Here is a 56,883-nt window from a genome sequence, read left to right on the forward strand (position 1 = left end):
CCCGGAGACACACAGCAGCTCCAGGGCATTGTCCCGTTGGGCGAAGACCAGCGCCTGATGGAATGGCAGCAGCGGATAAAGATCGTTGGCCATGCTGAAGGCCAGGGCGTTCAGGGTGTCGGCGGCGATGGCCTTGTCACGCAAGGCATCGAGCTCCAGCAGCAGGTGCGGGTGTGGCAGGGGTTCATTCATGGTCATGGCTGGGCCGTTTCTTGCGAGAACCGCGCCGTGCCGCTCATGCCGGCCATCAAGTCAGGAAACTTCTCGTCGAGCCGGGCTTCCAGTTCGACGGTCTGCGCCACCGCGTCGACCCGCGAGTTGATCACCGTGACATGGGCCGCATAGGTTTTTCCCGTCTCATAAATGCTCACCTGCAACGGCATGCCCTTCTTGAGGGTCTTGAGCAGGTTCGACGGCACGTTCAGGCGCACCTTCAACGCCCCGTCGCTGACCAGATCGAACAGCGGCGTCCCGGCGCTGACAGTCTGGTACGGCTTGACGTAGACCTTGGCCACGGTCCCGGAAAACGGCGCCAGCACCTGGCAGTAACCGCTCTGGGCCACGCCCATGGCGCGGGCGCCTTCGGCTTTTTGCACTTCGGTGTTGGCCATCGACACTTCGATATCACCCACGGCATTGAGCTGGCGCAGCTGCTTTTTCGCGTCGAGGTTTTGCTTGGCCATCGCCAGTTCGGCCACTGCGACCTTGCTGCGGGCTTCGGCTTCGTTGCAGTTGAACCGCGCCAACAGTTCGGACTTGGCCACGTGTTCACCGAAGGTGGCCTTGAGCTCCCCGAGCGTGCCGTTCATCTGGCTGGAAAGGGTGGTCTCCAGTTCGGCGGCGAGCAGCACGCGGATCGTCGAAGCGCTGTCCGTCGCCGGGTCCTGGGCCTGCGCGCCGAAGGTGGCGGCAGTCAGCATGAGCAACAGCCATCGCGAATCACGGGCGGGTCTGAACATTCGGCATTCCTTGCTGGGTGACGAGCAGGCGTTGCTGCTCCTGTTTGTTCAGGGTGTTCTGGATTTCCCGGGCCAGGGTCTTGATGTCGTGTTTGTCGATTTCGTTGGGTAGCACATCCAGCCCCACCGAGTTGTACAGCCGGCCCCAGGCCGCCTGGGCGCTGGAGAATGCCGCCTCGCGCTGGTAACGCGAGAGCAGGTAGCGACCTTCGGCGCGGATCACTTCCAGTTCGGAGCCGAGGGCGCCGGTCTTGGCCGCCTGGGCGTAATCGAGCAGGCTGCGATCGACCCGCAGGCTTTCTTCGGTGAACTCCACCTCTTGGCGAGCGAGTTGGTAACGCAAGGTGCCGACCCGTACCTGGGTCAGGATCGCCATCGACAGCGCCACGCGCCGGGTGTCATCGGTTTCGTTCTGGGATTTTTCCGCGGCGTTGAGCGACGGCAGTTGCAACAGGCGCAGCAGGTTCATCGAGACTTGCAGGCCGGTGGCGTTCCAGTCGTTGTTGTAGAGGAACTTGTTGGAGTCGTAGCGATAGCCATAGTCAAAGCTCACGTTCGGCCACAACTGCGCCTTGGCGATGTCCAGGTCCTTCTGGTTCACGCGTTTGCGGTACCACTCTTCCATGATCTCCGGGCGGTTTTCCATGGACAGTTGTTCAAGCTGCGCGATGTTCTGGTGCAGTTCCGGCAACGGCGGCTCGGCGGTGTCGGCGAGGACCATTTTCGCGCCCGGTGGCAACGACATCAGTGCCGCCAGTTCTGCCTGGGCGAACTCCAGGTCCTGGCGACGCACCGTCAGCAGGTAGATGGAGTCGAGCAGGGCGCGTTGGTAGGCGAGGATTTCCTGGCGCGGCAGCAGGCCCCGGGTTTCCGCGTCGCGGGCCGAGGTCAGGGCGGTCTGGGTGCGGGCCAGCAGTTTGTCGACTTCCGGCATCAGGCGCTGGGCACCGAGGGCTCGCCAATACGCGTTGCGCACGTCCTGCAGGACGTTCTGCGCGACTTTGCGCCGGCGTTCCTCGGCCATCAGGATCTGATCGGACTTCTGCTGGGTGCGGTAATAGGCCACGCCGAAATCCAGCAGGCTCCAGCTCAGGCCCAGACCGTAGAGTTCGCGATAGCGTTCTTCCGAGGTCGATGCGCGCAAGCTGACTTGCCGGTCTTCAATGCCGATGGAGGTGCCGCCGGAGTCGTTGTTGCGTCCGGCGTACCCGGCCGACGCCACCAGGCGCGGCAGCATCTCGTGGCTCGACACGTCGCGCAGGTCCGAGGCCAGGGCGCTTTCCATGAGCTTGAGGCGATAGTCCAGGTTGTACTTGAGCGCCCGCGCCGCCGCCTCGTAAAAGGTGATGGGCGCGGTGACGGCTTCCTGGCCGGAGTACATGCGTGACTGATCGGCGAGGATGCGTTGACGGTTTTCCTCCTCGGTGGAGGGCTTGGGGTCCAGCGAAGAGCAGGCGCTGAGCAACAGCGTCGAGACGAGGGCAGTACTCATCAGCCTGGATGCGGTTTTTGGCATATTCAATCCTTTGTGTTCACCGTTACTTTTCAATTTGTCGGGTTTCGCGGTTCTCGATTGACCGGGTACAGACGGTTCGCAGCACTTCGCAACTGGGCACTGAAGCCCCTGGCCTGGCGCGGCTCGGCCGGTTTTTCGGCCTGGGCCGGGCCCTGGGTCATGTGGGCGCTGTCGATGGTAAACAGCGACGGATCGCTCAACAGGCCATCGGCGCTCAGGCTGGTGCGGCCCTGGCGCCCGAGGATCCACGCCAGGTCCAGATCGCTCTCCAGGCGACTTTCGCGCACGGCCTGTGCCACGAATTGCCCCGGCACCAGGCCCAGCCCGGCGCCCGTCGATTCATTGGTGAACTCGCCGACGCTGGCAATGCGCAAGTTCGAGCCACCCGCGTTCCAGGTCGAGACTTCCAGCAACCGCGCTTCTCGCTCCACCACCGGGGTGATGAAGATCGCCGGGGTCGGATCCGGCAGGCGCAAGCTGCCATTGCGGTCGTTGCGATTGTTCGGGTCGTTGTCGAAGAAGTCGTCCTGCGGCGCCGGGATGAACGGCGTGGCGATGTCCAGGTTGATCAGCAGTTCGGCCTGGTCGCTGGCGCCATTGATGTCGTTGATGGTGTAGGTGAACACGTCCTGCAGCACCTGGCCCAGCCCGGCGGCGGCCAGCACCGCAGGGTTGGTCTGGTCGATGGTGTAGGTGTAGCTGCCGTCGGCATTCAGGATCAAGGTGCCGTAGAGGCCGAGGATCGGCTGGCCTATCACCCCGGCCGTGCCGGTGCCGGTTTCGCTGCCGGTGCGCACGGCGACCACTTGCAGGCCGTCGTTGGCATCCACGTCACTGTCATTGGGCAGCACGTTGCCGGTGGCCTGTGGTGCGGGGGTCTGGTCACTGGCGACGGCGCTGTCGTTCTGCGCCACCGGTGCGTCGTTGGCGCCCTGGATGACAATGGTCAGGCGCGCATCCGAGGTCGCACCAAAGGTGTCGGTCATGCGATAGGTGAAGGTCTCGCTCAGGGTGTTGGCTGCGGTGCGCAGGGCCTGCACCTGCGCATTGCTGTTGTCGATCACGTAGGTGTAGGTGCCGTCGGCATTCAGGATCAACTGGCCATAAAGCCCCACCAGCACTTGGCCGGCGCCGCTGCTCTGGCCGTTCTGGGCGCTGACGCTCAACACCTGTTTGGTTTCGCCATTGGCCACGCTGTCGACGTCGCTGTCGTTGTCCAGCACGTTGCCGGTGGCATTGGTGCCCGGCGTGCCGTTATTGACGCCGCCGGCTTCGAGGGCCGTGTTGCCATCGTCCTGGGCGATGGGTGTGTCGTTGCGACCATCGATGGTGATTTGCAGTTCGGCGCTCGCAGAGGCGCCGAAGGCATCGGTCTCTGTGTAGGTGAACACATCGATCAGGGTTTGGCCGCTGATACGCAGGGCCTGCACCGCCGGCAGGCTGTTGTCCAAGGTGTAGCGCCAGGTGCCATCGGGCAGCAGGACCAGATCGCCATATTGCCCACGCAAGGCAGTGCCGATCACACCCGTGGTGCCGGTCCCGGTCAGTGTGCCGGTGCGCACTGCCGAAATGGTCAGGGCATCGTTTTCAAGGTCGGTGTCGTTGCCGATCACATTGCCGCCGGGATCCACGCCGGGCTGGGCGTTGTTCAGGCCGCCGGCTTCCACGGCGGTGCCGCTGTCGGTATTGGCGTGCGGCGCGTCATTGCGCCCGCGGATGATGATGTGAATCTCCGCCAGGTCGCTTTGCCCACCCAGGTCGGTGACCTGATAAGTGAAGTGTTCATCGAGGAACTGCAGCGGCCCCAGCGCCTGAATGGTCGGGTTGCTGGAATCGATGATGTAGGTGTAGTTGCCGTCGGCACCGATGATCAATTGCCCGAACTGGCCGTTGATCAGCGTGCCGTTGGTGTTGTTGGTGCCCGGGTTGACCGCGTCCAGCGTACCGCCGGCGGCCTCGGTGCCGAAGCGAATGCCGCTGACGTGCAGCACATCGCCCTAGTCGACATCGGTGTCATTGGGCAGCACGTTGCGGGTCGGGTTGACGCTGTTGCCCGCGCCGTTGTCGGCCACGGCCACCGCGACATCGTTGGTGGCAACCGGCGCATCCCAGGCGCCATCGACGCGGATGGTCAGTTGCGCAATGTCGGTGGCGCCCGCGGTGTCGCGCATGCGGTAGGTGAAGGTTTCCACCAGCGAATCACCGACCTTGAGCGCCTGGACTGCCGCCAGATTGTTGTTGACCACGTAGCTGTAAGTGCCGTTGGCATTGATGGTCAGGGTGCCGTACAGACCGTTGAGGGTCTGGCTGGTAGTAACGCCGGTGAAGGTGCCGCCGGCGGCTTCGGTGCCGGTGCGAATGTCGGTGACGGTCTTGGTGTCGTTGGCATCGACGTCGGTGTCGTTGGTCAGCACATTGCCGCTGGGGTTGATCCCCGGTATGGCGTTGGCGGTGCCGCCGGCCTCGACGGCCACGGTGCTGTCGTTGACCGCCAGCGGGTTGTCGTTGGTGCCGCGAATGGTGATGGTCAGGGTCGCGGTGCTGGTGGCGCCGGCCAGGTCGCGGATCTGGTAGGTGAAGGTTTCTGTCAGTACATCGCCATTGGTGCGCAAGGCCTGGACTTGCGGGTTGCTGTTATCGAGCACGTAGCTGTAGGTGCCATCGGCACCGAGGGTCAGGGTGCCAAAGGCGCCCGCCAGACCGGAACCGATCACGCCGACGGAAGCGCCCTGACGCACGCCGATCACGCTCAGGACTTCGCCGTTGCCATCGACATCGCTGTCGTTGACCAAGACGTTGCCGCTGGGGTTGATGCCCGGCGTGGCGTTGTTCAGGCCACCGGCTTCGATGGCGGTGTTGACGTCGTTCTGCGCCACCGGGGTGTCGTTGGCGCCCTGGATGGTGATGGTCAGAGTCGCGGTATCCTGCGCGCCGCTGGCGTCGATCACGTTGTAGTTGAAGCTGTCGGCGAGGGTGTTGCCGGCGCGCAAGGCCTGGACCGCCGCCATGCTGTTGTCCAGGCGGTAGCTGTAGCTGCCGTCGGCGTTGAGGGTCAGCCAGCCGTAGGTGCCGCGCAGTTCGCTGCCGAGGGTTCCGGCGGTGCCCGCCGAGCCCTCGACACCGGTGCGTACCGAAGCCACGGCGCGGGTTTCGCCGTAGTTGTGGGCGGGCAGGTCGGCGGGAATTTCGCCGCCGTCGACGTCGGTGTCATTGGTGAGAACATTGCCGGTGGGGTCCACGCCCGGCTGGTTGTTGTTCAACCCACCAGCCTCGATGGCAGTGGCCGCGTCATCGCTGGCCACCGGGTTGTCGTTCTGGCCGCGTATCAACACGATGATTTCGGCGGTATCGATTTCCGGGGTCGGGCTGACGCCATCGCTGATGGTGTAGGTGAAGCGTTCGAGCAGCAGGTCGCTGCCGCGGCGCAGTGCCTGTACATCGGGGTTGTTGTTATCGACGGCGTAGCTGTAGGTGCCGTCGGGATTGATGGTCAGGGTGCCGTACAAACCGACCACCACCGTACCGCCCGCCACCACAGGCACCGGGGTGCCCCCGGCGCTTTCCGCGCCGGCGCGGATCAAGGTGACAGTCAACGGGTCGCCGTCCGGATCGAACGCCGAGGCGGTCACGTCGCCCACCGGATCGACCCCCGGCGTGCCGTTGTTCACGCCGCCACGTTCGGTGGCGACGGCGATGACGTTCTGTGCCACGGGCGGATCGTTGACGCCGTGCACGGTGATCACCAGTTGCGCTGTGTCGGTCAGCCCTTTGGTATCGACCACGCGATAGGTGAAGAACTCGGTCAGCGTCTGCCCGGCTTGCAGGCCCTGGACCGTGGCGTTGGTGCTGTCGACATCGTAGAAGAACGAGCCGTCGGCGCCGATGCGCAAGGTGCCGTACAGCCCGACCACCACCGTGCCGTTGGCCTGGGTGCTGCCGGCGGTGACACCGGCCAACACGTCATTGACCGGGTCAAAGGTGGCCTCGCTCTTGTTGATCACGCCATTGACTTGCAACTGCTCACTGGGCTGGTCAGCCGCGTCGACGTCCGTATCGATACCGTTGTCGACGGTACCCGGACGGCTCGGGAACAGGATGACGTTGCCGGTCGGGTTGCTTTCGGTGGCGTTGCCATTGGTGGAGGCCGCCTGGGCGTCGGCGGCATCGTTGCTGGCCACCGGATTGTCGTTGGCGCCCTGGATGACGATGCGCAATTGCGCGACATCATTGAGGCCGCCGGCATCGGTGACCCGGTAGCTGAAGAACTCGATCAACTGGTCGCCGGCACTCAGGCGCTGCACCGTGACGTTGTTGTTATCGATCACATAGCGATAACTGCCATCGGGATTGATGGTCAGCGTCCCGTACAGTCCGGCGACGGCAGTCGGGCCCGTGACCGGCGTGATCGGGCCGGAGCCCGCTTCCGGGACCGGGCGAACGGCGGTGACGATTTTGGTTTCGCCGTTGGCCACGCTGTCCACGTCGGTGTCGTTGGTCAGCACGTTGCCCACGGCATCGCTGCCCGGCGTGCCATTGAGCACGCCGCCGGCCTCGATGGCGGTGCCGTTATCGTCGACACCGACCGGCGTGTCGTTGGCGCCCTGGATGGTCACGGTCAGCCGGGCGATGTCGGTGGCGCCGGCCAGGTCGGCCAGCACGTAGTCGAATTGATCGGTCAGGGTCTGGCCCGACAGGCGTAGCGCCTGGACCAGCGGATTGTTGTTGTCGACGATGTACTGATAGGCGCCGTTGGTGCCCACCAGCAAGCGACCGTACTGGCCGGTGATCACCGTCACGGCCTGCACCGGCGTTTGCGCACCGCCGTTATTCACCGAGGCCACGGAGAACACATGCAGCTTGTCGGCGTTGGTGGCAATGTCGACGTCTATGTCGTTGGTCAGCAGTTGGCCAGTAGGGTCGACGCCGACCACGTTGTTGTTGGTACCGCCGGCTTCCACGGCGGTGGCGACGTCATCGACGCCGATCGGTGGGTCGTTGACCGGGGCGAGGATGATTTGCAGGGTGTCGGTGTCGGTCAGCGCATCGGCGAGGGTGCCCGGTGTGCCGTCGCCATTGGCATCACCGAAATTGCCCAGGTCATTGCTGACCACGGTCAGGGTGTCGGTGCCGTTGAAATCCTGGTTACCCAGATAGCGCAGGCTGGCCAGCACGGTATTGACGTCGGCCAGGGTGCCGTTGAGGGTGACGCTGGCGGTATTGGCGCCGGTGACGGTTACCCCCGGCAGGGTCGTACCCAGGGACAAGGTGCCGTGCAGCACGCTCAAGGTCACGCTGATGTTGCGATCAGCGACATTCGGATCACGATCGACGTCGACGTCCGCAACGCTGATGCCACCGATGTTCAGCGGCACGTCTTCCAGGCCTTGCTGGGTGCCGGGCAGGGTGTTGACCGGCGCGTCGTTCTGCTCGACGTAACCGGCGTTCGCCGCTTGGGTATCGGCATCGCCCAGGCTGATGGTGATCTGCCCGAGGGTGCCTCCGTCGCTGTCGATGCGCACGCGCAAATCGCCCACCGGTTGCGGAAAACTGACCAGCCCCGGTGGTGCATCGATGCGGAATACGCCCAGTGGCAGCACGCCGAAATGGTACTGGCCGTTGGCGTCGGTCACGGTACTGAACACCAGGTTGTCGGCGGTGGTGTTGAGCAGTCCGTCGGCGCCGGCCCAGGTCAGGGTGACGGTTTGCCCGGCCAGGCCAGGGCCATCGGGAACGCTGCTGGCGGTGGCCGACGCGGTGTCGTTCCACAAGGTGCCGGTGATCACACCGAGCCCGGCGTTGTCGCGCAGGATGTACTGGTTGGGGCCGACCGTGCTGCCGGTGCGTTCGCCATCGATGGCGCCGTCGGTGCCGACACTGTTGCCGCCCCAGCTGGTGAAGTCTTCCGGCAGGCTGCTCCAGGTCAGGGTGGCGTTGCTGCTGGCGACGACGGTGGAGTTGGGCAGGGTGACCTGATAGCGCACCTGGACCTGAGCGCCGACGTCCAGTTGGTCGAAATTGACACTCACGCCACCGGTGGTGCTGAAGGTGACTCCGGCGGGCAGGTTGCCCGGCCCGAAGGTGGTGCCGTTGATGGTGACGCTGACCAGGGAGTAATTGCTGCCGCCGGCAAAGCTGTCGACGACCTGGGCGTCGAACGCCGGCAGGCCGCCGTTTTGGGTGAAACTCAGTTGCACCGTGGCCGTGCCCGTGGTGCCGGTCGGATTCGGGTCGAAGGCCACCACTTGCTTGTCCAGGCCATTGAAGCTTGGCTCGACGATTCGCTCCACAAGGGTGTTGCTGGAAGCGCGTCCCGCGCCGTTGACGATCTCCAGGGCACTGGCGCCCAGTTGGGCACCGGCGACGTTGCTCGCCTGGTTGGTGACCCGCACGTTGAATTCCAGCACTACGCCTTCGAGATCGTCATCGGTGCCATTGCCGTTGACCACGTTACCGAGGTTGAAGGTGACGGTCTGGCTGCCGTCGGCGTTGGTGACGACGGTCAGGCGACTGGGGTCGAACACGCCGTTGGGGCCAAGGCCGAGCAGGTCCGGGGTGATCGGCAGGGCTTGGGGACTGTTCTCGTTGCCGATGATATTCAGCGTGCCGCCAACGATCAGGTTGGCATCGCTGACCAGCCCGCCATCGGAAATGAATCCGATGCGCAGGGCATTGACCAGGGCGTCCGGGGAGATGAATTGCAGGCCGTTGGCCAGGGTGATCTGGATCTGATAGTTGGGGTTGTTGCCTTCCGGCACCAGCACCACCACGCGATAGCGGATCACTTCGCCGATGGTCACCGCTTCCACGGGCGCCGTGGTGGGCGCCGGCGCCGCCGTATCAGGCAAACCGCCGACCCGGGAGATCTGGATCGCCTGGGCCACCGGAACCACCAGCACTGAACTGTTGCGATAGTCGTTGAGCGTGCCGCCATTGAGCGGCCCGTCGACGCCGGTACGTTCGCCAGCCTGGGTGCCGTCGAGGCTGGTCCATTGCACCGTCGCAACGTTAGCGAAATTGGACTGCGCCGCCGCCGTGGCATTCACCACGCCCGACAGGCTCAAGACGATGCTGCCGCCCTTGGCGATGTCGATGTTGGCGCCGTTGACGGTGCGCAACTGGCCGTTGACGATTTCGAAATCGACCCCGCCGTTGTTGGTCGCGCCACCCTGATACAGCTTGCCCGTGAGGATGATGTTGTCCAGCTGGGTGGGCAGGTTGTCGAGGAAACTGATGTCGAAGGCGTTGAAGTCGCTGCCGCCCGTGCCGTTGCTCAGGGTGATGGTGAAGGTCACCGTGTCGCCCTGGTCGTAGCCACCCAGGCCCGACGTCGAGGTGAGCACCTGGGTGACGGTCAGGGTCGGTTCACGCACGGTCACGGTGGGTTGGCCGCCGGTGAGGGCGACGTTGCGGTCCACCGCCACGTTGCCGTTGGGCGTATCGCTGTCCGGATCGCTGAAGATCAGTTGCGCGTTGTTTTGCAGCGCCTTGTTGGCCTGGTTGGCGATCACGTTATTGGCTACCAGTTGCAGGCGAATCACGAAACTGTTGTTGCCGGTCTGGTTGTCGGCGGTGGCGCCGGACACGCTGAAGGTCCAGCGCGCATCGACGCCGTCGCCGCCCAGGGCACCGCCCTGGCCGGCAAAACCGCTGACCACGACGCTGCCGACAAAGTCGGCGCCCAGTGCGCCACTGCCGAGCCGGGTGGTGATGATCTGATAGCCCAGGCCACCGTTGAAGGTGGTGTCCAGGCGCATGCCCGGCGGGATCAGGTCGTCGATGCGCAGGGTTTGCGTGCTGCCTTCGGGCAGGGTGACGACGATGTCGTAGCGCATGCTTTCGCCGATCACCAGGTCGCTGCCGGTGGTGTGGGTCGCGCTGGAGTCGCCGTTGTCCAGGGTGCCGTCGGCGAACACCTTGGTGATCACTGGCGCCGCCACTTGCTGGCTGGCCAGGTCGGTCAGGTCGGTGGGGGTGAAGTCGCTGCCGCCGTTGACGCTGGCGTAGTTGGTCAGGGTCGCGGTGCTTTGCAGGCTGCGGCTGGCTTCGATGGTGGAGCTGACCACCACGTCGTAGCTGATGACCACCAGGTTGGCGCCGCTGGTGTCGGCGGCGGTGCCGCTGCGACCGGCGAGCAGGGTGGCCTGGCCACCGGCATCGAGGAAGGTGATCTGGTTGCCGGTGACGCTGTAGTCGACGCCCAGCACCAGCGCCGTGCCGTCGCCGCGATAAATCTGCAGGTTGGCGGCGGCCAGGCTGCCGCCGACGAAACTCAAGCCGGTGGGCAGGGTGATGCTGGTGTTGACGTCGAACGCGCCGCCGCCACCGGTGTTTTCGATGGCCGTGACCATGCGCAGGGTGTCGCCGCCATCGATGCCGATGATGTTGCCATCCACTGCGGCCAGGTCGGTCACGCTGCCATTGAAGGGCACGCCGGTGCTACCCGGCGGGTTCCAGCTGCCGGTGGTGTTGCTGACCGTACCGTTGCTGCCCGAAACCACTCCGTGCTTGATCGCCAGCACCGGCTCGGCGATCGAGACGATGGCCACCACGTCCGAGGAAATCAGGGTGCGGTCGGTGAGGGTGGTTTGCTGGCTCGATTGCGCCAGCACATCCAGCGAGCGCTGGTCGGCGAACGGCTGGTCGCCGACGCGCACGGTGAAGCGCACGACGATGCGGCTGCCGGTGGTATCAGCGGTCACGAAGCTGCCGAAATCGAAGATCACCGAGTTGCCGGCAGCGCTGGTCACGGTCAGCACGCCACCGGCATTGGTGTTGCCGGGGCCAATCTGCCACTGGCCGGGATCGCTGCCAGTTGCCCAGGTCACGCCCGTCACGTCGAACAACGGCAGCGGCAGATAGGCGGTGAGCTTGAACTGCTCGTAGTCGCCGGTGACCAGGTCGTAAGTGAGTTCGAAGGTGACTTCATCACCGGGGCGCAACTCACCGCTGGCCGGTGGTGTGCCGTCGTTGACCTCGACGATCTTGATGTCGACGGTGTTGGTCGGGATCACGCTGGTAGTGGTCGAACCGTCGGTTTCGCTTTGTCCGGTCAGGTTGAAAATGTCTTGCAGCAGCGTGCCATCGACCACGGCGCTGTTGCCCAGTTCGTCGCCTTCGTTGATCTCGCTGTGGGGGGCGCCCGCTGGCGGCTTGTAGGTCTGGCCGACGATGGCTGAGTAGCTCAACACCGCCAGCACCGCGCCTTGCAATTGGTCGTCGAATGCCAGGTCGCCGTTGAGCCAGCCACGAATATTAAAGAAGGCGTTGCGCAGCGATTGCGCGATGTCGAAGGCCATCGAAGTGGTGCCATCGGCATTGACGACGGTGGTGGTCACCAGGGTGATGGTCTGTGCCACACCATTAATGGTGACGGTCAGCGTCGGTGTGCCGGTGAGGGTTTGGCCGTCGCTGAGCTGGTCGCGAATGATCAACTGGCCTTCATTGAAGAAGTCCTTGCCGAAGGCGAAATAGTCGGAAATCGCCAGGTTCAGGGTGTATTGCAGCGTATCCCCGGGGGTGATGCCGGTCTGGCCGATGTCGGTCTGCAGGGTCACCTGTTTGAGCAGGGTGATGGACTTGGCGACGAAGTCGGTGGGCTGGCCGGTGCCGCTGAAGTCGATGGTGGTGTTGGGCGCCACCACGTCGCGCGGGTCCAGGGGTGTCCATTGGCCGCTGGCCGTCGGCGCGCCGAGGGTGATGGTGACGGCATCGCCGGTGACCGGATTGATGATGGCCTGGCCATTGGCGTCGACTTCCGGCACGTAGAACGCCACCTGGGTGTTGGTGGCGGCGGTCAGGGTGTCGTATTCGACGGTAAATGAACTGATGAACACGGTGTCGGAGGCAATCAGCGCGGCGATGGCCGTCGGGTCGGTGACCACGGTGCCGTCGTGCAGGGTGATCGAGGTCAGGCGCCCGCCGGCACCGGGCGTAATGGCCGTGACCTGGATGTTGTCCGGCAGTGGTTGAGTGACGATCACATGGTTCAGCGTCTGGCCCGGTGCAGGGGTTACGGTCACCGTCAGGGTGCGGCCGTAGTTCGGCCCGGTGGCGGTTTCGCCTTCAGGGGTGGTGAGGGTCTCGTCGAAGGTGATGACCGTCGGGTGTACCACGAATGCCGAGGTGCCGGCCTGGATCAGGGCCGGGTCGTCGAACGGGTTGTCCAGGGCATCGTTACCGAACTGGAAACCGCCGCTGGCACGAATCGTCAGGTCCGGGCTGCCATTGGAGAAATTGGTGTCGGCCAGATTGCTCAGGCTGGCGGTGACTTGCACCGAGATCACCGGCTGGTCGGTGGAGACACTGGCGAATGGCAACTCGATGACCACCAGTTGATCGCCCGGCTGCATGCCGAACGCGGCGGCGTTGATGGTCAGGAAGTTGCCGGTGGCGTCCTTGGCAATGGGGTGCGTGGCATTGCCCGCCGCGTCGAAAACCACCACATGGGTGACCAGGTTTTGCCCCAGATAACTGGCGGAAATGAAACTCACGCCATCGTCGCCGTCCTTGCCGCTGGTGGGCATGAACAGCGTGAGAAAGGGTGCATAGCCTTCCTGGCCGGAGGTATTGGTGAAGTTGACGGTGAAATTGAAGCGGTCGCCCAGCAGCACGTCGCTGCCGGTGGCAGGCAAGGTCACGGTAGGGGCGGCGTCGGCCAGCAGGCCCTGGAAATTGGCCATCGCGGTGCTGCTCAGGGCGATGACCTTGTCGATATCACCGACCCGGGTTTCAAGCGTCCAGTCACCGCCCGCCTTGCTGTTGCCGGTGTCGTTGTTCGAGGCGGCGACGTCGGCGCCGGTCCAGCGCGCGATTTCCGTGACCAGGGTTTTACCGGCGGCGCCCGCCCCGATGTCGCAGCCGTAAAGCTGGATGTCGGCGCCCTGGGTCAGGTTGTTGCGCCATTGTTCGAGGGTCTTGCCAAGCTGGTCGACGTTGTCGGCGGTGATGGTGCGGTTGCCCAGGGTGAATTGTCCGGACGCGCCGTGGGACAGCACCTGGATCGAGTCGACCTTGCCCAGTTGCGCCAGGGCCGCGGAAATCGCCGCCAGGCCGTCTTCGCCGACGTTGAGCACAATTGCCGTGACGTTCCCCGGAAGTTGCGCCATCAGTTGCTCACGGTTTTCGATGCGACTGTCGATCACCAGCAGGCTGCGCGCGGCCGAGGGGGCCTGTTCGGTGGCGGATCGGCCTTCGGTCGGAGTGGCGGGTGTGGCAGCCGGGGTCCGTGGCCGGGTGGGCGGCCTCGGCGGGGTCACTGTGATGCTGGTCGGCAGCCGCCGAAGCGGCGGCGCCGTCGAACAGAATCCGTGGCTCCAACGCCAGCGCCTGGCGTTGTGGCCGCAAGTGGAGACCTGAATTAAGACGTGGCGTTACTGGCATAGTGGAAGTCCCCTCAACCTGCCTGCTCGTTGAAACAATCCCTTGTACAAAAAGCCCACTATTGGACACGTTTAGCGTAGATCGAACTTTAGACTTATCCAGACACAAAGCCGCTGTTTAAACGGGTTTTAGACCTTCGGCGCGCAAGCCACTGGCCATCACTGAGCAGGTTTGGTCGCTCCCAAAGCGTTTTTTTCTTCTACAAGCTTGTAGGCAACGTAGTACTTGTAGATGTTGCCGACGTAATCCACGGTCTCCCGCCCGACCACTTGTGCGGCCGCTTGCTCAACATTACCAAACCAGACATTTTTGTCCAGATTGGACTTTTCTGCCAAAGCGCGAAATTTGCGCAGGTTGCCGGGGCCGGCGTTATAGGCGGCGAAGGTCATCAGGGTTTTGTTCATTTCGTTCAATTGCGGGTCGTTCAGATACTTGTCTGCGAGCAGGCGCATGTACTTGCTGCCGGCCTCGATGTTTTTGTCGGCACTCTTGTCGATGCCGGTGATGGCCACCGTTGGATCCTTGGCGGTGGTTGGCAGCAATTGCATGACGCCCACCGCACCTCGCGGGCTGCGGGCCTTTTGATCCAGTTGCGACTCCTGGAACCCCTGGGCCATGAGCATCAGGTGATCGAAGCCGTAGGTGCTGGCGTGGCGGTTGAAGATCTCCACCATTTCCTTGAATTTCTTCATTTCCTCTTCGGACGTGGCGTTCAGCACCCGCTTGCTGCTGTTGGTGACGTATTTTGTTCGCAGACTGTTACCGAACGTGGTGCCGACCTTGTGGGTTTTGACGAAGGCCGACAGCTGGCTTTTGAACTGCGGGCTGTCCTTGCGAATCGCCCAGGCGAACTCCGAGTTGTCGTGCACGGCAATCTTTTCGTGAATCTGCATATCGGTGTACAGCGGCGCCCAGATCTTCGCGATGTAGCGATCCACTACCGTGGCCTTGAGCAACCCGGCATTGACCATTTGCAGCAGGTCTTCGGATTCCAGGTTTTCGTCGGCGGCCTTGAGGTCGATGGGCGCCAGGCCCTTTTCCTTGAACGAGGCATTCAACGCCTTGAGATGTTCGTAGTAACTGCTGGAGGCCCGCACGGTGATTTCCAGGCCCGCCAGGTCCTCCAGTTTTTCCACCGCTTTGCTGCCAGGGGCAGTCACCAGGATTTCCGGGATGTTCACCGCGAACGGGTCGGCGAAATCCACCTCCTTGAGGCGTGCCTCGGTCACGGTCAGCCCGCCGGCGGCGATGTCGCCGACGCCCTTGATCAGTTGCGGCATCAACTGGTCACGCGGGGTGGGGATGAACATGACCCGCCATTGCATGGATTTTTTCCCGTAGGGCTGGGTCTTGTTCAGCCAGGCTTCCAGGCCCTTGCCCAACTCGTAGCTCAGCCCTCGCTGGCGACCGCGATCGAGCTCGAAAAAAGTCTTGCTGTAGGGCACCAGCACCCGGACCAGGCGGCGCTCGCGCATGCCTTCGAAGTCCCCGACCCAGTCCGGCAGAACGGGCAGCACCATTTTTTGCACTTCGGCTTCTTCGGCCGGCGTCAGTTCGACGGCAGGCAGGTCGGGTTGGGTCTGCGCCAGTGCCGTGTTCAGGCAGCACAGGGTCAGCAGCAGGGTCAATGCGCGAAAACGGCTCCACGGGATGTTCATGTTCACTCACCAGGCAGGGCAGGGAGATCGGGAGGACGGGGCACATTGCAGTATGGCCAATGGCTGGCCATTCGCAGGGTCGAAAGGTGTTGAAGGGGAAAATTTTGCCGAGGCCGCCTTGATGTACCCAAATCCCTGTGGGAGCGAGCCTGCTCGCGATAGCGGTTTATCAATCAACATTCATGTCGACTGACCCACCGCTATCGCGAGCAGGCTCGCTCCCACAATTGGAATGTTGTCAGGCGCAGGCTGCGCTTTTGATCAGCCGAAGACCGGCCGGAAGAAGCTGCGTTCATAGCTGAGAATGCAGCGGGTTTCTTGTGCGTACTTGAACGCCGCGATGCACTCCGGATCGTTCATCGACTGTTGCCGGTAAGTCTCGTAATCCGCCAGGCTTGGAAAGGTGAACATCGCCAGGGCGATGTTGTTGGCGCCCTCGGACGGCAGGAAGTAGCCGTGATGCTGGCCGCCGAATTTTTCCACCAGGGGAATCCACAGTTTGCCGTAATGCTCGAACTCGTCGAGCTTGTAGGGATCGAGCACATATTTGAGGTAGCAAGTGACCATCTGTTTCTCTCCGACAGGGTTAAGGGGTGGTTGATTCGTCCGGCAAGTCACACTGCACGCGAGCGCTGACCAAGGGTGCATCTTCACCACTGGCATCGCGCTTGAGCCATTCGGCCGGTGGGCAGCCCACCACGTTGAGGAAGGTCCGGGAGAACGACGCCTGCGAGCTGTAGCCCACCGACGCCGCGATCACCTTGATCTGCACCCCTTCACGCAACAGGTCCTGGGCCAGTTTCATGCGCCAGGCGGTGACGTAGCCCATGGGTGAAATCTCCATGATCCGGGTGAAGCACGCCGAGAACTTCGAACGGGACATGTTCGCCAGTTGAGCCAGTTTCTCCACGGTCCAGAGCGCTTCCGGCTCCTGGTGAATCCGGCTGAACATCGTCGCCAGGCGCCCGTCTTGCAGGGCATAAAGCAGGCCGCTGGCGATCTTGCCTTCCATCACCGAGCGCCGCACCAGCCGGACGAAGAGGTATTCGAGCAGCAGGTTCAGCGCCTTGATCCGGCCGGGGGCCTGGTCCTGGAATTCGTCGATCAGGGTGCCGATCAAGGGGGCGAGGTTTTCCAGGGCGTGGATGGGAAACACCAGGGTTTCCTTGAGCCCCAGGGGGAAGGGTTGCAGCGAGTTGCGACCGAACCGGAACGAAGCGCAGATCAGTTCGGCCCCGCCGGCGGAGCTGGAGCGCAGCTGGTAGCGGCAACTGCTGGGACAGAACAGCACGCTGGGCTCGGTGATCGAAATCTTCGGCAGGCCCGGCTGCACCATGTCGATACCGCCGCGACTGATCACATGGATAAACGCCATGCCCGGCGGCTTGTCGAGCACCAGCGTGCCGTCCATGGGGCCGGCGAAGAACAGCCGGCCCTGCAGGTGCGTGCGTTCGAAGAATTCGGAAAGGATATCCATGTTGGAGACGCCCGGGTAAAGACTCTGTACGTCCTGGCAAAAGCGCAGCAGGGCACGGCCGTAGGATGCAGTTCTCGCCGATGGTAACCAACGCCCCTTGCGGGTGCCATGGCAGAGCGATTTTCTTTCCCTGCACCGGAGTCCACTGCAATGAGCAACGATTCGAATCGCACCGCCCCCCAGTACGCCGATCCGGCCGAGCCCGCGCTGCCGGACCCGGGCATGAAGCTCGACCTGTCCCGTGCCGCGCTGGTGGTCATTGACCCGCAGATCGACTTCCTCAGCCCCGAAGGCGTGAGCTGGAGCGTGTTCGGCAAGAGCATTGTCGAGCACGATGTGGTCAACCACCTGGGCCAATTGTTTGCCGCGGCCAAAGGAGCCGGCATCACCGTCGCCGTTTCACCGCACTACTACTATCCGTGCGATCACGAATGGCATTTCGGCGGGCCGCTGGAGAAGGTCATGCACAGCATCTGCATGTTCGATCGCAAGGGCCCGCTGACCCTCGATGGCTTCGAAAACTCCGGCGCCGACTTCATGCCCGAGTTCAAGCCGTACATCCTCGACGGCAAGACCATCATCGCCTCGCCGCACAAGGTCTATGGCCCGGAAACCAATGACCTGGCCCTGCAACTGCGCAAGAAAGGCGTGTCGCAGATCATCCTGGCGGGCATGGCGGCGAACCTGTGTGTCGAATCGCACTTGCGTGAGTTGCTGGAGCAGGGCTTCGAAGTGGCCGTGGTCCGTGATGCTACCGCCGGCCCGACCACCCCGGAAGGCGATGGCTACCTGGCGGCGCTGATCAACTACCGCTACATCGCCAATGCCCTGTGGACCACGGCGCAGACCCTGGACTATCTCAAGGCCTGACCCACCGCCTGGCGGCGCACCGTTGCACAGGGCATCGCCAGGCGTATTTCGAGGTTCGCAACATGACCAGATTTCCTACACGCTACCGCGCGCATGTCACGGGTGTAATCCAGTCGGCCATCACCTGCGCCATAGCCGCGGTGATCGCCAGTCCGTCCGGCCTGTCACCCAATGCATTGCTGGTGTATTGGTTCAAGGCCTGGTTGCTGGCCTGGGCCACCCTCATTCCCTTCGTGTTGCTGGCAACGCCGCTGATCAAGCGCCTGGCCGCCTTGCTGGTGGAGGATGATCCTGGCGCGGTTGCGACTCGCGATCAGTGCGGGCGAACTCAATAAAGGCCTTGAGCGTCGCCGGCACATGGCGACGACTCGGGTAATACAGGTGCAGTCCGGGGTAGTAGGGGCACCAGTCGCCCAGCACTTGTATCAGGCTGCCGTCGGCCACCTGGGCCTTGACCATGTCTTCGAAGATGTAGGCGATGCCCACACCCTGCAACGCCGGGCCGACCATCAGGCTGACGTCGCCCAGGGTCAGCGGGCCGTCGACTTCGATTTCCTGGGCAATCCCGCCGCGCTCGAATTCCCAGCGGTATAGCGTGCCACTGGGGAAGCGATGACGGATGCACGGCAGGCCATGGAGGTCCTCGGGTTTCTGCGGGGTGGGGTGCTGTTCGAAGAAGGCTGGAGACGCGACGACCACCGAGCGCATGTACGTGCCGATGGGCATCGAAACCATGTCCGCCTCCAGACGGGCGCCGAAGCGCACGCCGGCGTGAAACCCTTGCGACACCACATCCACCAGTCCGTCGTCGGAAACGATCTCCAGCGTCACATCCGGGTAGGCCGCCAGAAACCGCGCGGCCAGGGGCAGCAACACCAGTTCGGCAGCCTGGCGGCCGGCGGTGATTCTCAAGTTGCCCGAAGGCTTGTCGCGGAAACTGTTGAGGTCTTCGAGGGCGTCGTCGATGTCGCGAAACGCAGGCCGCAATCGGCTGAACAGACGCTCTCCGGCCTCGGTCAGGCCGACACTGCGAGTGGTGCGGTTGAACAGCCGTACGCCCAGCCGGTTCTCCAGGGTGCGCACCGAATGGCTGAGCGCCGAAGGCGTGACCCCCAGTTCCACCGCCGCGCGGCTGAAATTCAGGTGATGGGCGACGCACAGGAAGATCGAGAGGTCCGCCGCGGAGGGTGCTTTCATTTGTGAATACCTTTCACAAAGCCATGCAAAATTGTTGGGATTATCACATCAGTAGTGGAGTTTTAAAGTTGCGTCAACTCATCAAGAAGACCCGGCAATAACGCTCGGGTCGCTGACAGGAGGAGTTGATATGCGTACTTGGCTCATTACTGGCGCTTCCCGTGGTTTTGGCACTCTGATCGCAGAACATGCTCTGCGTGCCGGCGACGCGGTGATTGCAACGGCTCGCAAACCCGAAGAAGTCATCGCCAAACTGGGCGATCATCCCAACCTGCTGGCCGTGCGACTGGACGTGACCCGCGAAGAGGAAGCCCACCAGGCGGTCGCGGAAGGCATCAAGCGTTTCGGTCGCATCGACGTGCTGATCAACAATGCCGGCTTCGGCGTGTTGGGGGCGGTGGAAGAGACCAGCGCCAGCGAGACTGAGCGTCTGTTCGCCACCAACGTCTTCGGCGTGCTCAACGTGACCCGCGCGGTGCTGCCGCACATGCGTCGCCAGCGTTCCGGGCATGTGATCAATATTTCTTCCATCGGTGGCTACCAGGCCTACATGGGCTGGGGTGTCTACGGTTCCACCAAGTTTGCGGTGGAAGGCATCACCGAGGCGCTGCATCAGGAACTGGCGCCACTGGGGATCCACGCCACGGTGGTGGAACCGGGCTTCTTCCGCACCGACTTCCTCGACGAGCAATCGCTGGTGAAGACCGCGCTGGAACTGCCGGACTACGACCAGACGGTCGGCGCCATGCGCAAGCACGCCGAAGCCGCCAACCACGCCCAGCCGGGCGATCCGGTGAAATTTGCCGAGGCCATGCTGGCCCTGGTCAATGCACCCAAGCCACCGCAACGCCTGGCACTGGGCAGCGACACCATCGCGCGCATCGAAGCGAAAAACCGCTTCGTCGCCGAGGAACTGGCCGAGTGGAATGAGCTGGCGCTGTCGACTGATTTCAAGGACTGATAGCCGGCCCAACAAAAAATCCGGAGCCCTGCGAAGGGCTCCGGATTTTCTATTTCCTCTGTGGGAGCGAGCCTGCTCGCGATGGGGCCGTGTCAGTCAGCATTGATGTCGACTGCCACACCGCTTTCGCGGGCAAGCCCGCTCCCACAGGTTTTTGCGTGGTTTGAAGAATTGTGGGCGACACAAAAACTGTGGGAGCGTGGCTTGCCCGCGATGGCGGCCTTATGGCCGACCTAATTTTGCGGATGTACACCCTTCAACTGTAGGAGCGAGCCTGCTCGCGATGAACGCAAGGACACTGCGGGGCATCAGGCCTCCGGCGTTATCGTTGACGTCTATCGCGAGCAGGCTCGCTCCCACGGGTTTTTGCGTGGTTTAAAGAATTGTGGGCGACACAAAAAACTGTGGGAGCGTGGCTTGCCCGCGATGGCGGCCTTATGGCCGACCTGATTTTGCGGATGTACACCCTTCAACTGTAGGAGCGAGCCTGCTCGCGATGAACGCAAGGACACTGCGGGGCATCAGGCCTCCAGCGTTATCGTTGACGTCCATCGCGAGCAGGCTCGCTCCCACGGGTTTTTGCGTGGATTGAAGGATGGTGGGCGACACAAAAACTGTGGGAGCGTGGCTTGCCCGCGATGGCGGCCTTATGGCCGACCTGATTTCGCGGATGTACACCCTTCAACTGTAGGAGCGAGCCTGCTCGCGATGAACGCAAGGACACTGCGGGGCATCAGGCCTCCAGCGTTATCGTTGACGTCCATCGCGAGCAGGCTCGCTCCTACAGGGGGTGGGGCTGTCCCGGATTTCAGCGGCATTCCAGGCAGAAGTAGGGCATGACATCGGAGCTGGCGTCATAGCCGTTGCTGCCGTCGGCGTAATGGTTTTGCTGCAAGCGGTCCGAGCCGCCTTCCGCCACGCGGGTGCCGCGCATCGAGTTGTAGCCGGCGGCGACGTTGTTTTGCTTCAGGTGGTCGGAACCATCCGATGCCAGTTGACGCTCTCTCAATCGATCGGCACCGCCTTCCGCCAGTTGACGCTCCTTGAGCCGGTCAGCACCGCCTTCGGCCAATTGGCGCTCCTTCAAACGGTCAGCACCACCCTCGGCCACCTGATTCCGCTTGAGCTGACGCTCTCTCAATCGATCGGCACCGCCTTCCACCAGTTGACGCTCCTTGAGTCGGTCAGCACCGCCTTCGGCCAACTGACGTTCCTTCAAACGATCCGCACCACCCTCAGCCACTCGATTCTGCTTGAGGCGATCCGCTCCACCTTCGGCCAGTTGCCTGCCTTTGGTGGTGTCGGCACCGCTTTCGGCCGCGTTGTGCAGGGCCGTGTCGGCACCGGCGGTTCCCGCACCGGCTTCGGCCGCCTGGGTGTTCGCTGCGATAAAACCGAGGGTTGAAAAAAGGGCAATTCCTAATGCAAGACGTGGGGTGTTCATCATGTTCACCTGGTAAGTCACGGGAGTGTTCAAGCAACAATCGGGCAGGCATGAATGCCGGCTGTCGCAGCCCTGACATTCGAAGCCTGCATCTTAATTGGCTGAAAAATCCCGTCACTTATGCGTAGGTTGCCCAGTGGAACACCCAGGTATTAACCAGCGATACCCAAGTATGGCGGCGCGGTTCAGTTGGCCGGCAGGACGGGCGGCTTGTTCTGGTCCTTCAACAGAAACACCACGAACTTGGCCGGTTTGTCCTTGCTGGCGTTGCGGCCCACGGTGTGGATGTCTTGGGGACCTTCGTGAAAGCTTTGCCCCGGCGTCAGGGTGATTTCCTTGCCACCCTTGACCCCCATCACGATGGTGCCTTCCAGCACATAGACGAAGCCATGGGCGTCGTGCCGGTGAACCGGGTCGGCACCACCCGGTGGATACTCGACGGTGAGGATCATCACTTCCTTGCCGGGGTAGTCGGGCAGTGCCGTGACCGACACTTCCTTGACATCCGGGGGCGGCGCCTCGGCGGCCAGGATCGGGGCAGCGGTGATTGACAGTGCAAACAGGGCGAGAAAGGCGGGGGTTCGCATGGGACGCTCCTCATGGAAATGCAGGACAGTAGCCAGCGCGTGAAGAGGGCTAGGCGCCGGTGCTCTTGAGCCATTGATCGAAGTGAATCTTGCCGAGGATGGGGTTGGCCCCGGGCGTCAGCGACTGGTCGTTGATGACCGCACCGTAGTACCCGGCGCTGTCGTCGGTGATCACCTGGCGTTGATCCTTGGTGTGTTGCAGGTAGGTCCTGGCGAATTCCACCAGGGGTTGCTTGTCGGGGCCGGCCAGTTCGACGATGTTGCCCGTGGGCGCGGCCACGGCAATGTTTGCCAGCACCGCCGCGACATCGGCCGAGGCCACCGGTTGCAGGGCCGCTGAAGTCAGGCGCGCGGTGTCGCCTTGCATGCTGTATTGGACAATCGCGCCGATGAACTCGAAGAACTGCGTGGCGCGCACGATTGTGAAAGGTACGCCGGCTTTTTTGATCAAATCCTCCTGAGCCATTTTCGCGCGGAAGTAACCGCTTTCGAGCATCCGTTCCGTGCCCACCACCGAGAGTGCGATGTGATGCCTGACCCCGGCAGCCTTCTCGGCGACCGCCAGGTTTTGCCCGGATTTCTCAAAGAACTCCAATACGGCGGCGTCTTCGAAAGAGGGGGAGTTGGCAACGTCCACGACCACCTCGGCACCTTGCAAGGCGGCCTGCAATCCTTCCCCGGTGACGGCGTTGACGCCCGATCTCGGCGAGGCTGACAGCACGTCGTGACCGGCTTCGCGCAACAGCTTGCACAGTTGGGTTCCGATCAGCCCCGTACCGCCGATGACGACGATTTTCATGGGTGTTCCTCCTGTTGCGGGTGTGCTGCGGCACAACTCATGCCACGCACCGGGTGAGTCGGTGCGCCTTGCGCAAACGGCGCTCTGATAGGCCAGTCTAGGCCTGCGCCGGTGGGGCGCTCACCGGCGGGATGGACGGTCTACTTTGGCGTTGCGCGTCTGAAAAGCTTCGGCTGGGCGGCCCGGTCATGATCAAATGGCGGCCATTTTTTTTGCCGCAGGCACTGCCTGATCTGGAGCTTTCGATGAACAAAGCGGCCGTGATGACCTTGATACTGTGCGCGGGCCTGTTCGCTGCGCCAGCGAACGCGCAGGGGGATGCCGAGGCGGGCGGGAAACTGTTCAAGCGGTTTTGCAGCGGCTGCCATCAGATTGGCGAATCGGCGCGGGCCTTTTTCGGCCCGCAGCTCAACGGTGTCATCGGGCGTACCGCCGCGAGCACCACCGATTACCAGTACTCCGACGCCATGAAATCCTCCGGCATCGTCTGGACCCGGGAGAAACTGGCGGCGTACATCGAAGCGCCCAAGACGGTGGTGCCGGGGACGCGGATGATTTTCTGGGGGGTGAGCGATCCTGAAAAGATTGATGATCTGTTGGCGTACCTGCAGACCTTTTCAGCTCCTGATTGACTGTGGTGCCCGTGGAGCCGCCATCGCGAGCAGGCTCGCTCCCACATTTGATCTGCGTCGTTCACATATTCCGAGTACACCGAAGAACCCATGTGGAAGCGAGCCTGCTCGCGATGGCGATAGTGGCCTCATCCTGTATTTCACCTGCTAACGACGCAACCCCGCGCAATGATCCTGCGCCGGTTGCGCCGCCGTAAACCACACGTAATCCGCGTTTTCGGCCGTCACCGTTCTGCCCGCTTCAGCCAGGATAAGCACCGCATTGCCCTGGCCAGCCCCGAGGTCTTCGAGGTGCAGCGGCACGCCAAGATCCTTGCGCACATGGAACGCCCCGGCCAGCAGCAAGGCCGGCGTCGGTGCCGCCAGCAGGCGCTCGGCCATGCGCCGGTCACGCTGCTGCTGCACGGCGAGCATCGAAGGCATCAGCGTTTCCGGAAGCAAGCCGCAATGGGAGTCGCGAATGTCTTCGAGCAAGGTCGCTTGTACTTGCTCGGTGGTGGAGGCCGTTCCACTGAGGGTCGGGCGCTGCTTGTAGATCTGCATGATCTGCGCCCGATCCAGGTTGGCCGACAGCAGCGGGTAAGGTTGGCGCAGCGCGTAGGTGACCAGCGCACCGTAGACGCCCCAATCCCAATTGGCTTGCCAGGACAGCGCCTGGTACGGGTCGGCCGGCGGTTGACCGGCACGGGTGGCGGCCTGCGCCGCATCGACCCTGGCCTGTTGGTCGGGGTTGAGCATTTCCATCAGCAGGCTACCTTGCGCACGTTGTTTGGCCAGTTCGCGCAGCAGCCACAGTTGCAGTGCATGGTGATCGGGGTTGTCGTGTTGTTCGCCCACCAGCACCCGGGGTGCGATGGCCAGGCGTTCGACCAGTTCCTGCGGCGTCAGGGTGCGGCCGCTGGCCAGTTCGCGAATGACACCCAGTTCGGCATGTTCGCGACCTTCGGGGGCAATGGCCGCAGGCGGCGGGAATGCATCCCTGGATTGGCAGGCCACCAGCAGGCTGAACAGGCAGAGCAGCAGAATACGCATCGGTTTTCCCTATAGGCGATGGCCCTCTCGCGCCGTGCGGTGGGAGAGGGCGAGCATCAGCGCGCGATGATCAAGGGGTGCCCACGTTCCGGGTGGCGATGAATCAGCACCTGCAACCCGTATACCGCCTCCAGTGCTTCGGCGGTCAGGACTTCATCCGGTGGGCCGTAGGCGTGGGGGCGCCCCTCCTGCAACAGTAGCAACTGATCGCAGTAGCGGGCGGCCAGGTTGAGGTCGTGGAGGATCACCAGCACTGCCGCGCCGCGCCCGGCGAAATCGCGCACCGCTTGCAGGATGGTGTGCTGGTGCAGCGGGTCGAGCATCGAGGTCGGTTCGTCCAGCAGCAGGATCTGCCCCTCGGCCCCCGGCCACAACTGCGCCAGTACCCGGGCCAGGTGCACGCGCTGACGCTCGCCGCCGGACAGCGCCAGATAGCTGCGTCCGGCCAGGTGCAGGGCGTCGGCGGCCTTCAAGGCTTCGGCGACGATTTCGGCGTCGCGCGCCCGGCCCGTGGCGTAGGGCAGACGCCCCATGCCCACCACTTCATTGACCGAAAAAGCGAAGTTCAAACTCGAACTCTGGGGCAACACCGCCAGGCGTTTGGCCCGCTCCTGACCGGGCCAGTCGGCGAGTGCGCGTTCGTCGAGGCTGACCGTGCCTTCGCTGGCGGGCAGCTCATCGCACAAGGCACCGAGCAGGGTGCTTTTGCCGGCGCCGTTGGGCCCCAACACCCCAAGGACTTGCCCGGCATGCAGCTGGATGTCGATGTTCGCCAGCACCGTGCGGTTGCTACGACGGACCAGCAAGTTATTGGCCCGCAGCATCAGGTGCGCCCCCGTACCAGCAGATACAAGAAGAAGGGTGCGCCAATGAGCGCGGTGACGATGCCGATCGGCAATTCGGCGGGCGCCAGCAGCAGGCGGGCGACCAGATCGGCCAGCAACAGCAGGCTGGCACCGGCCAGCAGGGATGCCGGCAGCAACACCCGATGATCCGGCCCCACCAGCAGCCGCATCAGGTGCGGCACCACCAGACCGATAAAGCCGATCAGGCCCGCCGCCGCCACGGCGGCACCGACCCCCAGTGCGGTGCAAAGCACCAGCTCAAGCTTGATCCGCTCGACATTGAAGCCCAGATGCCGCGCTTCGGATTCACCCAGCAACATCGCATTGAGCGCCGCCGCGCGACGGGGCAACCACAACGCCACGCCCACCGCCACGATCAGCAATGGCCACAGGCGCGGGTAGCTGGCGCCATTGAGGCTGCCCAGGTTCCAGAAGGTCAGGGTGCGCAGGGTGGCGTCGTCGGCCAGGTAGGTGAACAGGCCGACCCCGGCACCGGCCATGGCGGTCATCGCCACGCCCGCCAGCAGCATGGTGGCGACGTTGGTCTGGCCGTTGCTGCGGCCGAAGCGATACACCACCGCCGTGACGATCAGGCCACCGGCGAAGGCGCACACAGACAACAGATAGGGTTCGATGGCCGGCGACAAACCACCCAGCAGGCTGCCGCTCACTATGGCGATGGCCGCACCCAATGCGGCACCACCGGCCACCCCGACCAGCCCCGGGTCCGCCAGCGGGTTGCGAAACAACCCCTGCATGGCCACGCCGGACAGTGCCAGCACCGAGCCGACCGCAATGCCCAGCAAACTGCGCGGCAGGCGGATCTGGCCAAGGATCAGCTCCGCCTGTTGCGTGTCACTGCCATTCACCGGCAGCCCGAGCAGACGCACACCGGCCAGCAAGGTATCGCCCAAAGGCAGGCTGACCGGCCCCAGCGCCAGTGACAGCCAGAACACCACCAGCAACAACAGGCCCAGGGTAATGAGCATCGGCCGCGGCCGGACGATGGCCGTCATGAGGTACCTGCCGTACCGGCGCTGGCTGGCAGTGATTGGATTCGCATCGGGGAGACTTCCTTGGTCGATCAGACGGCAACGCAACCGTCGCAGCGGCTGATGATGCCATCGACGACTGGCTTGCGCACGCCATCGCTCGATGTGGGAGTGAGCGTGCTTGCGAAAGCGGTGGATCAGTCCCTCTGATGCTGACTGACCTGACGTCATCGCGAGCAGGCTCGCTCCTACAATGGATTGGCGTTTTCCCCGGCGCCTTTGTTGGGTTGGCGATTAGCGGTCGAGGGCAGCCAAGGCCCTGGCAACCCCGGCACCGTAGAACGGATCGGCCAGGGTGCAATGGGTGATGTGCCGCTGCTGCACTTCCTGGGAAACCCCGCTGAGCGAGCGCGCGGTGTTTTCGAACAGGGCCTGTTTCTGTGTGGTCGTCATCAGGCGGAACAGGTTGCCCGGTTGTTCGAAGTGGTCTTCGTCCACGCGATGGTCCCAATGGCCGGCGGCGCCGGATATTTTCAGCGGCGGTTCACGGAAGTCCGGCTGATCGGCCCAGTCGCCCTGGCTGTTGGGCACATACGCCAGCTGGCCGCCGTAGTTGCCGTCCACGCGCATGGCGCCGTCGCGGTGGAAACTGTGCATCGGGCAGCGTGGGGCGTTGACCGGGATCTGGTGATGGTTGACCCCCAGGCGATAGCGCGCGGCATCCCCGTAGGAAAACAGGCGTGCCTGCAACATCCTGTCAGGGGAGAAGCCGATGCCAGGGACCACGTTGGATGGGGAAAACGCCGCCTGCTCGACTTCGGCAAACACGTTCTGCGGGTTGCGGTTGAGTTCGAAGTAACCCACTTCGATCAGCGGGTAGTCGTGATGGGACCAGACCTTGGTCAGGTCGAACGGATTGACCTGGTGATCGTGGGCCTGCTCCTCGGTCATGACCTGGATGTAGAAGGTCCAGCGCGGAAAGTCGCCCGCTTCGATACTGTCGAACAGATCCCGTTGATGGCTCTCCCGATCCCGGCCGATCAGTTCCTGGGACTGCTCATCGCTCAGGTTCTCGATGCCCTGTTGCGACTTGAAGGTGAACTTGACCCAGTGCCGTTCGTTGTTGGCGTTGATCAGGCTAAAGGTGTGGCTGCCAAAGCCGTGCATGTGCCGGTAGCTGCGGGGAATACCGCGCTCGCTCATGACGATGGTCACCTGATGCAGGGCTTCGGGCAGCGACGTCCAGAAATCCCAGTTGCTCTGTGCGCTGCGCATGCCGGTACGCGGGTCGCGTTTGACGGCGTGGTTGAGGTCCGGGAAACGCAACGGATCGCGGAAGAAAAACACCGGGGTGTTGTTGCCCACCAGGTCCCAGTTGCCTTGTTCGGTGTAGAACTTCAGGGCGAAGCCACGGATGTCGCGCTCGGCATCGGCTGCGCCGCGCTCGCCGGCCACGGTGGAGAATCGGGTGAAGATCGGCGTCTGCTTGCCCACTTGCGAGAACAGGCGCGCCTTGGTGTAGCGCGTCACGTCATGGGTCACGGTGAAGGTGCCATAGGCGCCGGAACCCTTGGCGTGCATGCGCCGCTCGGGGATCACTTCGCGGTCGAAGTGGGCGAGTTTTTCCAGAAGCCACACGTCTTGCAGCAAGGCAGGGCCACGGGGGCCGGCGGTCTGGATGTTGAAGTTGTCGACGACGGGTGCGCCGTTGATTGAAGTCAATTTGTCTTTTGCCATGGCACGGTAGTTCCAGGTTGAGGTTTTAGTTTTAGGGAAAGAGCAAGTTGCTGAACTAATAAACTGAATAAGCAAAATGTTATTAGCTTCAAAACTGCGGTGCATCTCTGCGAAGGGTCAGTCAGTGCATGCCTTGGTGCGAAACGGCTAAACCAAAGTGTTAAACAGTGATCAAGTCCGGCGTTGAAGAATCGCTTCGATACACGCCAGCAGTTCCCGTGTGTCGAAAGGCTTGGCGAAATACCCTTCGAGGGGTCTTACCCTGGCGCTGAGCCTGGGCGGCAAACCTGACTTTCCGGTAATGAGCAGCGTGGGAATGTGGGTGTTTCTCGCGGCCAGTCTCTCGCACATCTCCACACCGCCCATGCCGGGCATCTGGATATCGGAAATCAGGCAGTCGGTCTGTTCCGGGGCACTGGATTGAAGAAAGGCAAAGGCACTGTTGTAGGTATTTACTGTGTAACCGTAAGAGCGCAATAAACTGTCCAGTGAGATAAGAATTAGTTCGTCATCATCAACAACTGAAATAATAGGTGCGTTAAACATGTAAAGACCTTGCGTCATTGCGAGTGGCGCTAAGTGGCGCCCGCCATACTTGCAAGATACGCGCTCAGAAAAAGCGGAAAAGTATACTTGGGTATGTTTGATTGGGTTGTTCGTGTTTATGGCGATAGGGATTGTGTAGGAGCTGTCGAGTGCAACGAGGCTGCGATCTTTTGATCTTGTTTATCAAGCAAAGTCAAAAGATCGCAGCCTGCGGCAGCTCCTACACAGCTCCTACACAGCTCCTGCACAGCTTCTGCATGGCGTCATAAGGGTTGTTCGTGGATCAGGTGGTATTCGATCAGCGAGAGAAAGTGCGCGTTGTGCCGCTCGCATTCCTCAAAGAGACGTCGACTGGCGTTGTCCTTGTGGGCAATGGCGCATTCGCAGTAGTCACGCAGCAAGGCGTCGGCGGCCCGCAGCCGGCGTACGCCCCGGGAAATGCCTTTCAGGCAGTCGGCGAAACACCCAGGCTCAGGGATGTCATTGAGCTGAGAGAGCGCCTCGGTCGGTGCATGACCACCCAGGTCGGTGATGGCCGTGGCCAGGAACTCGACATAAGCGCCATTGGCCCGCACCAGGCGATGAAACAGTTGCTGCATCGGCAGGAAGCTGACGTTGCGCAGCTTTTGCTGGCCGCGCTTGAGATGCGCCAGCAGCGTCAGCGCGGTACTCAGGGTATCGCTCAGCGCCTCGACGATCTCGATGCGCTCGGCGGTCGACAGGGAGGTGTGCGCACCATAGCGGCTGATGCGTAACGGATGACTGACGATGTACAGCCGTTTCAATGCGTTCATGAAAACCGTCCCCGGGTCGGCGCAGCGGCGCGATGAGTTGTTTCATTTCAGAGTTTTTCATAACAGGTGCCCAGCGTAAGTCTCCCGGTCCCCGATAACACTCCTACCTCGGGACACTGGCCTAGCACATGGGGTAAGGCTCGCCATACCGGAGTATGAGTGGCTAGCACTGAGGTAGAAGTGCCCTGTGCAATCGGGCGCTTTACAGTGCCAAGACCGTTGAGTGCGCAAGGCGGGGGCGCGCGCCTGCCTTCGAATCGACTCTAATCTGCCGGGTAACAGGGCTGCGGAGAAACCATTCATGTTCACCTTCCTGCAGGCTCACCCGTTGATCTGCGGTGTCATTCTGATCCTGATCGATCTGGCGCTCTGGCAGTTGATAGGCACCGCGCGGCACAACCTGCGCCTGTGCCTGCGCATCGTCATTTTCGTGGCGTTCAGCGCGGTCATGACCGCGGCCGGGATCAGCCCCCTGCAACCGCCGCTGTGGCCGGAAGACGCCATCCTCAACCTGATGGGCACGGTGCTGGGGATCGGCTGGTGGCTGTTCGCGGCCAGGACCCTGACCATCATCCTCGGCTATGGCCTGATGTCCCGTGCCGGGCACAGTGCGCGCCTGCTCTACGACCTGATGGGCGCGGTGATTTTCCTGATCGCCATCGTGGCTGCGGCGGCGTACGTGTTGCAGTTGCCGGTCAAGGGCCTGCTGGCGACGTCCGGGGCGATGGCGATCATTGTCGGCCTGGCGCTGCAAAGCACTTTGAGCGATGTGTTTTCCGGGATCGTGCTCAACACCACCAAGCCGTATCAGCTCAATGACCGGATCTCCATCGATGGCACCTCGGGCACGGTGGTGGAGATCGATTGGCGCACCACCCACCTGATGACCGACATGGGCGGTATCGCGGTGGTGCCCAACTCGGTGGCGGCGAAAGCGCGGATCATCAATTTCAGTCGCCCGGAGGATGTGAACGGCATCAGCGTGACTATTGCCGTGCCCAGCAGCGTGCGCCCGCGACGGGCAATCGATGCCCTGGAAAAAACCTTGCGCGGGACCCGGGCGCTGCTGCAAACGCGCTCGGCCAAGGTCTCGGTCAAAAGCTCGCACCTGGACTACACCGAGTACGAGCTCAAGGGCTTTATCGCTTCGGCCAAGCACAAGAACGAAGTGTGCAACCTGATGTTCGACCTCGCCCATCGGCACCTCGAAGCCGCGGGCGTCACCTGGGGCCAAGGCCAGGAAGAACAGCGCTGGAACCGCCCGCGCCAGTTGCTGGAGGACGTGCGGATCTTCCGTTCGCTCAGTAGCGATGAACGCGATCGTCTGGCCGGTGAAATGAGGCCGGTGGACTACCAGGCTGACGAGGTCATCCTCGCATTCGGCGAAGTGGCCGAGTGCCTGATGATCATCAGTACCGGGGTGGTGTCGGTGGCGATCCACGACGATGAAAAACTGGTGGAAGCGGGGCGCATGGGGCCGGGTGAGGTCCTGGGCGAGGAGGGGATTCTGGCCGATAAACCGTCGCGAGGAGAGTTCCGCAGCATCACCAGCGGACGGCTATTCCGCATCGAAAAAGCCGTGTTCGGCAACCAGCTGGAACACCTGGGCGATTTGAAGTCCGCCTTGAGCCACTTGCAGGACCAGCGCCAGGAAATCCGCGAAACCCTGGTCATGCAAAAGCCGGTGGAGATCAAGCGCAGCGGGCTGTTTCAGTGGTTGTTGCAGCGCAGATTGTAGGAGCGAGCTTGCTCGCGATGGTCGTCAACGATAACGCGGGCAGCCTGGCATCCCGTGGTGTTCAGTCGTCCATCGCGAGCATGCTCGCTCCTACAGGGGGGATGCTCATCAGGTATTGGCCGAGTATTGCGATTGCAACAGCGGACTCCACTGGTCCTGATTGTCCGGACGCCGGTAGTACACCACCATCCGCCGGGCCACCTGCATCGCCAATTCACGTCCGCAATCGGCTTCGACCAGCGCCAGGGCCAGGTCGATGCCGGCGCTGATGCCGGCCGAGGTCCACATCGATCCCTGTTGCACGAAAATCGCCTCACGGTCGAGTTCCATCTGCGGGAACAGGCGCTCGAACATGTCCGCCATCAACCAGTGGGTCGCCACGCGCAGGCCATCGAGCAGGCCGGCCTGGGCCAGCAAAAAGGTGCCGCTGCACACCGACGCCATGCGCCGGGTCTGGGGCGCGGTGACGCGCAGCCATTCCACCAGCGCGACGTTGTCGGCCATGGCCTGACGGATCTGCGGAGAGCCGGGGACGATCACGGTGTCGATTGATTCTTGCGCCAGTTCGCCCAGGTGCCGGGTTTGTACCACCAGGCCCTCGGCGGTGGGGGCGGGCTCGCCGTCCATGCTGGCGGTGTACAGGGTGTAACCCGGCAAGCCAAGCTCCTTCAGGTAATGGTTCGCCGCATAGAAAACCGTCTGGGCTCCGGTGTGGTCCAGCAGACCCATGTTCGGGTAAGCCACGAACACGATGGTGCGCGGTGGTGCCTGTTCAGTCGGGGCGGGTTCGGGACGGCGGCTTACTTCATTGGATGTCACGGCAGGTCTCCATCTTTCCGGTTGGCGGATTCAAGTGTGGAAGCGGGTTATTCATCGAGTTGCAGGGTGGCCAGCGGGATCGCAAACAGAAACTGCGTGCCGACACCCACGGTGCTGGCGACCCAGATGCGACCGCCGTGGAATTCGATGATGGAACGGCAGATCGCCAACCCCATGCCCAGGCCATTCTGTTTGGTGGTGAAAAAGGGGTCGAACAGGGTGGCGAGGATGTCCTGCGCAATGCCGGTGCCACTGTCGGCGACTTCCAGTACGGCTTCGTTGTTTCGCACCGATGTGCTGATGCGCAGGATGCGTGGCCGGTCGTGGATGTCGGCCATGGCCTGGCAGGCATTGATGATCAGGTTGATGATCACCTGCTGCAGTTGCACTCGGTCGGCGTTCACGCAGGCGTCCAGAGCCTGCGCTTGCACGGACAGGCGAACCTGATGGCTGGAGATTTCATGCTGCATCAGGTTCAACGAGTCGCTGACGATATCGTCGAACACTTCCGTCTTGCGCTGCACGTCGCTCTGGCGCGACAGCGCGCGGATGCAGGCGATGACTTCCGATGCCCGGCAGGAGTTCTGAATGATCCGGTCCAGTGATCGGCGTGCTTCGTCCAGGTTCGGCTCGGGACGGTTGATCCAGCGCCGGCAGGACTCACCGCTGGTGATCACCGCCGCCAGCGGCTGGTTGATTTCATGGGCAATGGAGGCGGCCAGTTCGCCCATGGACGTTACACGTGTCACGTGGGCCAGCTTCGCCTGTGAGTGAAACAGCGCCTCTTCGGCCTGCCTGGAAGCAGTGACATCCATCACGGCACCGACGTATTCGATGCGTCCGTCATGGTTGAACAGCGGGTTGGCGATCATGTGCACGTGTTTGATGCGCCCGTCGGGCATGAGCAGGCGATGCTCCACTTCCAGGTGTTTTTCCTGGCGTGTCGCCCGCTCCAGCACGTAGTCGACGACGGACAGGTCGTCGGGGTGGGTGCGGTCCTTGATCATGGCGACGTTGGGCGTGACGTCCGCTGGATATTCGAAGATGCGCGCCGATTCGGCGGACCACGAGAGGGTTTCATCCTTGTCGATGATGAAAGCGATGCTGCCGGTGTGACTGAGTTTTTGCGCGCCCAGGAAGAACGCTTCCTTGCGCCGCAGGCTTTCGGAGGAGCGTTTGCTGCGCAATGCCAACAGCGTGATGGTGGTCAGTGCGACCAGGCAGCGCACGAACGCGGAGATCTGTTTTTCGTCGCGATAGCCGGCATCGGCGATGAAGCTGAAGGTCAAGAAAGCGATGGAAGTGACGGCGACGGTGACGAAGACGGGGACGGAAAAAATACTCGCCGACATGAACACCAGGGTGATGTAGAGCAGTGTCGGGACGACATCGGCGTCCAGTGTCGTGTTGATAATGAAGATCATGCTGCCGACCGCTATGGCGGCTAACCAGGCCATGGCATCCGATGTAAAAAGTTTTTTGCAGCGTTTGATGATAGACATTTGTTCTTCCGGGCTTTTGCTATCTAACGGCAACTCGCGCGGCACTTGTGATGCCGGGCAAACTCTTCATGAGGTTTGTTCTGCAGGTGTTCAGCGCTTCTCAATCTGTGCGGGTGGTTGAAACCAAAGAAAAAACGCCCGCCAGAAAAACGAGTGGCGGGCGCTTGGGAAATGTCCCGGACAGCAAGGAGTAGGCTGGACGGGATTGGGTGTTCAACATAGGTTCAGTTCAATCATCGGGCGAAATCATGCAGATGAGCGGCTGCATCTCTTCGCAGGCGATTGAAGGACTGCAAACGCATGACGTAGCCCAGCTTGATGGCGGTCGGGCCAAGAATCGTCATGGCGTGGGCGGTGATCAGGCCGGGCAACGACAGGTACTGGTCCAGGCCGTAGGCCAGTGTGGCGCCGACGACCAGCGCGACCAGGCCGCCAATCAGCAGGAAGTTGGATAACTTCAGGACCCGAAAGGGACGTTCAAAAAAATCATACATGTCGATCTCCTTTCCAAGCGTCTGCAGGTGCCATGGCCGTGCGCGGCGAACGGGGTTGCCCGGGTGTGGTCCGGGCAACCCCGTGTGGCTGGATCAGGCCACCGGAATCGACGGGTCGGCGGCGGCCAGCGCAGCGGCGCGATCAGCTGCCGGTGGGTAGATCCAAACGGTATTGATCTGGGTCTTGAGGTCCTTGGCCTCCTGCTTGACCAGCTTGAGCTGGCGATCCCAGCCTTCGGTGAACACCGCGCCCCAGGTGCCCAGGTCCAGGCAGGTCACGTACTTGGGTTGGCTGTAGGCCATCGGTTCCACGCCCAGCAGATCGGCGGCGACGTTGTTGCCGGCATAGCGACCCAGGGCAATCGCATGCTGGCAGGACATCGCCGCAAAGTTGCCCAGGTTATCGGTGGCGGCGTAGGCGGTGTCGCCGCTGGCGTAGATGTTGGCGTGACCGCGCACTTTCAGGTTCTGGTCGACATGCAGGCGACCCTGGTGGTCACGGGCGCCTTCTACTTGTTCGGTCAGCGGGCTTGCGCGGAAACCCACGGTCCAGATCACGGTGCTGGCTTCGATGCGCCGGCCATCGGCGAGGGTGACGCCACCGGCATCCACCGAGGCAACGGTGGCATCGACGATCCACTCGATCCCCAGGTGCTCCGACGCTTCGATGATCGATGGGCGAATGCCATCGCCCAGGGTCGCGGCGATCTGCGGGGCGCGGTCGACCACGATGACGCGGATATCGGCGTTTTCACCCAGTACGGCACGCAGGCGCGCCGGCATTTCGGTGGCGGTTTCGATACCGGTGAAACCACCGCCGGCGACGACCACGGTGTTGCGCGAGGCGCTGGCCGGCTGGTCCTTGAGTGCCTTGATGTGGGTTTCCAGTTGCGCGGCCGATTCGATGGTATCGACGTCGAACGCGTGCTCGAGCATGCCTTCGACCGGTGGGCGCATCAGGTGGCTGCCAGCAGCCAGTACCAGGCGGTCGTAGCTCAGTTGGCCCTGGTCGCCAGAGGCTTTGACGTAGCCGACCTGCTTGTTTTTCTCGTCGATCGTTTCGGCCGAACCCTGGACGAATTTAATGCCCACGGCGTTGAACAAATCGTTCAGCGGCGCCTTCATGTTGTGAACGTTCGGCTCATAGAAGCGCGGGCGAATGCGCAGCTCGGCCTGTGGAGCCAGCACGGTGATTTCGACGTCGTTTCGATCGTGCTGGTCCAGCAGGCGGGCAGCACTCAATGCGCTCCAGACACCACCGAAACCGGCACCAATAATCAAAATCTGCTGTTTCATTGTTTGAGCTCCTGAATAACGATCGAGGGCGTGAAAAAGGTATTGCGATAAAAGCTCGACCTCGATGGCCTGTTATTACGTTGTCGTTAAACAACGCCAGGCAGGGTTGGGCTTCAATCTGGACTGAATGTTATTCGTGGGATTGGTCTTTGACACTTCTACATAGGGTCATTCGGAGTATGAGTAGGTATTAGCGGGTTATACCAAGGTGTTAGTTAAAGGCAATTGGCCGGACTAATTGCATCAAAAGAGTGCTGTTTCAATACAGGCAAGCAACTTTTCGGTGGAAAAGGGTTTGGGGAAAAATGCCAGCGGCGCCATGGCGCTGGCGCAAGGCGGGCGCTGTGCGTCAGGGTTTCCGGTGATGAAAATGACAGGAATATGAAGGCCTCTGTTGGACAGTTCTTCATACATCGCAATGCCGTCCATGTCTGGCATTTGAATATCCGAGATCAACAAGAAGGTTTTTGTCGGTCCATCGGAAAAGAGGAACTCGTGGGCCCCGGCATAGGTGCGCACGGTATATCCGCTGGACCGCAATAAACTGTCCAGCGCCATTCTTACGGATTCATCGTTATCAACGACGGAAATGATCGCATCATTGCGCATAGTTGTGTCCTGCCTGGTAGCGGAGAACACTTAGAGGCCGTCCGCCATCATTGCAAGATACGCTGTCCTGAAAAGGCGCACAGTATACGTGGGTATAGTCACCTGGCAGTTGGTTGGGCCGCGATCACTTCGGCCATGCGCACCAGATCGGCAAATGAACGTGCGCCCATCTTGCGCATGGCCTGGCCCCGGTGGATTTTCACGGTGATTTCGCTCAGGCCGATTTCCCCGGCAATCTGCTTGTTCATCAGGCCCGAGGCCGCCAGGGCCATGACGGTTTGCTCCCGCGCGGTCAGTGTCTGGTGGCGGCCACGCAACTCATCGGCATGGCGCTCGGATTCGCGACGCTGTTTGTCGCGGCTGTGGGCGGCGCACACTGCATCGATCAGGTCCTGCTCGCGAAAGGGCTTGGTCAGGAAGTCCACGGCCCCGGCTTTCATCGCCCGCACGGTCATGGCGATGTCGCCGTGACCGGTGATGAACACGATGGGCACGTTGATGCCGGCGGCGGCCAGTTCGTTTTGAAAGTCCAGGCCGCTGCTGCCTTGCAGTCTCACGTCCAGCACCAGGCAACTGACCGTATCGGTGCGTGGGTATTTCATGAATTCGGCAACCGAGCCGAACAGCTCCACCCGCAGGCCGATGGAGCGCAACAGGCTGCCGAGGGATTCACGCAGGGGCGCATCGTCGTCCACGACGAAAACCATGGATTCACCCGGCGTGATTTTGTTGGTGGGGTGTTGTTCGTTCATTGCTTGTTCCCAAGGGGTTGGACGTGCAACCGCCCCGCGCTGTGGTCCTTGCGTAGGGCGCTACATTAAGTGCATGTGCGGCTTGAGGCATTCATACCTGCGGGTATTGGTACAACGCCTTGGTATACCCGTTTCATACCAAGGTATTAGATGGCCGCGGCAAAGCCCGAATCGTTGACGACCCGAATGGGCAGGGCGAACAGAAACGAGCTGCCCTGGCCGGGGGTGCTGGTGGCCCAGATCCGCCCTTCGTGGAAGTCGATGATCGAGCGGCAAATGGACAGGCCCATCCCCAGGCCGTTTTCCTTGGTGGTGAAAAACGGCATGAACAAATGCGGCAGGACTTCGGCCGGGATGCCCGGGCCTCGATCGGCGACTTCCAGCACCACCTCGTTGTCCTGGACCCAGGTGCGGATGCTCAGGGAGCGCTCGTCCGGGGTGATCGCGTCCATGGCCTGGCAGGCATTGATGATCAGGTTGATGATCACCTGCTGCAGTTGCACGCGATCGGCGTTGACCTGGCCGCCGAAGGCGCTCAACTCGATGGTCGGATTGATCTTGTGGTGGGCCAGTTCGTAGCGCACCAGGCTCAGGGTCTCGTTGACGATGTCGTTGAGCGATTCGTTCTGGCGCAGCGGATCGGATTTGCGCGACAACGCCCTGACGCGACGAGTGATTTCGCTGGCGCGATTGGAGCTGCTGATGATCCGCTCCAGTGACTGGCGTGCCTCAACCAGGTTGGGCTCCGGGCGGCTCAGCCAGTTGCGGCAAGCCTCGCCGCTGCTGGTAATGGCGGCCAACGGCTGATTGACTTCATGGGCAATGGACGCCGCCAGCTCCCCCAGGGAGGTCACACGGGATACATGGGCCAATTGGGTCTGGGCCCGGCATAGCGCTTCTTCGGCCAGCTTGCTGGCGGTCACATCGCGCAGCGCGCCAAGGTAGTCGATATAGCCCAGATGACTGTTGAGCGGGGTGGCGGTCATGTGCACATGCTTGATGCGTCCATCGGGCATCAACAGTCGATGCTTGACCTCGATCAGCGGTTCTCGGCGTGCCGCTTTCTCGAAAGCTGCCCGCAACATCTTCACATCCGCAGGGTGGGTCCGCGCCAGGATCATCGACACCGTGGGTTTGACGTCCACCGGGTATTCGTAGATCCGTGCGGACTGTTCCGACCAGGAGAATTGCTCGCGGCCGCTACGAAAGCCCATGCAGCCGGTCTGGCTCAGTTGCTGGGAGCCGGAAAAATAAATCACTCGGTGCTGCAAGCCATCGCAGGTTTTTTTGCTGCGCAGGGCCAGCAGGGCGACCACCGCCAGCAGGCTCAGGTCGCGGAAAAAGTCCGCCGCCCTGTCCCAGCTTTCGAAACCGCCGTGGTAGAGGAACGGCGCCGTCAGCATCAGCATGCCAAGCAGCGCGACGACGATCACCGTGCCGATCGAAAACAGGTTGATCGCCATCAACAGCACCGCAATGCACAAGGCGGCGGTGGGGAAGTCGGCGCGGGTTTCGGTATTGATGATGATCCCGCAGGCCACGATCAGTCCCATCAGCCAGACGAGCATGTTTTCAAAGGGTTTGGGGCTCAAAGCGATCTTGGGGCGGGTTGTCCTTTGGCCGGCGTTGAACAGCATCTTGCTGAAGCTCTCTTTCAAGAATGAAGGCGTCAAAAAGGATTGCGCGCGGCGGGCATGCGCAGGTTTTTCCGTTTTCGAATCGATCATGCGCGCCTCGTCTTTTTCTTTGGGCTGGGCGGTGAATCGCATCGCTATGCTAGGAGCAACGGTTTTCATTCGGTTAGGACAAAAAACCCGAAAAATCTGCCACGTCACCCTCATAAGCCATTTATTGCATTGGGTTTTTTCCAGGTTGACCGGTAGCCGCCGCCGAGCCTTGGCTATACGCGAGTATTAGCGTGCGCACCCATCGCATGATCTCGCTGACCCCATGTACGACAGACGTTTTCAGCGCTTGGCCATAACCTGTGCAGGTACCTTCCCGAACTCTATGGCCGCGTGCCGGGTAGCGAATCCCATGAACAGAAATGACCTGCGTCGTGCCGACATCAACCTGCTGGTGGTTTTCGAGACGATGATGCATGAGCGGAATGTCAGCCGCGTCGGCGAAAAACTATTCCTCGGGCAGCCCACCATCAGCGGTGCACTGAGCCGATTGCGGGTGCTGTTCGACGACCCGTTGTTCATCCGTTGCGGGCGGGCCATGGAACCGACCCTGCGGGCCGAGGAAATCTTCGCCAACCTGTCGCCGGCGCTGGACGGCATCGCTGCTGCGTTGAGCCGCTGCCAGTCGTTCGATCCGCGTACCAGCGAGGCGACCTTTCATGTCGGGCTTTCCGATGATGTCGAATACGCGCTGTTGCCCAGGCTGTTGCGGCAGCTGCGGCTCGATGCGCCGAACATCAGCCTGGTCGTGCGGCGGGTCGACCAGCAGCAGATGACGCAACGGCTGGTCAATGGCGACATCTCCATGGGTATCAGCCACACCCTTGACCTGCCGGCCAATGCCCGCCGCAAATCCCTGCGGCCGATCCGGCCGGTGCTGCTGCGGGCCGATGGTCGACCCGGCGTCCTGGGGCTGGATGAATTCTGTCGACGCCCCCATGCCGTGGTGTCGTCCATGGGCAGCGCCACCGATGACACCGACCAGGCCCTGAGCCTGCTGGGTCGCCAGCGCAAGGTGGTGCTCACCGTGCCGCAGTTCAGCGCGCTGCCGGTGTTGCTGGCGCAAAGTGATTTGCTGGCGATCGTGCCGGATTACGTGGCGAAGGCGATGGCATCGGTGGGAGGCATGCGGGCTGAACCGGCGCCGCTGTCACTGCCGGTGCAGGAGCTTTCAATGGTGTGGCGCGCGGCGGCGCACAACGATCCGGGCGAACGCTGGTTGCGCTCGCGTTGCAGTGCGTTTCTGTGTGAGCCGGTCGAGTTGCAGGTAGTGCCCAAATCCCGACCGGCGCTGCACAACGATCAGGCCTTGCTGGCGGCCAGGTAAGCGCCGAGGCGCTTGCCCATTTCCTCGCCCAGGGCCTGCAAGCCACTCATGGGCCGGACCATCACTTCGAAATCGACGATTTTGCCCTGCTCGTTGAAGCGGATCATGTCGATGCCCTTGAGCTGTTTCTCACCGACTTTGGCGCTGAATTCGAGGATGACATTCAAGCCGTCGGCGGTCGCCAGTTCACGGTGGTAGGCAAAGTCTTCGAACACCTTGGACACCGTGTTGAGAATCATCGACACCACCGGCGCGCCCGGATACGGGGTATGCGCCATCGGCGAGCGGAACACCGCTTGCGGGTCCAGCAGGCTGGGCAGGGCCTTGAGGTCGCCGGTGCGGATCATCGCGTGCCACAGGCTCAAGGACTCGGCGGCCTTGGGGTGCAGTTGCAGTTCAGACATGGTCAACTCCTGTTTTTTGTTGTTGTTCAAAGCTTGCCTGATGCGGTGTCGGTCAGATGCCTGGCGATCAGCTGCGCGGCGTCGTCGGCCCAGGCACTGTAGATCGCCGGGCCCGGATGAAAACCGTCCCGCGCCATGGAGCCCGCCACGGGCGCCAGATGGGTCGTCAGCATCCTACAGTTATTCGTGCGATTGGCCAGCTGCGCGAGATGCGTATTGAAACGCGCGGCGCGATGGCCCAGGTACCAGCGCAGCGGTTGTGGCAGGGCCGGAAACAGATGCATGGGTGGAAGCGGGGAGAAGACGATCAGGCGGACCGCGAACCTGTCGGTCAGCACGTCTATCAGCTGTCGTTGGCGGGCGATCCACTGATCCGCCGACAGCAGACTGGTGACATCGTTGACGCCGATGGACAGCAACACCACATCGAAAGGTTCCGGCGCGTGCTGCTCCAGTCGGTCGAGCAGCGCCTGCGAATCCAGCCCCGACTGCGCCCGCAGCGACCAGCAGACTCGGCGCGTCCTGGCCAGGCGACTGACCAACTGGCCGCTCAACGCTTCACCCTGGGTCGCCGCCCCGACCCCCGCCGCAGCGCTGTCGCCGAGGATCAACAAGCGCAAAACATCGCCATCGCCGACCGTACCTTCGCGCTCGCCCTCGGCCTCCGGCAACTTCGGCGTGACCCGACGGGTATAGGCGCCCTGCATCAGTAGCAGGGGACCGAGCATGATTTTGGCCAGGGTTTCGGTTTTGCTCATTGGGAGGGGTCCAGAGAGGGAAGCCGTAGATTCGCTCGAAAAGCGGTCATGCGTCCATCGTCGGAACACTTGGCTGTGTAGGTGCTGTTTAGGAGCTGTGTAGGTGCTGTGTAGGTGCTGTGTAGGAGCTGTCGAGTGCAACGAGGCTGCGATCTTTTGATTTTGAAGATCAACAGATCGCAGCCTCGTTGCACTCGACAGCTCCTACAGGGGGCGGGACAGGGCGTTATTTGAACAGTTCAGAGTGGCTTCCGAGATCGACAAATGTCAGCAGGTCGGGACGGGTGTGTTCATAAATCATCAAGAAGTCACCCCCGATATGACACTCTCGAAAACCAGCCCAGTCTCCCGACAATGCATGGTCCAGATACTCCGCTGGTAGTGTCTCTCCCAGAAAAAGCATGACCATCACCTGTCGAACTTCATTCATGTCACGGCGCCCGGCGCGTTTGTAGCGTTCCCACGACTTCTTGAATTCCGAGGTCTGTGCACATTGCCTGGGCAGCTCAGCGCGCTTTTGCTTTTTCTCCGGTTTCGCCATCTGCATCCCTCAGCATTTCGTCCACGGAGTCGAACCGCTGCCGAATCTCTCTTGCTTGCATCATGGCGCGTGCGGTTTTCTCCGAAGGGACGCGAACCTCAAACGGGAGGCCCTGAGTCGCCACGACCTGACGAAGAAAAAGACGCATGGCATCACTGATGCTCAGGCCGCAGGCGCTCAAGACTTCAGTCGCTTGCGCTTTCAATTCCTCATCAATGCGGCAACGCACGTCCGTCGTTTTCAGTAATGCACCCATGGTTATCACCTCATCGTCAATTTGTAGCTACATTGGCGCTACCTCCAGCATTCTGGTCGAGCCGAGACTCTTGGGTCAACTTCAGCTTGATGGGCGGCGTGAAACCGCTTCAGCCAACTGAATTTTTCGTCTGACATTTCAATGGATAACGCGTGCCACGAATATCAGCCTGATCCCTTAATGGGTGGGGATGCCTCTCGCCTTGACGCAGGACACTTCCGAAGATGTTGAACGTTGTTTAAACACCCACGAAAAAGCCCGGCTGATCAGGCCGGGCTTTTTGTGGGTGTTGCAGCGCAGCGATGTATTCAGGCGACGGTATTGCCTTGCAGGCGGTCGGAGCCATCGGCAGCGACGGTGTTGCCTTGCAGGCGGTCGGAGCCATCGGCGGCGACGGTGTTGCCTTGCAGGCGGTCGGAGCCATCGGCGGCGACAGTGTTGCCTTGCAGGCGGTCGGAGCCATCGGCGGCGACGGTGTTGCCTTGCAGACGGTCGGAGCCGTCGGCGGCGACGGTGTTGCCTTGCAGGCGGTCGGAGCCATCGGCAGCGACGGTGTTGCCTTGCAGGCGGTCGGAGCCATCGGCGGCAACGGTGTTGCCTTGGAGGCGGTCGGAACCATCGGCGGCGACGGTGTTGCCTTGCAGGCGATCAGAACCATCGGCAGCCACTCGATTTTCAATCAGGCGGTCAGAACCACCTTCAGCCACACGGCTTTCGATCAGACGATCCGAGCCGCCTTCAGCGACTACGGGTTGAACGGAGGTAGCGGCAAAAGCGTTAACTGCGAAAACCGAGAAAGCGATGCTGAGGATGGTTTGGCGTTTCATGATCGTGTGCTCCGGGGGTGTTCTTGGTTGGTATGGAGCAGATGTTACGCCGTGCAGTTTTTAAGAGAACTTCATTGAGTTAATGGTGACTATTGATGCAGTCAATGGGTGGGGAAACGCGGCTTTCCCTGTAGGAGCGAGCTTGCTCGCGATGGACGCCAGGGCAACGCGGGGAATCAGGTACCCAGCGTCATCGTTGACCTCCATCGCGAGCAGGCTCGCTCCTACAGGGAAATAGGGGGTTATTGATCCGTCACGCACAACTCCCCGGTGGCGCGGATCAGGGCCTGGCCGTGCAGGGCGTCCTTGATCAGGCCGGAGCGTTGTTCCGCCAGCCAGACCGGGCATTGCGGGTCGACGCGATAGGGGGCGAAGGCGGCGTATTGCTGCAGCATCAGGATCTGCAGCTGATCCAGTTTCGGCCGCAGCTTGTTGAGGTCCGGCCGTGGCACATCAGGTGCCCGGTGCGCGGCTTGCCATTGCGCGATCAAACCGTATTGCACCAGTTTGTTGGCTTCGATCTGGGCCGCGACCAGATCGGCCGCCTCATCGGGGTTCAGCTTGTGCTCGGTGGCCTGTTTCCTGGCGTTGGCGATCACCAGCGCCTCGCGGGCGGTGTCCTGGATCGGCTTGCCACTGTCCCATTTGGTCAGCGCGACCTCATCGGCGATGTTCAGGCGCTCGTTGATGGTGGCCAGCAAGGGTTGCAGTGCCTCGGGTGCCGGGGAGGGCGCGGCGGCATGGGTGACACCGGCGAGCAGGCAGGACAGGGCGCAGGTCAGCAATTGCGGCAGGCGTGGGCAGTGAAACATAAGCAAACCTCTTGGACACGGGAGCACTCAGGCCTATGTAACACAGCCGAGGTAGATGAACGATAGTTCAAGAGTGTCAGCGCCGATACACAAGCGCAGCGGGGGGAGTCAGGCCAGAGCGAGCAAACGCTCGATCTGCGCCAGTTCCCAGGTGCTGAGCAAACTCACCGGGTCGGTGCCGAAGCGCTGCCCGCCATCGAACACCCGACCGTCCGGGCTCTGGCAATGCAGGCAGTGGCGCAGGTGAATGCCGTCCATATCGAGGGTCAATCGCCAGCCTTCGATGTCGACGCGCATCGGGCCGGGGCCGGGGTGTTCATCCAGTGAGGTGAGCGGGCGAAGTTCCAGGGCGGCGTCGCGCAATTGCTGGTACACCTCGCGGGCAGTCAGGGGCGGCACAGGTATCTCCGTCGGATATGGGCAGCACAGAATAACCCTGTAGGAGCGAGCTTGCTCGCGATGCAGGCCCAGACAACGCGGGTGTTCAGGCAGCCAGCGTTATCGTTGACGTCCATCGCGAGCAAGCTCGCTCCTACAGTCGATCGCCCACAATCCCGGGCACGAAAAAGCCCGGCTGATCAGGCCGGGCTTTTTGTGGGTACTGCGATGCAGCGGGCTGTTTATGCAGCGCGGTATTTGATCAGGCGATCGGCACCGCCTTCAGCGACCAGGTTGCGCAGCAGACGATCCGAGCCATCGGCGGCGACGGTGTTGCCTTGCAGACGGTCGGAACCATCGGCGGCAACGGTGTTGCCTTGCAGGCGGTCGGAGCCATCGGCAGCGACAGTGTTGCCTTGCAGGCGGTCAGAGCCGTCAGCTGCAACTTCGTTGCCTTTCAAGCGATCCGAACCATCGGCAGCTACTGCATTACGTTTTTCCAGCAGGCGATCAGCGCCACCCTCAGCGACACGATTCTGTTGCAGACGATCAGAACCGCCTTCAGCCACACGGCTTTCGATCAGACGATCCGAGCCGCCTTCAGCGACCACAGGTTGGGCAGAAGTAGCGGCAAAAGCGTTAACTGCGAAAACCGAGAAAGCGATGCTGAGGAGGGTCTGGCGTTTCATGATCGTGTGCTCCGGGGTGTAATGGGTTGGTATGGAGCAGATGTTACGCGGCAGGATTTTTAAGAGAACTTCATTGATGTGATGGTGAACATTGACGCGATTGATACAGCGAAATGCACACCCATGATGATGTCCTGTGGCGCAGCGCCCTCATTCAGGCAGCCCGGCCAGACGCAGTCCTTCGCTGAACCGCGCGAGATCTTCCGGTCGCTGGATCGGCAGCCAGTCCTTGAGCCGGGAGATGCGCAGGGCAGGATCCAGTTCGTGCAGGCGCTGCATCGCCTGGGCGGCCTTGTCCATCCGGCCACTGAGGGCATGACAGGCGGGCAACAGCGCCGCGACAGGCAGCAGGGTAGGGAGGTTTCTCAAGGCCTTTTCCGCCCATTCCGTGGCGCAGTCGTAGCGCCCGGCGAAGAAATGCGAGAGGGCCATGCCCACCTGCATCCTGTACATCTCCGGGTCCACGGGGCTCAGGCGCGCGGCATGGGTCAAATCCTTGATGGCTGACTCGGTGTCCCCCCGCAGCGTGCGCAGGATACCGCCGAGAAACCATGCCGGGGCCAGGTTGGGGTTGAGCAGGCGTGCCCGGTCGAGCAGGGCGATGCCGCCATCGACATCGCCGGCGAGATGGGCCAGCGCATGGCCGCCGCGGGTCAGGGCCACTGCATCATCCCGACCCAGCTCCACGGCCAGGCGTGCCAGGCGCACGCCCTCGGCAATTTCTCGATCACGGTCCGTCAACCAGCCATTCAATTTGCGCCAGAAGTGGCACCAGGCAGCCATGCCGTAAGCCGAGGCGAACTCCGGATCGAGCTCGATGGCTTTGTAGAACAGCGGCAGTGCCAGCTCCAGCGCCTCACGGGTGCCGCTGTGCAGCTTGGCCATGCCGCGCAGGTAATAGTCGTAGGCGTCCAGGCTCTCCGTCGGCTTGCGCTTGGCGCGTTCGATTTCCGCCCGTTCCAGTTGCGGCGCGATGGCGCCCACCACGCTTTCGGCTATCTGGTCCTGCAGCTCGAAAATGTCATCGAGCAGCCCCTCAAAGCGTTCCGCCCAAATGTGCGTCCCGCTCCTGGCATCGATCAGTTGCCCGGTGATGCGCACCTTGTTCCCGCTTTTGCGCACGCTGCCCTCCAGCACATAGCGCACGCCGAGCTCCTGGCCGACGCCCTTGACGTCGACCGAGCGGCCTTTGAAGGTGAAGCTGGAATTGCGCGCGATGACAAACAGCCAGCGGATGCGCGAGAGGGCGGCGGTGATGTCCTCCACCATGCCGTCGGCGAAATACTCCTGCTCCGGGTCGCCACTGAGATTGTGGAAGGGCAGGACCATGATGGAGGGCTTGTCCGGCAGGCCCAGTGCGGGTGAGGGCTCTGGCAGGTCGACTGGCGTGGTTGGGTTGATGTCCGGCTCTTCGGTCAAAGGCCCGATATCGTCGGCCTTCAGCTGGCCTACAAAGCGATAACCCTTGCGCGCCACGGTGCGCACCAGGCGCTGTTCCTCGCCGGTATCGCCGATGGCCTTGCGCACCGCGTTGATGTGGCTGGTGATGGTCGATTCGGAGACGATGCGCCCGGCCCACACGGCCTTGAGCAGGTCATCCTTGCTGACTACCCGTTCGTGGTTGCTGATCAGCAGCAACAACAGGTCGAAGACCTGCGGCCCGACGGTCACGACCTGCCCGCGCAGGGTCAGCTCCCGGCGTTCCTGATCGAGTACGTAATCTTCAAACACGAATGGCAAAGTGAGAAACCCCTGTCCGGATGCCCCCCGACTCCGTGTCCGAGCTGGCGTAAGTGCGTGATGTCGATGATACGGCAGGCAAGCGCTGTCGCACACCGCTGGCGTTGGACGAAAAACCAAGACTCTCCAAAGGGAAACTCAAGGCCGGCACAAGGACTTGCCCCAGGCGTGCAGGCAATCTGCACCTACCCCGACGGCAAATGGGTGCCGTCGACAACTGGAGAGCCGCCATGAAGATTGTCGTAATTGGAGGCACCGGCCTCATTGGATCGAAACTTGTGAAGAACCTGCGTAAGCGCGGCCATGAAGCGCTCGCCGCTTCGCCCAGGACGGGCGTCAACAGCGTCACCGGCGAGGGCCTGGCCGAGGCTCTGGAGGGCGCGGAAATCGTGGTCGACGTGTCCAACGCGCCGGTCTGGGAAGATCAGGCGGTGCTCGATTTTTTCAAGACCTCGACGCGCAACCTGCTGGCCGCCGAAGCAGTGGCCGGCGTACGTCATCACGTCGCGCTGTCGGTGGTCGGCACCGATCGGCTGCCCGAGAGCGGTTACTTCCGGGCCAAGGTCGCCCAGGAAGAGATGATCGAGGCATCGGCCGTGCCTTACACGGTCCTGCGGGCCACGCAGTTCTTCGAATTTGTCGGCGGCATTGCGCAATCGTCCACGGTCGGCGAGCAGGTCTTCCTTTCCCCGGCGCTGATCCAGCCCATGGCCTCCGACGACGTGGCAGCGGCATTGACCGAAATCACCCTGCAACCGCCGGTCAACGGCACCGTGGAAATCGCCGGTCCCGAGGCGATGCCCCTGGATGAGTTGATCAGGCGTTTCCTGCGCATCACCCGGGATGACCGCAAAGTGGTGCCGGACGTGCATGCCCACTACTTCGGGGCCGTGCTTGACGATCAGTCGCTGACACCTGGCCGGAATTCTCTGCTGGGTTCCATTCACTTCGAGGACTGGCTCGAACGGTCGGTGGCTCAAACCGCCCGCTGAGGCTCTCGATGTGGCCCATTCGGGTAAACGCGGCGCATTTGAGATCATCGCGAGCAGGCTCGCTCCTACAGGTTTTCCATGTCGAACCAGCGATTCGAGTACACCATTTCCCCATGTGGGAGCGGGCTTGCTCGCGAAAGCGTCGTGTCAGCCGACATCAATAGTGACTGACCTGACGCTTTCGCGAGCAAGCCCGCTCCCACACTGGTCATTGGTCGAACCGGGAATCCTGTGGGAGCGAGCCTGCTCGCGATGGTGTTGAACCATTACTCGCACTCTGATTGCATGACCCCGGTCGCCTGAATTTGTAAAACACGCCATTGCCCGACAAAATCGCCCCCCGATCCGGCCCAGGGTGCCGGACGTTCGCGGTAGAAAGGGGTTGCAGTTGAACGAACAGACATTGTCCATGCGCCTGGAGCGCGTGGCGGCGCATGTGCCGGCGGGGGCGCGGTTGGCGGATATCGGCTCCGACCACGGTTATCTGCCGGTGGCGTTGATGCACCGTGGCGTGATCACGGCGGCGGTGGCGGGGGAGGTGGCCTTGACGCCGTTCCACGCTGCGGCACGGACCGTCCGTGAAAACGGCCTGGACGGGCAGATCACCGTGCGCCTGGCCAACGGGCTGGCGGCCATCGAGTCTGCCGACGGCATCACCGCGATCAGCCTGTGCGGCATGGGGGGCGAGACAATTCGCGACATCCTCGACAGCGGCAAGGCGCGCCTGAGCGGTCAGGAGCGGTTGATCCTGCAACCCAACGGCGGCGAACAACCCTTGCGGCAATGGCTGATGGACAACGGCTACCGCATCCTCTTTGAAGAAGTGCTGCGGGAAAACCGCTTCGACTACGAAATCATCGTCGCCGAGCGCGCCGGACCTGTGACCTACACCGCCGAAGAACTCTACTTCGGGCCGCTGCAAATGCAGGCCCGCAGCCCGGCATTCCTCGACAAGTGGCAGCGCAGGCTGCGCCAGAAGCGAAAGACCCTGAACGGCTTCGCCAAGGCACAGCAAGCGGTACCCGAAGCGACCGTGCAGGACATCACCCGTCAGGTGCGGTGGATCAGCGAGCTGTTGACCACCCCCTAATCCCTGTAGGAGCGAGCCTGCTCGCGATGGAGGCAAACGATAACGCTGGCAGCCTGACACCCCGCGGCGCTCTCAGGTTCATCGCGAGCGAGCTCGCTCCTACAGGTGATTGATGTCGTGCACGCTAGCGCGACGTTTCAACCTTCAGCACTTCCGTATGAATGGCTTCGACCGTCTGTCCCGCCCGGAAGTCCTTCAGATGTGCCTGCACCTTCGGATCCACCACGGTGACGATCTGCTCATTGCCATCGGGGTGCAGCAGGACCACCTGATTGTTCGCCACGTCGACGCGAGTGACCTTCAACGTCACCTTGACGGTGCGATACATCTCACCGCCCGGGAGGTTGTCAGGGGAGGCGCGGTTCACCCAGGTGTCATTGCTGACCGCAGGCTTGCCATTGATGTCGGTGTCCAGCACGTAATCGATCGAACGGGTCACGCGAATATCGACCTTGTCGCCGACTTTCAGATTGTGCAGCGCCTTGGCCTGATCGGTGAGCTGGAAGGGAACCGGGCGCTTGTCGAGGCCTTCGATGGTGACCTGGTGCTTGGCCGAATCGACAGCCAGCACCTGCGTTTGAAAGTGTTCACTCGAGGCTTCGCTGTTCAGCGGCACCTCTTGCGCATGGGCTGCAAGGCTGGCGCTGGTCACGAGCGATGCGAGGGCAAGGGCGCGGGTAAACGAGTGAAGTGATTTCATAGGCCGGCTTTCCATGTAATGGGTGACAGAGCGGCGCGCAGGGTATCACTTCGCCGTGGGCTGCCCGTGCGCCAAAGCATAGTCAGCGATTGCCGACAGGGTGATGCGAAGTGCTTGTGTCGTGGGGCTCAGATCTGCTCCAGCAACCAGGTCCGAAACGCAACCAGCGAGGGCAGCATTTCGTTGCGCGGCGGGTACGCCAGGTAGTAACTGCGCTGGCTGGCGAAGGGCTGGTCGAGGCTGATCAGTTCGCCGGCGGCCAGTTCGTCGGTCACCAGGATGCGCGGCACCAGGCCGATGCCGATGCCGGCCCTGACGGCCTGGATCAAGTGCGAGGTGAGTTCGAAGCTCGGTCCCAAGCGCATCATTCGGTGCGGCAGGCCGTGGTGGCTGAACCACTCACCCCAGACATTGGCGTTGCTCGCGACGTTGAGCAGCGTCTGGCCGCCAATGCGCATGGGTGTCCAGTCGTCATAAAGCCCGGCTGTTTCCGGCGAGATGACCACCATCAGTTCTTCGGTATGCAGGCGATGGCTGATCAACCCCGGCAGGTCGTTGGCGCCGACGACGATCGCCGCGTCGATGCCGCTGGTTTCGAAGTCGATGGCGTCAATGCGCGAATTGATGTGCACCAGCATGCCGGGGTGGGTCTTGTAGAAGTCATGCAGGCGCGGCAACAACCATTTCGAGCCGAAGGTGGGCAGGGTGGCCAGGCGCAGGGTGCCACGGCCTGATTGATAGGCCATGGCCTGCAAGGTGGCGCTGCGAATGCGTCCGAGGGCTTCACTCAACTCCCGCTGATACAGGCGGCCGACATCGGTCAGTTGCACTTGCCGGCCTTCGCGGCGAAACAGGCTCAGGCCCAGTTGCTGCTCCAGCGCCTGGACCTGCCGGCTCACGGCGCTCTGGGTCAGGGACAGTTCCGTGGCGGCGCGGGTATAGCTTTCATGTCGCGCGGCGGCTTCAAAGGCCAGCAATAACGACATGGAAGGGGTGAGGTGGCGGTAATTCATTCGTAAAAGTCATCGATAGCGGCAGGAATATCCATTTGTCTGGCGCCAGAGCCCGCGGGATCATTGGCAAAGCCGACGATTCGAGACTGACCCATTAATGTTCTGGCGACAAGAGTTTTGATTTTTCCATGATGAGATCGACCACCCAACAGACTTCGATGATTGCTCGGTTGCCCGCCGTTGCTCCCGCGGCCCTCTACCCGGAATTTCTTCAAGCCCTGAGCGCCAGCGGCTTTCAGGGCCAGCTCAGTGCCGACTACGCGACCCGCACGGTACTGGCGACGGACAACTCGATTTATCAGCGCCTGCCGCAAGCGGCAGTGTTCCCCCTGGACGCCGATGACATCGCGCGCATCGCGACCCTGATGGCCGAACCGCGCTTTCGCCACATCAAGCTGACCCCTCGCGGCGGTGGCACGGGCACCAACGGTCAGTCGCTGACCGACGGCATCGTGGTCGACCTGTCGCGGCACATGAACCGCATCCTTGAAATCAACGTCGCCGAACGCTGGGTGCGGGTGCAGGCGGGCGTGGTCAAGGACCAGCTCAATGCCGCGCTCAAGCCGCACGGGCTGTTCTTCGCCCCGGAGCTGTCGACCTCTAACCGCGCCACCATCGGCGGCATGATCAACACCGACGCCAGTGGCCAGGGCAGTTGCACTTACGGCAAGACCCGTGACCATGTGCTGGAGTTGGACAGCGTGCTGCTCGGCGGCGATCGCCTGCACAGCCGGCCCTTGTCGGACACCGAGCTGCAAGCGGCGTGCGCGCAGCCCGGGCGCATCGGCGAGGTGTACCGCGTGGCGCGGCAGATTCAGGAAACCCAGGCCGACCTGATCGAGTCGGTATTCCCCAAGCTCAACCGCTGCCTGACCGGTTACGACCTGGCGCACCTGCGCGATGAGCAGGGGCGTTTCAACCTCAACAGCGTGCTGTGCGGGGCCGAAGGCTCGCTGGGCTACATCGTCGAAGCCAAGCTCAACGTGCTGCCGATTCCCAAATATTCGGTGCTGGTGAACGTGCGCTACAGCAGTTTCATGGACGCGTTGCACGATGCCAATGCGTTGTTGGCGCACAAGCCGCTGTCGATCGAAACCGTGGACTCCAGGGTGTTGATGCTGGCGATGAAAGACATCGTCTGGCACAGCGTCGCCGAGTATTTCCCCAGCGATGCCGGGCGCCCGACCCTGGGCATCAACCTGGTGGAGTTCTGCGGTGACGAGGTGGCAGAGGTGAACGCTCGCGTGGCGGCCTTTGTCGAGCATCTGCAGACCGACACCACGATCGAGCGGCTGGGCCACACCCTGGCCGAAGGCGCCGCGGCCGTGGGTCGCGTGTACGGCATGCGCAAGCGTTCGGTGGGACTTCTGGGCAACGTCGAGGGCGAAATTCGCCCGCAGCCTTTCGTGGAGGACACCGCGGTGCCGCCGGAGCGTCTGGCCGACTACATCGCGGAATTCCGCGCCTTGCTCGACGGCCACGGCCTGACCTACGGCATGTTTGGCCACGTCGATGCGGGCGTGTTGCACGTGCGCCCGGCACTGGACATGAAAGACCCGGCCCAGGCCGCACTGGTCAAGCCGATTTCCGACGCGGTGGCCGAATTGACGCGGCGCTACGGCGGGCTGCTGTGGGGCGAACACGGCAAGGGCCTGCGTTCGGAATACGTGCCGGATTTCTTCGGCGAGCTGTATCCGGCGCTGCAATCGCTCAAGGGCGCTTTCGATCCGCACAACCAGCTCAACCCCGGCAAGATCTGCACGCCGCCGGGCGCTGCCGAAGGTTTGCTCAAGGTCAATGAAGTGACCCTGCGTGGTGATCTGGATCGGCAAATCGACGAACGCGTCTGGCAGAGCTTCGGCACCGCCATGCACTGCAACGGCAACGGCGCCTGCTACAACTACGACCCCAACGATGCGATGTGCCCGTCGTGGAAAGCCACCCGTGAACGCCAGCATTCGCCGAAGGGCAGGGCGTCGCTGATTCGCGAATGGTTGCGCCTGCAAGGTGCGGCGGATATCGATGTGTTGCAGGTGGCGCGCGGCAAGTTGTCCTGGTTGAGCGGCTTGCCCGCCCGGTTGCGCAATAATCTGTCGCGCTCGCGGGGCGAGGCGGATTTTTCCCATGAAGTCTATGACGCGATGGCTGGCTGCCTGGCTTGCAAATCCTGCGCAGGGCAGTGCCCGATCAAGGTCAACGTGCCGGAGTTCCGTTCGCGATTTCTGGAGCTGTATCACGGTCGTTATCAGCGCCCGCTGCGCGACTACCTGATCGGCTCGCTGGAGTTCACCATTCCTTACTTGGCACGGGCCCCGGGCCTGTACAACGCGGTGATCGGCTCGAAATGGGTGAGTCGCCTGCTGGAGCAGCAGGTGGGCATGCTCGACAGCCCGTTGATCCACCGCCACAACCTGCAAACCACCCTGACTGCCTGCAAGGTCGCGGTGGCCAGCGTGCCGGCCCTGCGCGAGCTCAGTGCCGCCCAGCGTTTACGCAGTGTGGTGTTGGTGCAGGATGCCTTCACCCGTTACTTCGAAACGCCGTTGCTGGCGAACTTCATACAGCTGGCGCATCAACTGGGCTATCGGGTGTTCCTGGCGCCTTACAGCGCCAACGGCAAGCCGTTGCACGTGCAGGGTTTCCTCGGCGCCTTCGCCAAGGCAGCGATCCGTAACGCCACTCAGCTCAAGGCCCTGGCCGATTGCGGCGTACCGCTGGTGGGCCTCGACCCGGCGATGACCCTGGTCTATCGCCAGGAATACCAGAAGGTACCCGGCATCGAGGACTGCCCGAAGGTCCTGCTGCCCCAGGAATGGCTCATCGACGCCTTGCCTGAGCAGCAAGTTCCCGCGACCGGAACCTTCCGTCTGCTGGCGCACTGCACCGAAAAAACCAATGCACCGGCCGCCACCGCGCAATGGGAAAAGCTGTTTGCCCGTATCGGCCTCAAGCTGGTCACCGAAGCGACCGGATGCTGCGGCATGTCCGGCACCTATGGCCATGAAGCACGCAACCAGGACACCTCGCGGACCATTTTCGAACAGTCATGGGCGGACAAACTGGATAAAGAGGGAGAGGCACTGGCCACGGGTTACTCGTGCCGCAGCCAGGTCAAGCGGCAGGCCGACGTGCAACTGCGTCACCCGCTGGAAGTGGTGCTTGAACATGTGATCAGGCGCTGATTGCCCGATTCACGGACACAAAAAAGCCCGGCTGATCAGACCGGGCTTTTTTGTGGGTGTTGCAGTGATGCGAAGGGGTTAGGCGACAGTGTTGCCTTGCAGGCGGTCGGAGCCGTCGGCGGCGACGGTGTTGCCTTGCAGGCGGTCAGAACCATCGGCGGCGACGGTGTTGCCTTGCAGGCGGTCGGAACCATCGGCAGCGACGGTGTTGCCTTGCAGGCGGTCGGAACCATCGGCGGCGACGGTGTTGCCTTGCAGGCGGTCGGAGCCATCGGCGGCTACGGTGTTGCCTTGCAAGCGGTCAGAGCCATCGGCGGCGACGGTGTTGCCTTGCAGGCGATCGGAGCCGTCAGCGGCCACTTCGTTGCCTTTCAAACGATCCGAACCATCGGCAGCTACTGCGTTACGTTTTTCCAGCAGGCGATCAGCGCCACCTTCTGCAACACGATTCTGTTGCAGGCGGTCAGAACCACCTTCAGCCACACGGCTTTCGATCAGACGATCCGAGCCGCCTTCAGCGACTACGGGTTGAACGGAGGTAGCGGCAAAAGCGTTAACTGCGAAAACCGAGAAAGCGATGCTGAGGATGGTTTGGCGTTTCATGATCGTGTGCTCCGGGGTGTTCTAGGTTGGTATGGAGCAATTGTTACCCCGCAGGCTTTTCAACAGAACTTGATTGACGTGATTGCGAACATCGACGGCATTGATAGAACGGGCGGCGCACCGCTCGTGGCTGTGATGTTGCCATCAGGACCTGCGAACGCGATCACTGTGGGAGCGAGCCTGCTCGCGATGGACGCCAACGATGACGCGGACTGTCTTGGAGAAATGCGGTGTATTGGCAACCATCGCGAGCAGGCTCGCTCCTACAGGGGATTGGCTGTGTGCCCAAATTCCCAGTTCGGCACAGAACATTGTAGGAGCGAGCCTGCTCGCGATGGCCGTCAACGATGACGCGGGCTGTCTGGGAGAAATGCGGTGTATTGACGATCATCGCGAGCAGGCTCGCTCCCACAGGGGGATTGGCTGTGTACCCAAATTCCCGGTTCGGCACAGAACACTGTAGGAGCGAGCCTGCTCGCGATGGACGTCAACGATGACGCGGACTGTCTTGGAGAAATGCGGTGTATTGACGATCATCGCGAGCAGGCTCGCTCCTACAGGGGATTGGCTGTGTACCCAAATTCCCGGTTCGGCATAGAACATTGTGGGAGCGAGCCGGTCAGTCACGCATAGGCGTCCCGGTTTTTTTCGATGAACGCTTGCACGGTCAACGCTGGCGTGCCGGTAACGTCCTCCACCACATCGTTCACCCCCGCAAACACGCCTTCGCGATAATCCTGAGCGACTTCGACCAGGTGTTGAACCAGCGCCGATGGAAACTGGTATTGCTGCTCCATCTTCAGTTTGAACGCCTCGATCGAGATCGGTGCGTACTGGATTGGCATACCCAATACCTCGCTCATGGCAGCAGCGATCCCGGCGTGGTCCATCTCGACCGGGCCGTGCAGGCTGTAGATCCTGCCTTCGTGCCCCGCGGGGTTGGCCAGCAGATGGGCGATCACGCGTCCCTGGTCGTCGCTGCTGATCGGTGCGTGACGACCGTTCTCGAAGGGGAATTCGATTTTTTTCGTGTCCCGGATTTCTTTCGCAAAGTGCGGGTAAACCAGCCAGTCGGCGAAGAAGGTTGGACGCAGGTGCGTTGTCGGTACACCCGACCAGTCGAAAACCCGTTCGCTGATCCAGTGATCCCGGGCCAGATGGCTTCTGGACTCTCGCCGCGCGGAGATCTGCGACATGTTGACGATTGCCTGTACCCCGGCTTCCTTCGCCGCCTGGGCAAAATACGCCGCGCCTTCGACGATTCCCGAGGCCAGCGGATAGAGGAAATAGGCAGAGCGGATGCCTTCCATCGCCGCACGGATCGCATCGATATCGGTGAAGTCGCCGATGGCAATCTCCACCCCGCGCTCACGCAGGGCTGCGGCTCGCTCGTCGTCCGAGCGGACGTAAGCCCGCACGCGCTTGCCCATCCTGAGCAGCTCATCAATGGCAGCTCCACCCGTGCGTCCGGTTGCACCGCTTACAAGAATTTCTGCTTCGCTCATTACCGTATTCCTCTCAAGAAATCGGAGCTCAGGCTCCTGACAATTGCCTTAAACCACCGTCCGCCTGGTCCACTTGCTCCTGAATTCCGGTTACCTGCAAACGACGCGGCGTTGCCGCTCAACTGTCGAATGGCGCGTTGTCGATCAGGTCGCACACGTTCGGGCAATCGAACCCATGAATATGCCGGCGCCCGACATCCGCCAGCCCGGTACCGATGGCGGTATGCGGTTTTTTCCTGGCCACTTCGGCCACCGCCTGGGCAAACGCGGCTTTCATGCCGACGCGGGGATACAGCGCGAGCGTGTCGTCGATCAGCGAGGGGGTGATTTGCTCCATGAACAGGCCCATCACATCGACGTGTGCCCCCATGTAGATCAGGGCGATTTCCGCCTGCTTGCGGTCGGCGATACCGGCGCTGGAGTGAAGGGCGATGGCATCCCAGACCAGCTCCGCTTTCTCTTGCGAGTAGCCGTTCGATAGCAGGAACCGGCTGGCCGCATCAGCACCATCGACTTCAAAACGCTGGTCGGCGCAGAATTCGTCGGTGAGCCCCAGGTCATGCAGCAGTGCCGCGAGATAGACAGTTTCGCGGTCGTACTTCAGACCACGACGCTGACCGAGGAAATCGGCGAACCACCATGTGCGGTGCACGTGATTGCGGATCGCTCTGGAGTGGACCCGATCAACGAGCGATGCCGCCTTGCGGGTGAGTTCGGAGTCCGGGGCGATGATGCCGCCGATAGCAACTGGGGTAATCATGTGGGCTTACCAAGTGAAGTTGACCTGTCTCCACTTTAAAGACTCACCAATGTCCAAAATGACTATTTACGGTTGATTTGTGCCAGAGTGATTCAGTGGTCAAACATTCACGCCCTTCGATTGAGGATCCATCCGTGAAGAAAACATCGAGCAGCCGTTCGCGGCGCGTCAGCCAGGCGCAAAAACGCGTGGTGATCCTGGGCTTGAACCCGGTGGACGCGCTCGACGTCATCGGCCCGGCGGAGGTCTTTACCGTTGCCAACCGCCTGTATGGCGGCGAGGTGGCGCCTTACCAGCTTGAACTGGTGTCTTCTGCGGCCGACGTTCATCTGCAAAGCGCTACCGGCATTGGCCTGGTCGCCCACAAAACCCTTGCGCAGGAGCGCCTGGACGGCAAACCCATCGACACCCTGATCGTCGCCACCGGCTGGGACTCGGCGACCGACCCGGACCGCGAGGCAGTGGCCTGGATACGCGAGCGGTCGGCGAACGTACGCCGCGTGTGTTCGATCTGCGTCGCCGCGTTTGCCCTGGCAGGCGCCGGGCTCCTGGAGGGGCGTCGGGCGACCACCCACTGGGGGGCGGCACACCTGTTGGCCGAGCGTTATCCCGGGGTCAAGGTCGATGCCAACCCGATCTGGATCAAGGACGGCAATATCTATACCTCGGCAGGCATCTCGGCTGGCATCGATCTGGCGCTGGCCCTGGTCAGCGAGGACCTTGGGAGCGGGATCGCGATGGACATCGCGAAGAACCTGGTCCTGTTCCTGCGTCGTCCGGGTGGCCAGGCTCAGTTCAGCGTGACCCTGCAATCCCAGCATACGAGCGGTTCGAGCCTGGATGAGTTGTGCGTCTGGATCAGCGAGCACTTGCACACGGAACTGACGGTCGAGATTCTCGCCGACCAGATGTCGACCAGCGTCAGAACCTTGATTCGCATGTTTGCGCGAGACCTGAAAACCACACCGGCGAAGTATGTCGAGGAT

At 62.2% G+C, this 56,883-nt stretch carries 51 protein-coding genes (2 of these 51 running past the window's edge); 11 read left to right on the forward strand and 40 right to left on the reverse strand.

Annotated elements, in window-relative coordinates; translation table 11 throughout:
* The 9 genes from ABTV29_RS10840 to ABTV29_RS10880 all read right to left on the reverse strand — a co-directional run.
* Positions 1–198 carry the start of an efflux RND transporter periplasmic adaptor subunit gene (locus ABTV29_RS10840; RefSeq protein ID WP_433770057.1) on the reverse strand. 1,149 nt of this gene lie to the left of the window's left edge, so 198 of the gene's 1,347 nt are visible here — the first part of the coding sequence; the start codon lies at positions 196–198; its stop codon lies off the left edge, out of view.
* Positions 195–920: an efflux RND transporter periplasmic adaptor subunit gene (locus tag ABTV29_RS10845; RefSeq protein ID WP_433771827.1), complete on the reverse strand. Its 726-nt coding sequence runs from the start codon at positions 918–920 to the stop codon at positions 195–197. Before ABTV29_RS10845 ends, ABTV29_RS10840 begins: the two co-directional genes overlap by 4 nt.
* Before the next feature lie 19 nt (positions 921–939).
* Positions 940–2,451, reverse strand: coding sequence for a TolC family protein (locus ABTV29_RS10850; RefSeq protein WP_433770058.1), 1,512 nt, complete (start codon positions 2,449–2,451; stop codon positions 940–942).
* Between the two features lie 53 nt (positions 2,452–2,504).
* A complete protein-coding gene (locus tag ABTV29_RS10855) occupies positions 2,505–4,466 on the reverse strand; it encodes a VCBS domain-containing protein (RefSeq protein ID WP_433770059.1) in 1,962 nt (653 codons plus the stop codon).
* Positions 4,467–4,472: 6 nt separating this feature from the next.
* Complete coding sequence (locus ABTV29_RS10860) at positions 4,473–13,580, reverse strand: VCBS domain-containing protein (RefSeq protein WP_433771829.1); 9,108 nt, start codon at positions 13,578–13,580, stop codon at positions 4,473–4,475.
* 7 nt (positions 13,581–13,587) lie between these two features.
* Positions 13,588–13,854, reverse strand: coding sequence for an LEPR-XLL domain-containing protein (locus ABTV29_RS10865; RefSeq protein WP_433770060.1), 267 nt, complete (start codon positions 13,852–13,854; stop codon positions 13,588–13,590).
* 158 nt (positions 13,855–14,012) lie between these two features.
* Positions 14,013–15,512: a transglycosylase SLT domain-containing protein gene (locus ABTV29_RS10870; protein ID WP_433770061.1), complete on the reverse strand. Its 1,500-nt coding sequence runs from the start codon at positions 15,510–15,512 to the stop codon at positions 14,013–14,015.
* A 261-nt stretch (positions 15,513–15,773) separates the two neighbouring features.
* Positions 15,774–16,079 (reverse strand): NIPSNAP family protein, encoded by a 306-nt coding sequence (locus ABTV29_RS10875; protein WP_433770062.1) that lies wholly within the window; start codon positions 16,077–16,079, stop codon positions 15,774–15,776.
* Positions 16,080–16,098: 19 nt separating this feature from the next.
* Positions 16,099–16,989 carry an AraC family transcriptional regulator gene (locus ABTV29_RS10880; RefSeq protein WP_433770063.1) on the reverse strand — a complete coding sequence of 297 codons (891 nt, stop codon included), beginning with the start codon at positions 16,987–16,989 and terminating at the stop codon, positions 16,099–16,101.
* 150 nt (positions 16,990–17,139) lie between these two features.
* Here ABTV29_RS10880 and ABTV29_RS10885 point away from each other — a divergent pair, with 150 nt between their 5' ends.
* Together ABTV29_RS10885 and ABTV29_RS10890 are read left to right on the forward strand one after the other, a co-directional pair.
* Positions 17,140–17,859, forward strand: a complete 720-nt coding sequence (locus ABTV29_RS10885) for a cysteine hydrolase family protein (protein WP_433770064.1) — start codon at positions 17,140–17,142, stop codon at positions 17,857–17,859.
* Positions 17,860–17,921: 62 nt separating this feature from the next.
* Positions 17,922–18,194, forward strand: a complete 273-nt coding sequence (locus ABTV29_RS10890; protein ID WP_433770066.1) for a DUF2798 domain-containing protein — start codon at positions 17,922–17,924, stop codon at positions 18,192–18,194.
* Here the strand turns inward: ABTV29_RS10890 and ABTV29_RS10895 are convergent.
* Complete coding sequence (locus ABTV29_RS10895) at positions 18,115–19,056, reverse strand: LysR family transcriptional regulator (protein ID WP_433770068.1); 942 nt, start codon at positions 19,054–19,056, stop codon at positions 18,115–18,117. The two genes, ABTV29_RS10890 and ABTV29_RS10895, sit on opposite strands and share 80 nt — an antisense overlap.
* 130 nt (positions 19,057–19,186) lie before the next feature.
* On the opposite strand from ABTV29_RS10895, the gene ABTV29_RS10900 reads away from it, so the two are divergent.
* Positions 19,187–20,017 carry an oxidoreductase gene (locus ABTV29_RS10900; RefSeq protein WP_433770070.1) on the forward strand — a complete coding sequence of 277 codons (831 nt, stop codon included), beginning with the start codon at positions 19,187–19,189 and terminating at the stop codon, positions 20,015–20,017.
* Positions 20,018–20,825: 808 nt separating this feature from the next.
* On the opposite strand, the gene ABTV29_RS10905 is transcribed toward ABTV29_RS10900, so the two are convergent.
* The 3 genes from ABTV29_RS10905 to ABTV29_RS10915 all read right to left on the reverse strand — a co-directional run bounded on the left by ABTV29_RS10905 (position 20,826) and on the right by ABTV29_RS10915 (position 22,847).
* The gene (locus ABTV29_RS10905) at positions 20,826–21,461 is read right to left on the reverse strand and encodes a phage infection protein (RefSeq protein ID WP_433770072.1); all 636 of its coding nucleotides are present in this window, start codon (positions 21,459–21,461) and stop codon (positions 20,826–20,828) included.
* Between the two features lie 185 nt (positions 21,462–21,646).
* Positions 21,647–22,048 carry a cupin domain-containing protein gene (locus tag ABTV29_RS10910; protein ID WP_433770074.1) on the reverse strand — a complete coding sequence of 134 codons (402 nt, stop codon included), beginning with the start codon at positions 22,046–22,048 and terminating at the stop codon, positions 21,647–21,649.
* A 49-nt stretch (positions 22,049–22,097) separates the two neighbouring features.
* On the reverse strand, positions 22,098–22,847 hold the full coding sequence (locus ABTV29_RS10915; protein ID WP_433770076.1) for an SDR family oxidoreductase: 750 nt from the start codon (positions 22,845–22,847) through the stop codon (positions 22,098–22,100).
* Positions 22,848–23,092: 245 nt separating this feature from the next.
* On the opposite strand from ABTV29_RS10915, the gene ABTV29_RS10920 reads away from it, so the two are divergent.
* Positions 23,093–23,479 (forward strand): c-type cytochrome, encoded by a 387-nt coding sequence (locus tag ABTV29_RS10920; RefSeq protein WP_433770078.1) that lies wholly within the window; start codon positions 23,093–23,095, stop codon positions 23,477–23,479.
* Between the two features lie 147 nt (positions 23,480–23,626).
* Here the strand turns inward: ABTV29_RS10920 and ABTV29_RS10925 are convergent, their stop codons facing one another.
* The 6 genes from ABTV29_RS10925 to ABTV29_RS10950 all read right to left on the reverse strand — a co-directional run bounded on the left by ABTV29_RS10925 (position 23,627) and on the right by ABTV29_RS10950 (position 29,425).
* Positions 23,627–24,511, reverse strand: coding sequence for a ChaN family lipoprotein (locus tag ABTV29_RS10925; protein WP_433770080.1), 885 nt, complete (start codon positions 24,509–24,511; stop codon positions 23,627–23,629).
* Positions 24,512–24,567: 56 nt separating this feature from the next.
* A complete protein-coding gene (locus ABTV29_RS10930; RefSeq protein WP_433770082.1) occupies positions 24,568–25,335 on the reverse strand; it encodes a heme ABC transporter ATP-binding protein in 768 nt (255 codons plus the stop codon).
* A complete protein-coding gene (locus ABTV29_RS10935) occupies positions 25,335–26,318 on the reverse strand; it encodes a FecCD family ABC transporter permease (RefSeq protein ID WP_433771831.1) in 984 nt (327 codons plus the stop codon). Before ABTV29_RS10935 ends, ABTV29_RS10930 begins: the two co-directional genes overlap by 1 nt.
* A gap of 324 nt (positions 26,319–26,642) precedes the next feature.
* Complete coding sequence (locus ABTV29_RS10940) at positions 26,643–28,085, reverse strand: catalase (protein WP_433770084.1); 1,443 nt, start codon at positions 28,083–28,085, stop codon at positions 26,643–26,645.
* A 171-nt stretch (positions 28,086–28,256) separates the two neighbouring features.
* Positions 28,257–28,631 carry a response regulator transcription factor gene (locus ABTV29_RS10945; protein ID WP_433770086.1) on the reverse strand — a complete coding sequence of 125 codons (375 nt, stop codon included), beginning with the start codon at positions 28,629–28,631 and terminating at the stop codon, positions 28,257–28,259.
* 263 nt (positions 28,632–28,894) lie between these two features.
* Positions 28,895–29,425 (reverse strand): hypothetical protein, encoded by a 531-nt coding sequence (locus tag ABTV29_RS10950; protein ID WP_433770087.1) that lies wholly within the window; start codon positions 29,423–29,425, stop codon positions 28,895–28,897.
* Between the two features lie 301 nt (positions 29,426–29,726).
* On the opposite strand from ABTV29_RS10950, the gene ABTV29_RS10955 reads away from it, so the two are divergent.
* A complete protein-coding gene (locus tag ABTV29_RS10955; protein WP_433770089.1) occupies positions 29,727–31,163 on the forward strand; it encodes a mechanosensitive ion channel domain-containing protein in 1,437 nt (478 codons plus the stop codon).
* Positions 31,164–31,271: 108 nt separating this feature from the next.
* On the opposite strand, the gene ABTV29_RS10960 is transcribed toward ABTV29_RS10955, so the two are convergent.
* Both ABTV29_RS10960 and ABTV29_RS10965 read right to left on the reverse strand, forming a co-directional pair.
* The gene (locus tag ABTV29_RS10960) at positions 31,272–31,982 is read right to left on the reverse strand and encodes an AraC family transcriptional regulator (RefSeq protein ID WP_433770091.1); all 711 of its coding nucleotides are present in this window, start codon (positions 31,980–31,982) and stop codon (positions 31,272–31,274) included.
* A 47-nt stretch (positions 31,983–32,029) separates the two neighbouring features.
* A complete protein-coding gene (locus ABTV29_RS10965) occupies positions 32,030–33,406 on the reverse strand; it encodes an ATP-binding protein (RefSeq protein WP_433770092.1) in 1,377 nt (458 codons plus the stop codon).
* Here ABTV29_RS10965 and ABTV29_RS10970 point away from each other — a divergent pair.
* Positions 33,396–33,605, forward strand: coding sequence for a hypothetical protein (locus ABTV29_RS10970; protein ID WP_433770094.1), 210 nt, complete (start codon positions 33,396–33,398; stop codon positions 33,603–33,605). The genes ABTV29_RS10965 and ABTV29_RS10970 overlap by 11 nt on opposite strands.
* Positions 33,606–33,717: 112 nt before the next feature.
* Here the strand turns inward: ABTV29_RS10970 and ABTV29_RS10975 are convergent, their stop codons facing one another.
* From ABTV29_RS10975 to ABTV29_RS10995, 5 genes are all read right to left on the reverse strand, one after another.
* Positions 33,718–33,978, reverse strand: a complete 261-nt coding sequence (locus tag ABTV29_RS10975; protein ID WP_433770096.1) for a transmembrane sensor/regulator PpyR — start codon at positions 33,976–33,978, stop codon at positions 33,718–33,720.
* Between the two features lie 93 nt (positions 33,979–34,071).
* A complete protein-coding gene (locus ABTV29_RS10980) occupies positions 34,072–35,274 on the reverse strand; it encodes an NAD(P)/FAD-dependent oxidoreductase (protein ID WP_433770098.1) in 1,203 nt (400 codons plus the stop codon).
* Between the two features lie 243 nt (positions 35,275–35,517).
* Positions 35,518–35,883, reverse strand: coding sequence for a response regulator transcription factor (locus ABTV29_RS10985; protein ID WP_433770100.1), 366 nt, complete (start codon positions 35,881–35,883; stop codon positions 35,518–35,520).
* Between the two features lie 98 nt (positions 35,884–35,981).
* Positions 35,982–36,635 carry a response regulator transcription factor gene (locus ABTV29_RS10990; RefSeq protein ID WP_433770102.1) on the reverse strand — a complete coding sequence of 218 codons (654 nt, stop codon included), beginning with the start codon at positions 36,633–36,635 and terminating at the stop codon, positions 35,982–35,984.
* Positions 36,636–36,781: 146 nt separating this feature from the next.
* Positions 36,782–38,362, reverse strand: coding sequence for a sensor histidine kinase (locus ABTV29_RS10995; RefSeq protein WP_433770104.1), 1,581 nt, complete (start codon positions 38,360–38,362; stop codon positions 36,782–36,784).
* 310 nt (positions 38,363–38,672) lie between these two features.
* On the opposite strand from ABTV29_RS10995, the gene ABTV29_RS11000 reads away from it, so the two are divergent.
* Positions 38,673–39,647: a LysR family transcriptional regulator gene (locus ABTV29_RS11000; RefSeq protein WP_433770106.1), complete on the forward strand. Its 975-nt coding sequence runs from the start codon at positions 38,673–38,675 to the stop codon at positions 39,645–39,647.
* Here the strand turns inward: ABTV29_RS11000 and ABTV29_RS11005 are convergent.
* The 9 genes from ABTV29_RS11005 to ABTV29_RS11045 form a co-directional block, all read right to left on the reverse strand.
* Positions 39,623–40,051 carry a nuclear transport factor 2 family protein gene (locus ABTV29_RS11005; protein ID WP_433770108.1) on the reverse strand — a complete coding sequence of 143 codons (429 nt, stop codon included), beginning with the start codon at positions 40,049–40,051 and terminating at the stop codon, positions 39,623–39,625. The two genes, ABTV29_RS11000 and ABTV29_RS11005, sit on opposite strands and share 25 nt — an antisense overlap.
* A gap of 26 nt (positions 40,052–40,077) precedes the next feature.
* Positions 40,078–40,809 carry an SGNH/GDSL hydrolase family protein gene (locus tag ABTV29_RS11010; protein WP_433770110.1) on the reverse strand — a complete coding sequence of 244 codons (732 nt, stop codon included), beginning with the start codon at positions 40,807–40,809 and terminating at the stop codon, positions 40,078–40,080.
* A 226-nt stretch (positions 40,810–41,035) separates the two neighbouring features.
* Positions 41,036–41,356 (reverse strand): type II toxin-antitoxin system YafQ family toxin, encoded by a 321-nt coding sequence (locus ABTV29_RS11015; protein ID WP_433770112.1) that lies wholly within the window; start codon positions 41,354–41,356, stop codon positions 41,036–41,038.
* Positions 41,316–41,606 carry a type II toxin-antitoxin system RelB/DinJ family antitoxin gene (locus ABTV29_RS11020; RefSeq protein WP_175380259.1) on the reverse strand — a complete coding sequence of 97 codons (291 nt, stop codon included), beginning with the start codon at positions 41,604–41,606 and terminating at the stop codon, positions 41,316–41,318. Before ABTV29_RS11020 ends, ABTV29_RS11015 begins: the two co-directional genes overlap by 41 nt.
* A gap of 308 nt (positions 41,607–41,914) precedes the next feature.
* On the reverse strand, positions 41,915–42,433 hold the full coding sequence (locus tag ABTV29_RS11025) for a hypothetical protein (protein ID WP_433770114.1): 519 nt from the start codon (positions 42,431–42,433) through the stop codon (positions 41,915–41,917).
* 242 nt (positions 42,434–42,675) lie between these two features.
* A complete protein-coding gene (locus ABTV29_RS11030; RefSeq protein ID WP_433770116.1) occupies positions 42,676–43,245 on the reverse strand; it encodes a chorismate mutase in 570 nt (189 codons plus the stop codon).
* A gap of 108 nt (positions 43,246–43,353) precedes the next feature.
* Entirely contained in the window at positions 43,354–43,644 is a 291-nt protein-coding gene (locus ABTV29_RS11035; protein WP_433770118.1) for a DUF7693 family protein, read from the reverse strand.
* Between the two features lie 221 nt (positions 43,645–43,865).
* On the reverse strand, positions 43,866–44,312 hold the full coding sequence (locus ABTV29_RS11040) for a hypothetical protein (RefSeq protein WP_433770120.1): 447 nt from the start codon (positions 44,310–44,312) through the stop codon (positions 43,866–43,868).
* Between the two features lie 150 nt (positions 44,313–44,462).
* Positions 44,463–46,052, reverse strand: a complete 1,590-nt coding sequence (locus ABTV29_RS11045; RefSeq protein WP_433770122.1) for a winged helix-turn-helix domain-containing tetratricopeptide repeat protein — start codon at positions 46,050–46,052, stop codon at positions 44,463–44,465.
* Between the two features lie 230 nt (positions 46,053–46,282).
* On the opposite strand from ABTV29_RS11045, the gene ABTV29_RS11050 reads away from it, so the two are divergent.
* Both ABTV29_RS11050 and ABTV29_RS11055 read left to right on the forward strand, forming a co-directional pair.
* Entirely contained in the window at positions 46,283–47,044 is a 762-nt protein-coding gene (locus tag ABTV29_RS11050; RefSeq protein ID WP_433770124.1) for an SDR family oxidoreductase, read from the forward strand.
* Positions 47,045–47,432: 388 nt separating this feature from the next.
* Positions 47,433–48,134: a tRNA (adenine(22)-N(1))-methyltransferase gene (locus ABTV29_RS11055; RefSeq protein WP_433770126.1), complete on the forward strand. Its 702-nt coding sequence runs from the start codon at positions 47,433–47,435 to the stop codon at positions 48,132–48,134.
* A 124-nt stretch (positions 48,135–48,258) separates the two neighbouring features.
* Here the strand turns inward: ABTV29_RS11055 and ABTV29_RS11060 are convergent, their stop codons facing one another.
* Together ABTV29_RS11060 and ABTV29_RS11065 are read right to left on the reverse strand one after the other, a co-directional pair.
* The gene (locus ABTV29_RS11060; RefSeq protein ID WP_433770128.1) at positions 48,259–48,834 is read right to left on the reverse strand and encodes a hypothetical protein; all 576 of its coding nucleotides are present in this window, start codon (positions 48,832–48,834) and stop codon (positions 48,259–48,261) included.
* 128 nt (positions 48,835–48,962) lie between these two features.
* The gene (locus ABTV29_RS11065; RefSeq protein ID WP_433770130.1) at positions 48,963–49,847 is read right to left on the reverse strand and encodes a LysR substrate-binding domain-containing protein; all 885 of its coding nucleotides are present in this window, start codon (positions 49,845–49,847) and stop codon (positions 48,963–48,965) included.
* Between the two features lie 158 nt (positions 49,848–50,005).
* Here ABTV29_RS11065 and ydiJ point away from each other — a divergent pair, with 158 nt between their 5' ends.
* The gene (ydiJ, locus tag ABTV29_RS11070) at positions 50,006–53,029 is read left to right on the forward strand and encodes a D-2-hydroxyglutarate dehydrogenase YdiJ (protein WP_433771833.1); all 3,024 of its coding nucleotides are present in this window, start codon (positions 50,006–50,008) and stop codon (positions 53,027–53,029) included.
* A 78-nt stretch (positions 53,030–53,107) separates the two neighbouring features.
* Here ydiJ and ABTV29_RS11075 read toward each other — a convergent pair whose 3' ends face one another.
* The 3 genes from ABTV29_RS11075 to ABTV29_RS11085 form a co-directional block, all read right to left on the reverse strand.
* Entirely contained in the window at positions 53,108–53,632 is a 525-nt protein-coding gene (locus ABTV29_RS11075) for a hypothetical protein (protein WP_433770132.1), read from the reverse strand.
* A 623-nt stretch (positions 53,633–54,255) separates the two neighbouring features.
* Positions 54,256–55,137, reverse strand: coding sequence for an NmrA family NAD(P)-binding protein (locus tag ABTV29_RS11080; protein ID WP_433770134.1), 882 nt, complete (start codon positions 55,135–55,137; stop codon positions 54,256–54,258).
* Positions 55,138–55,255: 118 nt separating this feature from the next.
* A complete protein-coding gene (locus ABTV29_RS11085; protein ID WP_433770136.1) occupies positions 55,256–55,897 on the reverse strand; it encodes an HD domain-containing protein in 642 nt (213 codons plus the stop codon).
* Positions 55,898–56,031: 134 nt separating this feature from the next.
* Here ABTV29_RS11085 and ABTV29_RS11090 point away from each other — a divergent pair, with 134 nt between their 5' ends.
* Positions 56,032–56,883: the 5' portion of a GlxA family transcriptional regulator gene (locus tag ABTV29_RS11090; protein ID WP_433770138.1), read on the forward strand. Its footprint extends 189 nt past the window's final position; only the first 852 of its 1,041 coding nucleotides appear in the window; its start codon is at positions 56,032–56,034; its stop codon lies beyond the right edge, outside the window.

This window comes from Pseudomonas putida, assembly GCF_050989985.1.
Lineage (GTDB): Bacteria > Pseudomonadota > Gammaproteobacteria > Pseudomonadales > Pseudomonadaceae > Aquipseudomonas > Aquipseudomonas putida_AI.

Bases quoted from the DNA above. Each gene is read 5' to 3' on its own strand.
- ABTV29_RS10880 (WP_433770063.1), bottom strand. From the start codon at position 16,989: ATGGATATCCTTTCCGAATTCTTCGAACGCACGCACCTGCAGGGCCGG.
- ydiJ (WP_433771833.1), top strand. From the start codon at position 50,006: ATGATTGCTCGGTTGCCCGCCGTTGCTCCCGCGGCCCTCTACCCGGAA.
- ABTV29_RS10865 (WP_433770060.1), bottom strand. From the start codon at position 13,854: ATGCCAGTAACGCCACGTCTTAATTCAGGTCTCCACTTGCGGCCACAA.
- ABTV29_RS11050 (WP_433770124.1), top strand. From the start codon at position 46,283: ATGAAGATTGTCGTAATTGGAGGCACCGGCCTCATTGGATCGAAACTT.
- ABTV29_RS10885 (WP_433770064.1), top strand. From the start codon at position 17,140: ATGAGCAACGATTCGAATCGCACCGCCCCCCAGTACGCCGATCCGGCC.
- ABTV29_RS10925 (WP_433770080.1), bottom strand. From the start codon at position 24,511: ATGCGTATTCTGCTGCTCTGCCTGTTCAGCCTGCTGGTGGCCTGCCAA.
- ABTV29_RS11025 (WP_433770114.1), bottom strand. From the start codon at position 42,433: ATGAAACGCCAAACCATCCTCAGCATCGCTTTCTCGGTTTTCGCAGTT.
- ABTV29_RS11075 (WP_433770132.1), bottom strand. From the start codon at position 53,632: ATGAAACGCCAAACCATCCTCAGCATCGCTTTCTCGGTTTTCGCAGTT.
- ABTV29_RS10850 (WP_433770058.1), bottom strand. From the start codon at position 2,451: ATGAGTACTGCCCTCGTCTCGACGCTGTTGCTCAGCGCCTGCTCTTCG.
- ABTV29_RS10910 (WP_433770074.1), bottom strand. From the start codon at position 22,048: ATGCGAACCCCCGCCTTTCTCGCCCTGTTTGCACTGTCAATCACCGCT.
- ABTV29_RS11020 (WP_175380259.1), bottom strand. From the start codon at position 41,606: ATGGGTGCATTACTGAAAACGACGGACGTGCGTTGCCGCATTGATGAG.
- ABTV29_RS11005 (WP_433770108.1), bottom strand. From the start codon at position 40,051: ATGTCTGAACTGCAACTGCACCCCAAGGCCGCCGAGTCCTTGAGCCTG.
- ABTV29_RS10875 (WP_433770062.1), bottom strand. From the start codon at position 16,079: ATGGTCACTTGCTACCTCAAATATGTGCTCGATCCCTACAAGCTCGAC.
- ABTV29_RS10985 (WP_433770100.1), bottom strand. From the start codon at position 35,883: ATGCGCAATGATGCGATCATTTCCGTCGTTGATAACGATGAATCCGTA.
- ABTV29_RS10905 (WP_433770072.1), bottom strand. From the start codon at position 21,461: ATGAACACCCCACGTCTTGCATTAGGAATTGCCCTTTTTTCAACCCTC.
- ABTV29_RS10980 (WP_433770098.1), bottom strand. From the start codon at position 35,274: ATGAAACAGCAGATTTTGATTATTGGTGCCGGTTTCGGTGGTGTCTGG.
- ABTV29_RS10940 (WP_433770084.1), bottom strand. From the start codon at position 28,085: ATGGCAAAAGACAAATTGACTTCAATCAACGGCGCACCCGTCGTCGAC.
- ABTV29_RS10870 (WP_433770061.1), bottom strand. From the start codon at position 15,512: ATGAACATCCCGTGGAGCCGTTTTCGCGCATTGACCCTGCTGCTGACC.
- ABTV29_RS10995 (WP_433770104.1), bottom strand. From the start codon at position 38,362: ATGATCGATTCGAAAACGGAAAAACCTGCGCATGCCCGCCGCGCGCAA.
- ABTV29_RS10930 (WP_433770082.1), bottom strand. From the start codon at position 25,335: ATGCTGCGGGCCAATAACTTGCTGGTCCGTCGTAGCAACCGCACGGTG.
- ABTV29_RS11060 (WP_433770128.1), bottom strand. From the start codon at position 48,834: ATGAAATCACTTCACTCGTTTACCCGCGCCCTTGCCCTCGCATCGCTC.
- ABTV29_RS10845 (WP_433771827.1), bottom strand. From the start codon at position 920: ATGCTGACTGCCGCCACCTTCGGCGCGCAGGCCCAGGACCCGGCGACG.
- ABTV29_RS10920 (WP_433770078.1), top strand. From the start codon at position 23,093: ATGAACAAAGCGGCCGTGATGACCTTGATACTGTGCGCGGGCCTGTTC.
- ABTV29_RS11015 (WP_433770112.1), bottom strand. From the start codon at position 41,356: ATGCAGATGGCGAAACCGGAGAAAAAGCAAAAGCGCGCTGAGCTGCCC.
- ABTV29_RS10990 (WP_433770102.1), bottom strand. From the start codon at position 36,635: ATGAACGAACAACACCCCACCAACAAAATCACGCCGGGTGAATCCATG.
- ABTV29_RS11080 (WP_433770134.1), bottom strand. From the start codon at position 55,137: ATGAGCGAAGCAGAAATTCTTGTAAGCGGTGCAACCGGACGCACGGGT.
- ABTV29_RS10975 (WP_433770096.1), bottom strand. From the start codon at position 33,978: ATGTATGATTTTTTTGAACGTCCCTTTCGGGTCCTGAAGTTATCCAAC.
- ABTV29_RS11010 (WP_433770110.1), bottom strand. From the start codon at position 40,809: ATGAGCAAAACCGAAACCCTGGCCAAAATCATGCTCGGTCCCCTGCTA.
- ABTV29_RS11030 (WP_433770116.1), bottom strand. From the start codon at position 43,245: ATGTTTCACTGCCCACGCCTGCCGCAATTGCTGACCTGCGCCCTGTCC.
- ABTV29_RS11040 (WP_433770120.1), bottom strand. From the start codon at position 44,312: ATGAAACGCCAGACCCTCCTCAGCATCGCTTTCTCGGTTTTCGCAGTT.
- ABTV29_RS10915 (WP_433770076.1), bottom strand. From the start codon at position 22,847: ATGAAAATCGTCGTCATCGGCGGTACGGGGCTGATCGGAACCCAACTG.
- ABTV29_RS10900 (WP_433770070.1), top strand. From the start codon at position 19,187: ATGCGTACTTGGCTCATTACTGGCGCTTCCCGTGGTTTTGGCACTCTG.
- ABTV29_RS10895 (WP_433770068.1), bottom strand. From the start codon at position 19,056: ATGAAAGCACCCTCCGCGGCGGACCTCTCGATCTTCCTGTGCGTCGCC.
- ABTV29_RS10970 (WP_433770094.1), top strand. From the start codon at position 33,396: ATGAAGATCATGCTGCCGACCGCTATGGCGGCTAACCAGGCCATGGCA.
- ABTV29_RS10965 (WP_433770092.1), bottom strand. From the start codon at position 33,406: ATGATCTTCATTATCAACACGACACTGGACGCCGATGTCGTCCCGACA.
- ABTV29_RS10890 (WP_433770066.1), top strand. From the start codon at position 17,922: ATGACCAGATTTCCTACACGCTACCGCGCGCATGTCACGGGTGTAATC.
- ABTV29_RS11085 (WP_433770136.1), bottom strand. From the start codon at position 55,897: ATGATTACCCCAGTTGCTATCGGCGGCATCATCGCCCCGGACTCCGAA.
- ABTV29_RS11000 (WP_433770106.1), top strand. From the start codon at position 38,673: ATGAACAGAAATGACCTGCGTCGTGCCGACATCAACCTGCTGGTGGTT.
- ABTV29_RS11065 (WP_433770130.1), bottom strand. From the start codon at position 49,847: ATGAATTACCGCCACCTCACCCCTTCCATGTCGTTATTGCTGGCCTTT.
- ABTV29_RS10945 (WP_433770086.1), bottom strand. From the start codon at position 28,631: ATGTTTAACGCACCTATTATTTCAGTTGTTGATGATGACGAACTAATT.
- ABTV29_RS10950 (WP_433770087.1), bottom strand. From the start codon at position 29,425: ATGAACGCATTGAAACGGCTGTACATCGTCAGTCATCCGTTACGCATC.
- ABTV29_RS10860 (WP_433771829.1), bottom strand. From the start codon at position 13,580: ATGGCGCAACTTCCGGGGAACGTCACGGCAATTGTGCTCAACGTCGGC.
- ABTV29_RS10955 (WP_433770089.1), top strand. From the start codon at position 29,727: ATGTTCACCTTCCTGCAGGCTCACCCGTTGATCTGCGGTGTCATTCTG.